The 57671-nt window shown below is 44.8% G+C and carries 52 protein-coding genes and 1 tRNA gene (1 of these 53 running past the window's edge); 38 read left to right on the plus strand and 15 right to left on the minus strand.

Features of this window, described 5'->3' with window-relative positions; genetic code table 11:
- The 3 genes from dpdJ to dpdD form a co-directional block, all read left to right on the plus strand.
- Positions 1 to 3280: protein DpdJ (dpdJ, locus tag LGT40_RS09270; protein WP_264177863.1), on the plus strand; the 3280-nt coding region annotated here is incomplete at its 5' end.
- Entirely contained in the window at positions 3277 to 3822 is a 546-nt protein-coding gene (dpdK, locus tag LGT40_RS09275; protein WP_226071938.1) for a phospholipase D-like domain-containing protein DpdK, read from the plus strand. The genes dpdJ and dpdK, both read left to right, overlap by 4 nt.
- Entirely contained in the window at positions 3819 to 6038 is a 2220-nt protein-coding gene (dpdD, locus tag LGT40_RS09280) for a protein DpdD (protein WP_226071936.1), read from the plus strand. Before dpdK ends, dpdD begins: the two co-directional genes overlap by 4 nt.
- Positions 6039 to 6204: 166 nt before the next feature.
- Here dpdD and dbpB (LGT40_RS09285) read toward each other — a convergent pair whose 3' ends face one another.
- From dbpB (LGT40_RS09285) to LGT40_RS09300, 4 genes are read right to left on the minus strand one after another with little or no spacing between them, the layout of a single operon-like run.
- On the minus strand, positions 6205 to 7377 hold the full coding sequence (gene dbpB / locus LGT40_RS09285) for a DGQHR domain-containing protein DpdB (RefSeq protein ID WP_226071934.1): 1173 nt from the start codon (positions 7375 to 7377) through the stop codon (positions 6205 to 6207).
- Between the two features lie 30 nt (positions 7378 to 7407).
- The gene (gene dpdA, locus LGT40_RS09290; protein WP_226071932.1) at positions 7408 to 8625 is read right to left on the minus strand and encodes a tRNA-guanine transglycosylase DpdA; all 1218 of its coding nucleotides are present in this window, start codon (positions 8623 to 8625) and stop codon (positions 7408 to 7410) included.
- 59 nt (positions 8626 to 8684) lie between these two features.
- Positions 8685 to 9827: a DGQHR domain-containing protein DpdB gene (gene dbpB, locus LGT40_RS09295; RefSeq protein WP_226071930.1), complete on the minus strand. Its 1143-nt coding sequence runs from the start codon at positions 9825 to 9827 to the stop codon at positions 8685 to 8687.
- The gene (locus LGT40_RS09300) at positions 9824 to 10720 is read right to left on the minus strand and encodes a DUF6884 domain-containing protein (protein ID WP_226071928.1); all 897 of its coding nucleotides are present in this window, start codon (positions 10718 to 10720) and stop codon (positions 9824 to 9826) included. The genes dbpB (LGT40_RS09295) and LGT40_RS09300 overlap by 4 nt, the downstream gene beginning before the upstream one ends.
- Before the next feature lie 120 nt (positions 10721 to 10840).
- Here LGT40_RS09300 and queC point away from each other — a divergent pair, with 120 nt between their 5' ends.
- Both queC and LGT40_RS09310 read left to right on the plus strand, forming a co-directional pair.
- On the plus strand, positions 10841 to 11545 hold the full coding sequence (gene queC / locus LGT40_RS09305; protein ID WP_226071926.1) for a 7-cyano-7-deazaguanine synthase QueC: 705 nt from the start codon (positions 10841 to 10843) through the stop codon (positions 11543 to 11545).
- Positions 11546 to 11630: 85 nt separating this feature from the next.
- A complete protein-coding gene (locus LGT40_RS09310) occupies positions 11631 to 12731 on the plus strand; it encodes a 6-pyruvoyl trahydropterin synthase family protein (RefSeq protein ID WP_226071924.1) in 1101 nt (366 codons plus the stop codon).
- A gap of 595 nt (positions 12732 to 13326) precedes the next feature.
- On the opposite strand, the gene LGT40_RS09315 is transcribed toward LGT40_RS09310, so the two are convergent.
- The 8 genes from LGT40_RS09315 to LGT40_RS09350 form a co-directional block, all read right to left on the minus strand.
- Positions 13327 to 14376, minus strand: coding sequence for an AAA family ATPase (locus LGT40_RS09315; RefSeq protein WP_226071923.1), 1050 nt, complete (start codon positions 14374 to 14376; stop codon positions 13327 to 13329).
- A complete protein-coding gene (locus LGT40_RS09320) occupies positions 14376 to 15134 on the minus strand; it encodes a metallophosphoesterase (RefSeq protein ID WP_226071922.1) in 759 nt (252 codons plus the stop codon). Before LGT40_RS09320 ends, LGT40_RS09315 begins: the two co-directional genes overlap by 1 nt.
- Before the next feature lie 35 nt (positions 15135 to 15169).
- On the minus strand, positions 15170 to 15589 hold the full coding sequence (locus LGT40_RS09325; RefSeq protein WP_226071919.1) for a GNAT family N-acetyltransferase: 420 nt from the start codon (positions 15587 to 15589) through the stop codon (positions 15170 to 15172).
- Positions 15586 to 15927, minus strand: a complete 342-nt coding sequence (locus tag LGT40_RS09330) for a hypothetical protein (protein WP_226071917.1) — start codon at positions 15925 to 15927, stop codon at positions 15586 to 15588. Before LGT40_RS09330 ends, LGT40_RS09325 begins: the two co-directional genes overlap by 4 nt.
- Entirely contained in the window at positions 15924 to 16328 is a 405-nt protein-coding gene (locus tag LGT40_RS09335; RefSeq protein ID WP_226071915.1) for a hypothetical protein, read from the minus strand. Before LGT40_RS09335 ends, LGT40_RS09330 begins: the two co-directional genes overlap by 4 nt.
- 688 nt (positions 16329 to 17016) lie before the next feature.
- Entirely contained in the window at positions 17017 to 17856 is an 840-nt protein-coding gene (locus tag LGT40_RS09340; RefSeq protein WP_226071914.1) for a site-specific integrase, read from the minus strand.
- Positions 17857 to 18149: 293 nt separating this feature from the next.
- A complete protein-coding gene (locus tag LGT40_RS09345; RefSeq protein WP_226071913.1) occupies positions 18150 to 19769 on the minus strand; it encodes a site-specific integrase in 1620 nt (539 codons plus the stop codon).
- A gap of 181 nt (positions 19770 to 19950) precedes the next feature.
- Positions 19951 to 20035: transfer RNA gene (locus LGT40_RS09350), tRNA-Leu, on the minus strand.
- Positions 20036 to 20162: 127 nt separating this feature from the next.
- Between LGT40_RS09350 and queA the strand changes: the two genes are divergently transcribed.
- The 10 genes from queA to ahpF all read left to right on the plus strand — a co-directional run bounded on the left by queA (position 20163) and on the right by ahpF (position 28757).
- Positions 20163 to 21194 (plus strand): tRNA preQ1(34) S-adenosylmethionine ribosyltransferase-isomerase QueA, encoded by a 1032-nt coding sequence (queA, locus tag LGT40_RS09355; protein WP_226071912.1) that lies wholly within the window; start codon positions 20163 to 20165, stop codon positions 21192 to 21194.
- The gene (locus LGT40_RS09360) at positions 21191 to 21925 is read left to right on the plus strand and encodes an RNA methyltransferase (RefSeq protein ID WP_226071908.1); all 735 of its coding nucleotides are present in this window, start codon (positions 21191 to 21193) and stop codon (positions 21923 to 21925) included. Before queA ends, LGT40_RS09360 begins: the two co-directional genes overlap by 4 nt.
- The gene (cysE, locus tag LGT40_RS09365) at positions 21922 to 22716 is read left to right on the plus strand and encodes a serine O-acetyltransferase (RefSeq protein WP_226071906.1); all 795 of its coding nucleotides are present in this window, start codon (positions 21922 to 21924) and stop codon (positions 22714 to 22716) included. Before LGT40_RS09360 ends, cysE begins: the two co-directional genes overlap by 4 nt.
- A 50-nt stretch (positions 22717 to 22766) precedes the next feature.
- Positions 22767 to 23225 carry an Rrf2 family transcriptional regulator gene (locus LGT40_RS09370; protein WP_226071904.1) on the plus strand — a complete coding sequence of 153 codons (459 nt, stop codon included), beginning with the start codon at positions 22767 to 22769 and terminating at the stop codon, positions 23223 to 23225.
- A gap of 18 nt (positions 23226 to 23243) precedes the next feature.
- A complete protein-coding gene (locus tag LGT40_RS09375) occupies positions 23244 to 24386 on the plus strand; it encodes a cysteine desulfurase family protein (protein WP_226071902.1) in 1143 nt (380 codons plus the stop codon).
- Positions 24387 to 24390: 4 nt separating this feature from the next.
- On the plus strand, positions 24391 to 24723 hold the full coding sequence (locus LGT40_RS09380) for a HesB/IscA family protein (RefSeq protein WP_226071901.1): 333 nt from the start codon (positions 24391 to 24393) through the stop codon (positions 24721 to 24723).
- 93 nt (positions 24724 to 24816) lie between these two features.
- The gene (gene bioA / locus LGT40_RS09385; RefSeq protein ID WP_226071900.1) at positions 24817 to 26121 is read left to right on the plus strand and encodes an adenosylmethionine--8-amino-7-oxononanoate transaminase; all 1305 of its coding nucleotides are present in this window, start codon (positions 24817 to 24819) and stop codon (positions 26119 to 26121) included.
- A gap of 108 nt (positions 26122 to 26229) precedes the next feature.
- The gene (pqqA, locus tag LGT40_RS09390; RefSeq protein ID WP_081443609.1) at positions 26230 to 26301 is read left to right on the plus strand and encodes a pyrroloquinoline quinone precursor peptide PqqA; all 72 of its coding nucleotides are present in this window, start codon (positions 26230 to 26232) and stop codon (positions 26299 to 26301) included.
- 178 nt (positions 26302 to 26479) lie between these two features.
- The gene (ahpC, locus tag LGT40_RS09395; RefSeq protein WP_226071898.1) at positions 26480 to 27046 is read left to right on the plus strand and encodes an alkyl hydroperoxide reductase subunit C; all 567 of its coding nucleotides are present in this window, start codon (positions 26480 to 26482) and stop codon (positions 27044 to 27046) included.
- A gap of 139 nt (positions 27047 to 27185) precedes the next feature.
- Positions 27186 to 28757 (plus strand): alkyl hydroperoxide reductase subunit F, encoded by a 1572-nt coding sequence (ahpF, locus tag LGT40_RS09400; RefSeq protein WP_226071897.1) that lies wholly within the window; start codon positions 27186 to 27188, stop codon positions 28755 to 28757.
- A 22-nt stretch (positions 28758 to 28779) separates the two neighbouring features.
- On the opposite strand, the gene LGT40_RS09405 is transcribed toward ahpF, so the two are convergent.
- A complete protein-coding gene (locus LGT40_RS09405) occupies positions 28780 to 29448 on the minus strand; it encodes a response regulator (protein ID WP_226071896.1) in 669 nt (222 codons plus the stop codon).
- Positions 29438 to 30820, minus strand: coding sequence for a sensor histidine kinase (locus LGT40_RS09410; RefSeq protein ID WP_226071895.1), 1383 nt, complete (start codon positions 30818 to 30820; stop codon positions 29438 to 29440). Before LGT40_RS09410 ends, LGT40_RS09405 begins: the two co-directional genes overlap by 11 nt.
- Before the next feature lie 455 nt (positions 30821 to 31275).
- Between LGT40_RS09410 and LGT40_RS09415 the strand changes: the two genes are divergently transcribed.
- From LGT40_RS09415 to LGT40_RS09525, 23 genes are all read left to right on the plus strand, one after another.
- Positions 31276 to 32295, plus strand: coding sequence for an AAA family ATPase (locus LGT40_RS09415; RefSeq protein ID WP_226071894.1), 1020 nt, complete (start codon positions 31276 to 31278; stop codon positions 32293 to 32295).
- Positions 32296 to 32307: 12 nt separating this feature from the next.
- Positions 32308 to 33192 carry a DUF58 domain-containing protein gene (locus tag LGT40_RS09420; RefSeq protein WP_226071884.1) on the plus strand — a complete coding sequence of 295 codons (885 nt, stop codon included), beginning with the start codon at positions 32308 to 32310 and terminating at the stop codon, positions 33190 to 33192.
- Positions 33193 to 33203: 11 nt separating this feature from the next.
- Positions 33204 to 34043 (plus strand): hypothetical protein, encoded by an 840-nt coding sequence (locus tag LGT40_RS09425; RefSeq protein ID WP_226071882.1) that lies wholly within the window; start codon positions 33204 to 33206, stop codon positions 34041 to 34043.
- Positions 34040 to 35056 carry a VWA domain-containing protein gene (locus LGT40_RS09430; RefSeq protein WP_226071880.1) on the plus strand — a complete coding sequence of 339 codons (1017 nt, stop codon included), beginning with the start codon at positions 34040 to 34042 and terminating at the stop codon, positions 35054 to 35056. The genes LGT40_RS09425 and LGT40_RS09430 overlap by 4 nt, the downstream gene beginning before the upstream one ends.
- Positions 35049 to 35588, plus strand: a complete 540-nt coding sequence (locus LGT40_RS09435; protein ID WP_226071878.1) for a tetratricopeptide repeat protein — start codon at positions 35049 to 35051, stop codon at positions 35586 to 35588. Before LGT40_RS09430 ends, LGT40_RS09435 begins: the two co-directional genes overlap by 8 nt.
- The gene (locus LGT40_RS09440) at positions 35585 to 36523 is read left to right on the plus strand and encodes a VWA domain-containing protein (protein ID WP_226071876.1); all 939 of its coding nucleotides are present in this window, start codon (positions 35585 to 35587) and stop codon (positions 36521 to 36523) included. The genes LGT40_RS09435 and LGT40_RS09440 overlap by 4 nt, the downstream gene beginning before the upstream one ends.
- 82 nt (positions 36524 to 36605) lie before the next feature.
- Positions 36606 to 37622, plus strand: a complete 1017-nt coding sequence (locus LGT40_RS09445) for a vWA domain-containing protein (protein ID WP_226071874.1) — start codon at positions 36606 to 36608, stop codon at positions 37620 to 37622.
- Positions 37623 to 37658: 36 nt separating this feature from the next.
- Positions 37659 to 38144 carry a L,D-transpeptidase gene (locus tag LGT40_RS09450; RefSeq protein ID WP_226072190.1) on the plus strand — a complete coding sequence of 162 codons (486 nt, stop codon included), beginning with the start codon at positions 37659 to 37661 and terminating at the stop codon, positions 38142 to 38144.
- A gap of 9 nt (positions 38145 to 38153) precedes the next feature.
- Entirely contained in the window at positions 38154 to 39203 is a 1050-nt protein-coding gene (nagZ, locus tag LGT40_RS09455) for a beta-N-acetylhexosaminidase (RefSeq protein ID WP_226071873.1), read from the plus strand.
- 75 nt (positions 39204 to 39278) lie between these two features.
- Positions 39279 to 42764 carry a DNA polymerase III subunit alpha gene (gene dnaE / locus LGT40_RS09460; protein ID WP_226071872.1) on the plus strand — a complete coding sequence of 1162 codons (3486 nt, stop codon included), beginning with the start codon at positions 39279 to 39281 and terminating at the stop codon, positions 42762 to 42764.
- 82 nt (positions 42765 to 42846) lie between these two features.
- Entirely contained in the window at positions 42847 to 43950 is a 1104-nt protein-coding gene (locus LGT40_RS09465) for a PilT/PilU family type 4a pilus ATPase (protein ID WP_432758066.1), read from the plus strand.
- A gap of 60 nt (positions 43951 to 44010) precedes the next feature.
- Positions 44011 to 44967, plus strand: a complete 957-nt coding sequence (locus LGT40_RS09470; protein WP_226071871.1) for an acetyl-CoA carboxylase carboxyltransferase subunit alpha — start codon at positions 44011 to 44013, stop codon at positions 44965 to 44967.
- A 9-nt stretch (positions 44968 to 44976) separates the two neighbouring features.
- Entirely contained in the window at positions 44977 to 46320 is a 1344-nt protein-coding gene (gene tilS / locus LGT40_RS09475; RefSeq protein WP_226071870.1) for a tRNA lysidine(34) synthetase TilS, read from the plus strand.
- Positions 46321 to 46407: 87 nt separating this feature from the next.
- Positions 46408 to 48045, plus strand: a complete 1638-nt coding sequence (gene pyrG, locus LGT40_RS09480) for a CTP synthase (RefSeq protein WP_226071869.1) — start codon at positions 46408 to 46410, stop codon at positions 48043 to 48045.
- On the plus strand, positions 48045 to 48881 hold the full coding sequence (gene kdsA, locus LGT40_RS09485) for a 3-deoxy-8-phosphooctulonate synthase (RefSeq protein WP_226071868.1): 837 nt from the start codon (positions 48045 to 48047) through the stop codon (positions 48879 to 48881). Before pyrG ends, kdsA begins: the two co-directional genes overlap by 1 nt.
- 63 nt (positions 48882 to 48944) lie before the next feature.
- The gene (gene eno, locus LGT40_RS09490) at positions 48945 to 50225 is read left to right on the plus strand and encodes a phosphopyruvate hydratase (protein WP_226071867.1); all 1281 of its coding nucleotides are present in this window, start codon (positions 48945 to 48947) and stop codon (positions 50223 to 50225) included.
- Positions 50226 to 50235: 10 nt separating this feature from the next.
- Entirely contained in the window at positions 50236 to 50523 is a 288-nt protein-coding gene (gene ftsB, locus LGT40_RS09495) for a cell division protein FtsB (protein ID WP_226071866.1), read from the plus strand.
- Positions 50513 to 51223, plus strand: coding sequence for a 2-C-methyl-D-erythritol 4-phosphate cytidylyltransferase (gene ispD, locus LGT40_RS09500; RefSeq protein WP_226071864.1), 711 nt, complete (start codon positions 50513 to 50515; stop codon positions 51221 to 51223). Before ftsB ends, ispD begins: the two co-directional genes overlap by 11 nt.
- Positions 51220 to 51702 carry a 2-C-methyl-D-erythritol 2,4-cyclodiphosphate synthase gene (gene ispF / locus LGT40_RS09505; protein WP_226071862.1) on the plus strand — a complete coding sequence of 161 codons (483 nt, stop codon included), beginning with the start codon at positions 51220 to 51222 and terminating at the stop codon, positions 51700 to 51702. Before ispD ends, ispF begins: the two co-directional genes overlap by 4 nt.
- A complete protein-coding gene (gene truD / locus LGT40_RS09510) occupies positions 51699 to 52781 on the plus strand; it encodes a tRNA pseudouridine(13) synthase TruD (protein WP_226071860.1) in 1083 nt (360 codons plus the stop codon). The genes ispF and truD overlap by 4 nt, the downstream gene beginning before the upstream one ends.
- A gap of 26 nt (positions 52782 to 52807) precedes the next feature.
- Entirely contained in the window at positions 52808 to 53584 is a 777-nt protein-coding gene (locus tag LGT40_RS09515) for a DUF1223 domain-containing protein (RefSeq protein ID WP_226071858.1), read from the plus strand.
- Between the two features lies 1 nt (position 53585).
- Positions 53586 to 54983, plus strand: coding sequence for a siroheme synthase CysG (gene cysG, locus LGT40_RS09520; RefSeq protein ID WP_226071857.1), 1398 nt, complete (start codon positions 53586 to 53588; stop codon positions 54981 to 54983).
- Positions 54984 to 55122: 139 nt separating this feature from the next.
- Complete coding sequence (locus tag LGT40_RS09525; RefSeq protein ID WP_226071855.1) at positions 55123 to 57456, plus strand: TonB-dependent receptor; 2334 nt, start codon at positions 55123 to 55125, stop codon at positions 57454 to 57456.
- A 54-nt stretch (positions 57457 to 57510) separates the two neighbouring features.
- Here the strand turns inward: LGT40_RS09525 and nadC are convergent, their stop codons facing one another.
- Positions 57511 to 57671 carry the 3' end of a carboxylating nicotinate-nucleotide diphosphorylase gene (gene nadC / locus LGT40_RS09530; protein ID WP_226071853.1) on the minus strand. Its footprint extends 685 nt past the window's final position, so the window shows 161 of its 846 coding nt (coding positions 686-846); the start codon falls outside the window, past its right edge; its stop codon occupies positions 57511 to 57513.

Raw genomic sequence — 57671 nt, forward strand, 5'->3', positions numbered from 1 at the left:
TTTTTTTTCGCATCTCACTGGTTTAGCTGAAGTTATGGTCGAAGAGGTATCTCCAAGAGAATCGGAGATGATTTCAGAGGGTGCAGAGTACCTTTTGGCATTGCGTGGCGACCCAGTTTCTCGAACTGCACTTTTATCTACATCTATACAAACATCCATGTTGATGATGAGAGCCATGGACCCCTCCAATCAATCAACGAGTAAAGGATTGTTTGGAAAAAGAGTATTTGCATTCACTGATGATATTGACGTCACTAATAGATTTTACTTTGGCCTTATGGATGCTGAGGGGAGGAACGACCAGGGAGACCCAGATCATGGTAGGCATCCGAATGGCCCTCTAGCAGCAATTAGAAGAATTATGCCTTCTATTAGTCGTGATAGGGCGGGTCAAAATTGGACGATGGTCACTGAAATAGGCCATCAACTTACTGAACGCAAACGTATTGGTAGGACCAGTTCACAGGATCCTGGAGTGGTACGCGGGTTAGATCTGATTGTGGCAACGGCTTCACTTGAGGTTGGATTCAATGATCCAGGTGTTGGATGTGTCATACAACATAAGGCGCCCCGAGACTCAGCCCAATTTCTTCAACGTAAAGGTAGGGCCGGTCGACCTCGAGGTATGCGCCCGTGGACAGTGATTGTCCTCTCAGATTATGGGCGTGACCGTCTCTCATATCAGGGATACGAGCAACTATTCGAACCTGAAATACGACCACGACATTTACCATTATCAAGTCGTTACATTCAGCGTATGCAGGCAACATACGCGGTGTTGGACTTTTTGGCTCGTGAACTAGGCCCATTACTCATCAAAGGAAGTGCCTGGAAATCTTTGAGCGAACCATCTAAATCAAAATCCTCGCCCAGTACAGAAAATCAACGTCGGAGTTCCCTGGCAGGACTGTTAATCAGAATATTGGAAGATCCTCTAGGTCAAACAGATCTTGAAGAGTATTTGCAAGACGCGCTGAAACTGAAACCCAAAGAAGTTCAACCTCTTCTTTGGGAATATCCAAGACCAATTCTCACTTCGGTTATACCAACTGCAATACGGCGACTATCATCTAATTGGCAGTATTTTGATAATGAGAACGCTGATTTTTCTATTCGTAATAATCCACTGCCTGAATTTATTCCGGGAAACCTATTTCGTGATTTGAATCTACCCGAGGTGAAAATTTCATTACCGCCGGATTGGGAGAGTCACGAACAAGAAATACAAATGCTCGGAATAGAGCAGGGTATGAAGACATTTGCCCCTGGTCGAGTGTCTCGTCGCTATGGAGTGAATTATTCTCGAATACGTCACTGGGTTGCGCCTGAAGATGCAGGAAGAGAACAGACTGAGATAAATATTTCAGACTTTTACGATACTGAATTTCTGGGTAACTGGCTGATAATGAATGGAGAAGAAGCCAGCCCAATGCCAGTTTTTCGACCCCATGAAATTAGACCTGTCAGACCGACCAGTGAAATTGTCGATACTTCAAATGCATACCTGGTTTGGAGAACACAAATTAGTGCAAAAGATCTTGGTGTACCGCTTGGTATACCATCAGACTCTGTATGGTCAGATTTAATAAGTGAAGTTTCTTGTTTCAGGCATGCTGATCATGCTCCCGTTACAGTAAGAAGGTTTTCTCTCGGATCGGAAGCTGACATTAGAGTTAGAGGTGGAGAAAGTTATCAGGCCAGGTTTCAATACGTCAACGAAGGTGAACAAGTTGCACTGGGTTTTTCACTTTCTGTAGACGCTATCAGATTTGGGCTTAAACTCCCTGATAACCTCTGGATGAGGGTCGCAAATACACCCAAATTAGAGCGTGCTATTCGAACAGAGTATTACTTCAATTCAGATCTAACTTTTCGCTCTTTGCCGATGGTTGAAAATCCATTCATGAGAGACTGGTTAGCAGATATTTATTTTGTTGCGTTAAATCAAACTGCCTTGAATGAACACATTGGATTATCAGATGCCAGTGATGCATTAGCTGAAGAGAGGGTGGATCTTGCACTCAGTGATGTTCTTGAGTCTTTCTTTCAGTCACCACCGTCTGCAAATGATGAAGGCGAACAGAGTCAAGACAATAGAAATTCAGATCAATTAAGGCAAGACCTAGAACTTTTAATATCTCGAAGTGATATTAGAGATGCATTGAATAGACATTCTAAGTGTCTTTGGGAGCCTCTCGATGAATCATGGGAACCTATGCTCCGTCAGACTTTTCTATCCACACTGGGAGCAGCTACACACGCAGCGATAACGGGTTTGTGTTCTGAAGTTGATCCCTCAAGTCTTATCTTAGATTTGGATCCCGGACCCAGGGAGTCAGATGACATTTATGTGGCAAGGGAAGAAGAAGAATTTTGGATCACAGAGACTTCACCAGGTGGCGTTGGCGCTATTGAAGAATTTTTTGCATTGTTCAATGAAGATCCAAGAATTTTCTATTCGTTAATAGAATCAGAGTTACAGCCTAATGAATACTTTCAGACTGATTTTCAGCTACGAAGACTTCTAAGTACTCTCTCAAATGAACAAGATAATACCAAGCTTAGAGAAGCTATAACGAATGTTCGAAAATCTGACAGTTCATATAAAACAGAACAAGCAATGGTTACATTCAGGAGAGAACTTGCTGACAGTGGTTATGTGCTTTATCACGGATTTATTTCAGCTATTACAACGAGGCTTCTTCGCCCAGGTGCATCCGATGAGTTGGATTCATTTTTAAATGATTTGGTTCTGAACTGGGAGCATTTCGAAGAAAATCTCGGCGTTGATCTGGATGGGAGATCATTAGCCTACTTCTATAGTCGTAATGATGAAATTGACCAGATACTGCTTAGTGTTGGGCTTACACTTCCAGAAATGGAGCATAGGGCATCATGGCGATTCAATACTGTATACGGACTTCTATGGCGACGTGGAAGAGAAGTTAGTAGAGTTGGGCTCGAACCCTATAATCCATTTAATAAACTCATACCATCCGAACGTTTATTAGTTTCCTCATATCTACTCAAACAGACAGATGTGATTTATATATCTGACTCAGATTGGAAAGAATTGGCTATTGAAAGATTGTCATCCTGGGGGACTGTAAGTCTATGCGTTAGCTTAAAAGATAAAAGTTTACTTGCGGACGCATTACGATTTTTTGCAGTAAACCCAATCGAATCTGCATATCTCTCCATTTACGCTCGAGTGGCTGGGTTTAGAAATATTGAAAACTCTGTGGTAGTTGACTTAGAACTTGAGGAGGTATTCAGATGAGTTCTGTTGAATATCAAACCCGCAGAATATTTAGAAGTTCTGCAACCAGCAGAGATGTAGTTCGTGAACTTTTACAGATTATGTGGTTAGCAGAGTTACTGTCTCCCAGCGATGAAGTTTGGCTTGTAAGTCCATGGGTGAGTGATTTTGTGTTACTAGATAACCGTAGTGGCCTTTTCAATTCAGTTAATCCGCATTGGAATAGTCGGGAAATACGACTTGTCGACTACGTAGTTCAATTAATGACATCAGGTACAAAAGTCATAGTTGTAACTGGTTATGATCAACACAATTTAACATTTTTGGGCAGATTAAAAGACAGAGTAGTTGAAGCTGGTGTCGAGGAAAACCTTGAGATATATAAGAGAAAAAAGCTACACACGAAAGGAATTCTCACATCTGGAGGTGTTCTGATGGGCTCGATGAATCTTACATACAATGGACTTGAATTGAACGAAGAATCAGTTTTCTATGAAACATCGATGGAGGCAGTAGCTAAGGCACGTGTGGAATTCCAAAGTTATCGTCAGGAGTCAGCGTGAGTAGTATTGAACTCAAATGGTGGGAGCGCTTTTTCAGCCATCCCAATCAACTGACATGGACTGATTTAGTTTCAGAGAATGACTCGCATTCTAAGCATATTCTTCAGTGGTTAGAACAGTTTAGAAATAACCAAAACCGGTCTATCGTTTTACCTTATTTGAACTTGCATGGAGAAAAGACTTGGTATTGTGCCAGTAATACTCCTCGTGCTGAATTACATCTCCGCGAAGCACTTCAGTCATTTATTGGACCATCATATTCAGATTTTGATGGTAGACCAGTCAAAATTGATCCAGAGGACCCAATCGAATCAGCTTTCGCTGAAGCTACTGATGGTTGGATATTTAGAATTCGTCCAAGGTCTCCAGAGTGTGAAATCAAGATACAGCAGTCGCTCGACCTGTATTTATCACTTTTTGAGCGCATGCCATCAGAAAAAAGAAGTCATATCAACTCGTTGAGGATCCTTCGGGCAGAACTTGACCGCGCGATAAGGGTTGGTGACGAGTCAAATGCTCGTGAAATTTTCCAGAGAATAAAATCACTCGGGCGTTTGGATGGTGAAAATCTTTTATATATTGAAGTAGAGATTAGGGCTGGTCTAGGTGACTGGGAGGGTATTGCTAGAGATAGCAATTTAATCAGAGACCTGACAGGATTGAGGTTGCCCAAAAGGGTACTTCTCCATGTCCATGAAGCGTTGTATCGAACTTTTGTTGAACATTCCGAGGACAAAAATGATCCAACGTTAGCGTTGAACGCGTTTCGAGACTCAAACTTAGACACACAGTCAACGTTGTTTGGCACAAGAAGAGGGCTCAAAAACTTAAGAATAGTTAAGTCCTTTTTCCTATATGAAATAGCTCAAAATAACCCAAATCAATCATTACTTAATGAGTTGATCTGCGAACTAGAAGCGCAAGATGATGACTTTTCAAAATCACTACTGCTTCTTTTACCACAGAAGAAGGAATCAAAAGCTCAAGTTTCTGAGCTTCATTTAGCAGATGAGGCATTCAATAACTTCGAAGTAGATAGGGCTTTCGAGTTGTATTTTACAGCACCGCCTTCAGTCCGACGATTGTCACAACTGATTCGTTGTGCGATTGAAATTGGGACTCAAGATGCTGCCAAGAGAGTTATAGATTCGATAACTAAAAATGCTTTTGTCGAAGAGTTAGTACCTGCATTAGCCAAAAAACTAGAAGAGCTTGAACAATTATCCTGTACTCAAGGATATGATGGGGCCTACTCAATAGGTGGTTGGTTAGATTGGGCAGTTCTAGTTGTGAAAGGTTTAAACACTGATGAAGCCCTTGAAATTTTCCGTGACAATTTTGAAAGCTGGGATATTAGAGATCTAGCTGACAGTAAAGAATCTATTGAGTATCTAACCGAGATTATCAACAACTCAACGGGTGACTCCGAATTGATATTTCGTGAGGTGAGTCCTAGCCTTTTCCAATGTATCAACGAAAATATACAAACCCCTTCTCGTTTTGTTAAACCCCTTTTCCTGCTATTAGTTACAAAAGTAACTTTTTTTAGTGACCCTTCTCAAAATGAACTCGAATTAGTTCGTGAGATGGTTGATTCATTGATGACAATTGGTCTCGATAAAAATGAATACGTCAGCCTTCTATCAGACCTTGAGGAACTATTGGGCTCACAAATTTCCACGTATAGGCTGAGCTGGGCTTTAGATATAGTTGAGTTACTTTCACAGCATGTCTGTCTCAGCGATGAGTCAAGGTTGAGAATTGCTCTTAAAGTAATAGAGGAAGCAAAGCGTATATCTCACAGGCTACTAAAAACGGATAAGCTTGTGGTTAAGCAACTGTGTAATGATTTAGGAATTGAATACCCCGAAGAGTACTTTGCCGATAACACTGAAGATAATGTGCAAGTAACTCAAAATCTCAGTGATAAAAAGATCGGCATTTACACTCTTGAGGAGGGAGCTGCCAAACGAGCATCAGAAATATTGAAAGAGCTATATCCTGGGGTAAGTGTAGAGTTGAATCATGACCATGAGTGTACAAAAGCGCTCACGAATCTAGCAAAAACTGCCGATTACTTCATATTCGCTTGGAAATGTAGCAAGCACCAAGCTTTCTATTGCGCTAAGAAACACAGAGGTGATGCTAGTCCTCTTATTCAACCTTTAGGTAAAGGTGCAAGCAGTATTTTGCGAGCACTTACTGATGCCCTTTAATTATTAATCTTCAAACGTCACGAGTGAGTGTGTTTATTTCTCGTTTTTTGTGAACTTTAGACCGCAAGGGGGCTTTTTCAAATTAATGTAAGTATGATGTATATTGACGGTCCCCCAATAAAAAGTGAATCGCCACTAATTTACTGGCTATCATTTCCTAACGACATCAAATTGCTAATAAGTCTTGACTGTAAGGTTTTTTTCGATAAATTCGTAGTAGGTAGTCCGATAGTATGTTTATATCGCGAGACAAGTTTTGGACTTCATCCCATCTTCGAGTAATATCTTCTCCTAGGCTGTCTTTACCGAATACCCAGGTTCCTTTACTCCAGCAGCAATAAGGTTTGACTGATTCTAATTCGCCTTTAAAGAAAGAGCTTGGTGTAACCTCGTTCAAGGATCTAACTTCTTTGCCAATTAAGCTTTGAAACCGGCCATCAATTTCGTCCATAAGTGAGCCTAAAGCTGTGATCCCAGCGCCATGGAGAAGTCGCGATTTTTTTGGAGGTAGCTTCCAATCATTTGGGAATACTTCGCTCACAGCCGTCCAGAAGTTGTTAAGCGTTTGAACAATTTGTTCGACATCACCTTCTCCAGTATTCGGGTCTCGAAATCTATTCAAAGCACCGTCCCGTAGACTTCCATCAATCAATTTAAGAATTGAATTATCTGCAATGGCACCCTTCATGACTTCAGCCTGACCTTTTCCAACTTGGTTTGTAGCTGTTTTAATACGACCTTTTAGTGGGCCTTCCTCAAAGTTCAGAATCTGCAAGATCTTAGACGGGAATTTTTTCTGTTGAAGGTCTGATGGTAGTCTGCTATCAGTATGAGGTGCCAACTCGTAGAGAAGAGTCTTAGGTAGAGGTTTTGTTGAATTGACTAGCATAAACTGTTCGCGTTGCTCAGCATCACTCTCTGCAATAAACGCAGAGACAGGCATCATGAAGTTTTCAACACAGGCTTCGCGAAGCGCTGCAGTCCTCTGTTGGCCATCTACTATAAATCCTGGTTTCTCGAATTCATCATCCTCTGAAATGGGAATCAACAGAAAGCCAAAGCTACCGTCGCCTCCACTAGGTTCAAATGACACCCTCTTATCGAAAGCGATGATTACTGGGTTTGGTATCAACGGATCGGTACTCTCTATATAACGCTGTATTTCTTTAATATGATTTGATACTTCCGGTCTTTGGTATCCAGTCAACTCACTCGATTGTCTTTTAATACGGGTAATGGATGCAATTTTGCTAATTTGCTTCCCAGGTACAGCCAAACTAAATAGTTTTCTGGTCTTGCCTTGCTGTATGGCTAGGGCAGGTAACTTAAGGTATTCCATATATAATGTTCCTAATTCTAAGCTTTTTTTCTAATCAGTAGTATGAAGATGATGATAAAGTTCATTGATGTTGTGAAACCCTCGTCGCTTATTCCTTTCCGATCCACGAAACAGTATCACCTCAACGCCGATTGCTCGGCAGATTTCACAGTTACAGGATTCCCATGGTCTAGCTTCTAAAGTTCGACGATATTCATACCTGTATTTTTCATTACCTGCATAAAGTTTTTTGTAATCCATTAGGGCATCGAGTGCCGTTTCGAGGTCCTCTTTATGTTGGGAATAAGCTCGAACCGCTTCCAAAGCTGCCTGTTCCAGCAGTCGAGCCTCATCTTGGTCGACTTCTCCAGACCGAATTTTGCGACTCATTGTAAGATTTCCATCGAGTTGGGGAATCCTAAGGGCCGTAAAGTACTCGCCTCCTCCTAGATGGAAGTTCTTCTTATTGTCTTTAAACGCTTGTCTTAAAGGAGTGGTGCTGTCGATGCTTGCTACGCCGTACTTTTCAAAAGCCTCGACATTTTCGAGCCTTGATATACCTAACAGGTGGAACTTGGTTTCAGGTTTACGCGCCTGGTTTACAGTTTCGAGAACCTCTAAAATTTGACTTGTCTTAAGGGGTACCATGCCACCGAGCGTGATGAACTCATACCCCATAACAATGAGCTTATCTACAGCATCTTTGTAACTCTCGGGATTCCAACCGTGGGCGACACCCATAGGGATAAAATGCTTGTCCTGAGATTTTTCGAGAAAAATATCTGCATACTCAAGCGTCAAGCTCTGCCGGCGCATGCATTCTTCCAGATCTTCGCCCTGAATTTTTGATTTAGGTGTTTCAAAGGCAAAAACAATATGGTCTAGCGAAATTCCGAAATCAAAGCCTGAGTTTTCGTAAAAATCGACTACGTCATCAACGCTGTATGGTGGCATGTGCATATCAGCATAGGTAAATGCCCCGCAATCTCCCATACTTTGATAACGATCAGATAAACGAAAAAAAGTTCGGACTTGTTCCCGATAAAACCGTTGGCGTTGTGCTTGTGTGTACTTGCCTGCCGAACCTCTAAGCCCATCAACTATGGCTTTGGAAACGAGAATGCCGTCGTAAGGTTTCTCGAAGATTTCATGGGGGTAGCGATCATCTCGTTGGCGAACTCTGTGTTCATTCCGAGTTTCAGTCAAGAAGTTGAAACTTGGATCAACAAAGTCTTGTGAGTCTGGGAAAAAGTACTTGATGTTTGCCACGGTCTTATCTCAATTGGTAACTATCAGAGGATGTACATTTTGTACGGATGATTACGCGCTTAAGAAAGGGAACGAATGGATGCGTCAAAGTCTAGTTTAATTAGGACCTCCTCGAGTGCTCTTATATGTTTACTAATGTTTTGGATTTCATCCCATTGCATATCGAGACCTTTCCAGATGCCCTCGGTCCAGCAACAATCTGCCGCGATTCGTGATAGCGAGTCTTTAACTACGGATTCGGCATTGTGATGGCTGGGTACCCTAGCCATGATTCGGTCCATCAGTGTTCCCATGGCTTTGATGCCTGCTGAGTGGGTAAGGCGGCTTTGTGTTGGAGGAAGACTCCATGCGGTTGGGAAAGTCTCTTTAACTGATGTCCAAAATATGTTGATTGCATTATACATTCCCATGGTATCCATATCTCCTTCTCCAATACCTTTGAACTGAGCGAGAACCCCGAGAGGAGAGTGGATGCTGCGGCGGAAGACATCAATCAATGCAGTATCAACAATCACTGCAGAGTCATTGTCTCCTTCAGAAGAAGCTTGCCGAATTCTTTGGTAGAAAGGCGATTTTGGATCGCGGTTTAGTAAAGAACACAATTCGCTCGGCAATTTCCGCACGGCCAAATCCCTGGGGAGATACATATCGACTTCGGGAAGTAGTTCGTTGATCAGTCGAGTCGATAGTGGCTTCGCTTTATTGACGAGGATGAATTGCTCCCGTTGCGTCTCAAGATCCGGAGCAATAAAGGCGATTACCGGTACTGGGATGTCCTTATTCTTTGCTTTCGACAAAGCTAGCGCGCGTTGCTGACCATCCACAATCCATGCCGCACGATCACCTGTAGATCTCAACGGAATAAATAGCGTCCCAGCCTGCGCTATCGGCTGTAAGCCGGCAGGGTCGCGTCCTCGGGTTTGCTTATACTCAACCTCGGGAGATAACGCCAAAATGATAGCGTTTGGAAATAGGGTGTTACCATCTTCATTGTCGAGGTACTCGACGATACTGTTGACGTGCTTTCTGATTTCTTTGCGTTGAAAACCTTTAAGTTCGAGTTTCTCGTCACGGTGTATACGACTGATATCTGCGATCTTAAGAATGTCGTGACCGGCAATGAAAAAAGAAAAAATGTCGATTTCACGTCCTTGAGAGGATCTTAGGGCTCGGATGATGAGTTGTTCAGTGGAATTGTTCATTGTGCTGCCATAACCTGCCGGAAAAGTTTAGAAAAACGGCCCTGTTCACATGCCACACCTGCTTTATCACGAAGCAGGCGGAGCGCAGAACCACTTCGGCCACCAGATTCTCTCCAATTCTTCTCAATGAGCGCCTTGATTTCTTCATCGGTGGCTTTTTGCCTTTTGGGAGCAGATAGGGGAATCATTGGTTCTAAAAGGGCATTAGCAAAATCTTTGTGATTTTCGATTGAATGATCGTTTGTTTTTAGCACCACATTTTCCACGAAATGATGAAGTGCGCGTGAATTGAAGTCTGCGCGAGTCCCTCTGATAGGGCTGTTCGGTCCATCAAGGCGGGAATCGTATTTTATAGCGAACTTTTCAAGACTCGTTGGAGGTTCATAACCGATTACTAGCCTTAATTTCTTAAGTGCTCGTTCAGGTAGATTTAGCAATTCTGTCTCGATTAGACGCATATAACTCGTGGAAATGCTAATTAAGGCCAAATCTATTGACTCATCCATAATAATTTCTGTGAGAATGTCTCTACTTTCTCTAGCTAGATTGATTGCTCTCCACCAATCATCCAGAGTATCAGTGATTTTATATAAGTCTGTGAGTGTGAAGTTATAGGGCGGGATAGTATGTTGGTTTGTAAGAAGCCCAAATCCTGCAGAAACTGTGTAGATGTCTGCACCTAATTTCTGGGCTGCGCGAATAGCTTCTCCGTAACCACGGCTACAATATAGGTCTTCAGGCACAACTTGAACTGAATGAGTTTGCGCATATTCAATCCATCGTCTTGCGTATTTTTCTACACTCTCGCCTTCCAGTTGCGACGGCGCCTCTAGAGATTTTCCAGGTTTTATGCGTTTCCGGCTCGTACAATTGGTTACAATAATTGCATTCATTTTTTTGTCGTTTTAAAAAATTAATGTATTGTTTTTTGATATTAGTTGAAAGAATAAATGAGTATTGCCCGAGGGGCAATAACAATAATTCTATGTAGATTGAATAGGTCTGGAGAAAAAATGGAATTAGATATCGATAGTGCATTGGTTTTGTTTTCTGGTGGGCAGGACTCGACGACGTGTCTTGGGTGGGCATTAAATCGCTTCAGTAGAATTGAAACTTTAGGTTTTAGTTACAACCAGCGTCATTCAGTTGAATTAGAGTGTCGAGAACTAATTCTCGAGAGTATTCAACATCAGTATGATAAATGGGCAACTCGATTAGGACTCGATCACTTGATTGATGTCCCGGCACTGGCTGATATTGGTAAAACGGCAATGACAGAGGAGTTAGTTATCACTGCAGACTGTAATGGTTTGCCGAATACTTTTGTTCCTGGACGCAATATACTGTTCCTTACTTTCGCTGCCGCACTGGCATACCGTCGAGGAATTAAACACATTATTACTGGCGTTTGTGAAACCGATTTTTCTGGTTACCCGGACTGTAGAGATGACACCATAAAAGCCCTCCAGGTTGCAATAAATTTAGGTATGGAGAGTCGCTTCAAAATTGAAGCGCCACTAATGTGGATGGATAAATCGGCCACCTGGGCTCTGGCCGAAGAGATTGGCGGAAAGGAGTTTATTAACTTGATAATCAATCAATCACACACGTGCTATAAAGGAGATCGATCCCTACGCTGGGAGTGGGGGTTCGGTTGTGGTGACTGCCCTGCGTGTGGGTTACGAGCTTCTGGATGGATGCTTTTCCAAGAACGCTAATTGCTGTTCCAGAATATCACAAGTAGTTTCGTAACTCACTTTGTTGCCAAATTCTTTATTAAATTTAACCTAAGAGACTTACATTTTGTCTTCCAGTGAACACCTACTGCTCATTGCAGCATCATCTTTTGAAGCAGCGAGAAAGGTCGAGATTCTTGAAAAGAATCATCCTTCGAGACGTTTGCATGGTCATAGTTTCCATGCAAAGTTGCGCGTCGAAATTGATCCTGATGACAATTCACGAAATGGAACTGAGGTTGAGTCTTTGTATCAGCGCCTCAAGGATTGTGTTGCTGAATTGGACTATAAGTTTTTAAACGATTACCTATCTGTACCGACTGATGAAAATTTGGCTCGTTGGATTAGCCATAAAATGTTGGGACCCTATACTAACTCAATCGGAATTCAGAGTACTCAAGATCAAGGAGTAGATCTCGATGCAAATCAGGAGGCGCACGTTTGGCGCCGCTTCAGATTCGAAGCCGCACATCAATTACCAAATGTTCCATCAGGACATCAATGCGGACGAATGCATGGCCATGGCTTCGAAGTGATTCTCCATTCTGAACAAAATATTTCAGGCCAACAGTTGAGCATCGATTATGACCGCCTTGGAGAATTGTGGCTTCCGATTTATAAACTCCTCAATCACTCTTGTCTAAACAATATTGAGGGCTTGCAGAATCCTACTAGCGAGGTATTGTGTCATTGGCTTTGGAATCGACTAAAACCACTATGTGAGTCACTTTCCTGGGTAAGTGTTTATGAGACTTCAACAGCAGGGTGCCATTTCAATGGTTCAGATTACCGAATTTGGAAAGAACAACGCTTTGAAAGTGCATTGAGATTAGACAATGCTCCTATGGGAGATCCTCGGAGAAACCTCCATGGTCACAGTTACCTAGTTAGATTGCATCTCACAGCACCACTAGATCGGGTTATGGGCTGGACTGTCGATTATGGAGATGTGAAAAAATTCTTCAAACCAGCTTATGAGCAGTTGGATCATCACTTGATTTCAGACGTGTCAGGCATAGAGTCGGAAGGTAGTGTCAGTATTGCTAGATGGATAAAGGCACGAGTTTATAAGTTGCTTCCAGAGTTAGATCGAATAGATATATATGAAAAACCAGGCTGCGGCGTCGTTCTGAGTTGGGGCGAGGAATCACCCATTTTGCCAGTCTAAGACAGTAGTGTAGGGTCCATTTTTGCACCGATTGAACTTAAAAGCTCCATTTTAAGATTAAAAAGCTAAGCGGCAAAGCGGCTTGGTAAAGAATGTTACAGTGAGATCTTGAGCGCCAATCAGTACCTCAAGACAGGCATCGCGTCATAAGCATGAGAAAAGCCGTAAAGTGGAGTTGAAGTCTTATATTTCTGAAGAACCAGTGGTCTTACGCAGAGAAATTTTCCGTGACCAATGGAAAAGGTCAAATACGTCGCAGCATTAAAGGAACAAATCATCAGCCGGTTTTCCTTAAATGGGTGTGAAGAAGCTTACTATGGGGCTCTGAAGTGTGAGAGCCTGGTAAAAGGTAATTAATTTTATAATGATAGCTGGTGCCTGGTGCCTGGTGCCTGGTGCCTGGTGCCTGGTGTTGGAGTTTTTTTTGGAATTATTTTAATAAGTTATGAAAGTAATAATTTAATAGATTAATAAAATATTATTTTATTATTAGATGACAGTCGCACTTCAAACGGTGAATCTGCGAATAGTTAGATCGCTGGGTTATTGAATTATCTATTACGACTAAATCGTTAAGCTCTATTGCTAAGGATGTTCAATTAGCTAAAAACCCCATTTTGATTACTTTATTTTGTTGGATTGACTGCAGTGAAATGTCTTGGGGTGTGACGATGATTGGCCGCATTTTTCCACGAGACCTTAAAGCTGCCATGGCTAACGCCTTTTCTAAGGCAATTCGCACCCGCCTTGCAGGCAAGCTTGCTAATTGAACGATAATTTTCGAATCAAGATCCACTGAAAAATGCTTCCCCCAAGCCCGAGTATTCAGTAGCTCCCGATAAATGGCTTTTACAATCTCATAAGATTGTTCGGGCGTTGGCATATGTATAAAAATTTCAATCATCCGAGAGCGGATCGGTTCAGGTATTTGTTCTGGATAATTCGCTGAAGCTACCCAAATAATAGCGCTCGCGTCCATTTGTATATTCAGGAACTCATCAGTAAACCTTTTCGCGGTATGTTTTTCTAAAAGGCCGTACATGGGCCCGAGCGGATCATAGTTACTGCCTGTTTGTGCTTTATCAATCTCGTCAAGCAAGATGATGGGGTTTGCATACTTGCTTTTGAGCAGGCTGTTACTGATAAATCCGGGTTTACTATCATTCCAGCTGCTGGAGCCACCGCTGATAATGAATCCTGAAGTCAACGATGAAAAGTCGAGATCATAAAACGTCGTACCAAGCGTCATGGCAAGCTCCGAAAGAAACCTTGTTTTGCCAATCCCGGGTGGACCCACCAGAAGCATTGGCGGCAGATTTATGATATTGGGTGGTTCTAAGGCGCCAAGAATAAAGGCATTTCTGCACATGGCAATAACTTCATTGAAGTTGCCAAACTGTTTTTCAAGGATCTTGAGCTTATTGAGTAAATCCTCTGGAAAACATGCGAGTCGCCTATACTCAGCCTGCCTGCGCAATGAAAAGAGTATTTTAAGACGATTATCATTTTTTTCGTCTGCTATCGCCTTATGGACCTCTGCAGGGTCAAAAATTCGCTGTATCGTTCTTTTTTGATCATGTGGCAGGTTTTCTGGTTCATCAGGTGTGTCTGCTAATAAGCGGTCTCTGAGCGATCTTTCGGTCATCAGATTTCAATCACCAAGTCATTACGAAACGGGCATGGAACATTTTCATTTAGATAACCCCGTTGGTTACTGATAAGTCGGCATTTACCAACCTGCATGTCGACATTGGCATGCGTGTGTCCAAATACCCAGAGATCAGCTTGCAACACCAGATCTTCGCAATCTGATATGAATGCACCAGCTGTAAGATTGATGCCGAAGGCGGGATGTGCGCATTTCAAACTTGGCGCATGGTGGGTTATGACGACTTTTTTGCCGTCAAACGGCCTGGCAAGTTCTGTGCGTAAAAATGCCCGGGCTTTGTTGTGCAGGGTAAGTGCGTGATCCGGTGTGAACTTGCCTTCAAGTCCCGATCGAATATAAATATGGTCATTCATATAGGATGCTGCAGCATCCATCACACTTTTTTGTGAAAATCGCTGGTCGAGCAGGTAGTCTGTCCACAGCGTCGCACCAATAAAACGTACCCCAAGATAGTCAAATGCGTGACAATCGAGAAAAAATACGTTGTCGCTCATCCGAGAAATATTGGTGAATGCGTTATGAAGGCGCACATAATTGTGAAAATAGTACTCGTGGTTACCAGCAACAAATAGCACTGGCTTTTCATGATTATCAGCCATGCGCTGCGCAAATTCGATGCTGCGGGTTCCAAGTGCAATGTCGCCAGCGAGAATTAGCACATCGCTGCCGGTGACGGGAAAGTCAAATGTCCTGTCGTGAAATAAGTGCAAGTCGGAGGCAAGTTGAAGTTTCATTGGGAGTGTCTTGTTCTCTGCGTCAGTGCTTTTTATCAAAGCAGTTTTCGATAATATTGCGCGGATAGTTCATAGCCGCATTTTTCGTAAAATTGCTGGGCTCTGCGTGTTGTCACACTGATTAGCGCTGAATGTTGTTGTCTTGCTTTTGCTTCAGCGGCCTTTATCAGCGCTGTACCAATCCCATGCCGCCGGTATCTTTCTTTTACGAACAGCTCTTCAATGCGAGCAATATTTCGGGCTGCGTAGAATGCATAATTAACATTGCCATAGAGGTAGCCTGCAGCCGTTTTACCATCGCGTGCTATCAGCAATATGCTGCTATTGTCGCTAAGTACTTGTTTTAAATCGGCGAGAGTATGCTTGCCAGACACAGCAAAACTCATTGATAGTGAGGAGGCCATCTCAAAGACGGCTGTTGCATCACCATGACAGACATCATCAATCGTAATCATGACAATGGGTACCGGAACTTCGGAAGGCCTACTAAACCATTTTCAAGAAGTTTTGATGCTTTGTTAGTGCCTATGCGCCTAGCAAGAATGCCGATAGTTTTGTCATCTGGCCGACCGGGTGCACCATTTAACCGATACAACGGGCCTGTTTCCATTAATGCGAATTTCGCTTTTTCATCGAAATGAAAAATTTTCTCGCTCAAATGTCCGAGACCATTAGCTTCATTAAGCCCAATGAACCGCTCAGCGGTTTTACCGGTTACCTCAGTTTCTATGAGAATGTTCCAATTTGAAAGTGTAATAACCGCTTCATGAAAGCCTCTCATAATGCTCGTCATGGTCCACCCCTGAATTCCAGCCCACATGGCTCACACAGCAATCGGTAGGTTCCATTGCGCTCCATGATTTTGGTGTTGATGTCGCTGCTGCATTGCTCACAAATATGCTGGGCTCTATCGGCATAGCGTTCAATGAAGTGATCGATATTACGGCCAGAGATATTGCAGCGTAGTTGGCAGAATTTAGTTTTTATCGTTCGTACCGACGGGAGTTCAGCTTCTGTTACGCCATCAGCCATCTGGGCATGGGCGACTTGTTCAAGCGCCGCACACAACTCAGACACTAATGGGAGCCAACCGGGCATCACGTCGATATAGATGCATGGCATCCCAGATCCCTGCCGCTGACAATTTCTGAAGATGATCGGATAGTTGTTATAAATTTTTGCAACGCTCAGCATGCCATGTGCCTCCTTTTTTGGGAGACGATAACAACACATTCAAAACCTAATTGCAAGTCTAGAAAAATTACTTAACTTATTGATTTAAATGTATAATATTCATTATATGCTCATCGGGTTTATAGTGGTTACTATATGCTTTAACGAATAAAAGTACCCTGGATTGCAGGTACTGTAGTCAGTGATTGTTGCCATCAATTCGAGGGGCAAAGCATCAATCTTTTTGGTTGATGACGGTTTGATGGTGGTGATATACCCAAATCAGCAAATTAACATTAACTGCATCATTGGAAGCATGGGATTCATAAGCTTGGTGCTTCTCAGCAAATGTTTATTTGGGATGGCCATACTTGTCTAGAAATTCCTCGGCGACTTCGAACCTGCCAGCCGAGCCATTAAAGCTTGATGATTAGTCTGCTCATAATTTTTACGTAGCTAAGCTGTTAACAAAGTTTTTGCGTGATATCTGTACTAACAAGATTCTAAGTCGCTGTTTTAAAACACATTAGCATGCTAATAAATCCAGAGTTTGGCTCTGTTAAAACGTATCAGAATCTAGAGCGGGCGCTTTTTCGGTTTAGACAGCAGGTCATAAGACTCTGACGATCGCGTTTTTGGGTTAGTGGGTATCATTTAAGTCATGGGCTTATGCAAGGATATGTTTCATAAACACCCATGAAGTCTACGTTCAAGATTTTAATGGAGACTGCCGGACCTGAAGCGTTTCGCATGCTAATAACGCTTCTATACCTAATTTTTGGTTTGAAGCTCTTTTGTCACCATAGACATCCACTGAATCATGACTCCTGTGACCCATGATGGCTGCGACCTCACCTCGGCTGAACCGACTATCCTTAAGGTTTGCACCAAGCTGATGTCGATAACTGTACAGTGAAATATGGTGTTTGCGTTTCGGCCAGATCTTTTTTACATGCCTTTGTAATCGGCGCTGAATTCTGCTGATGTCAGATGTTTTGCCAGCTTTCGCATGCGAAATATTCGGTAAAAGTAATGCTAGCGTTCTATAGGCTTCATTAGAAAGTTTCAGCTGTCTGTCGCAACCTCGGATAGCACCGATCTTTTTTGCACTGAATATAGTTATGGTCTGGTTTCGGTTAAGTGATATGTTTTGAATTTCTGCTGGCCGGCAACCCGTGAAATAGACAGTTAATACGGCCGCCAGACATTCAATATCTTTGTGCGCTTTGAGGTGTGCAATCAGCTTTTCATGATCTTCATCAGAAACTGATTTCACCCTGCGTTGTTTGGGCTTTTTAAGATGAGGTGAACAAGACGTCGTCGGATTAACAAGTCCGCGTATTTTGGCTGCTGTTTCAGGGTTGCCTTTATCTTCTGAATACAAAGCTAAGGCCGTTTTTAAACGCCGCCAATAGGCCGGTCGGTATTCGCATGCGACATTGTGGAGCATTTGTGAAACAGTTTTCACTGTTGGTTTACTGTCAATAAATCGGCTTTCCAAAAAATGGTCCGCCAATCGCAGATATTCACGCCGTGTTTTATCTTGCATATGAGTTCCTTCTCATCATGGATATCCAATAAGGGGATGTCCGGGGTCTTTCGCTTGTTACGATAAGGTAGTGTCAATCTCTGAAACGTTTACTCTGTCAGGCCCCACATACTTACTCGGGTAAGTATGTGGGGGAGCTATTTTTATGTAACGTTTTCTCTATGCTCCAAGCATTGATTGAGGCGTCGAAATGGACATCCGCAATAATAGGATATCCCGGTGACAATATATGGGAAGTCCCAACTTGGTTAATCCGTTACTAAGTCAAATTAGGGGTAAAAAATCTACCGCTATCAGCTTTTATTACCTTCAGGATCAGCATTTGATTTTCGGGTGTGTTGATTACCGGTTGGCCGTGTAAATTTCAGTTTGATATCACCTGGAAAAGGCGGTAGTTGTTCGAGCGATGTGGGGAGTTTTATTTTACTAACAGCATCAAGCATGACTTTTAGATTGGGCGAATCATAATGGTTCCGGGCAACGTTATTGCCTTTGTCTTCATTTTTCGTCCAGCCAATGATTTGATTTCTAACGGACTCCTCTAAACCTGCTTGTTTTAAAAGATCTAACAACGTTGCTCGAAATGAATGAAAGGTCTTTTCCTTGGAAAGTGTGTTTTCTCGTACGCCAGTTTCGATAAGCAGTGTTCGGTTAAACCAGTCTTCAAAGCGTTTTGCATAAGTGTTTCTGTGAAAATTACTGAGCTCAGGAAACAGTCTTTTTTGACCAGATCCTGCAACGCGCGACGCAAAAGCTGGCAAGCCTAATTTCTCGAGCAGTGGATGCATCGGCACGACTCTCAAAGAGGCACTGGTTTTCGCAATTTTATCCGGCGAGTTCTCGTTAAAATCGATAACCCAAATATCGTTCTGCTTACGAATATCCTCACAATACAACGAAGCAATTTGCGACATTCGGCTGCCTGTTAGCAGTCCTATTAAAGGGATCCAGTATTTAAATTGCTCATGAAAATAGTTACTGCCATAAGCCATGTGAACTCTGGTCGAAAACATGGCGGTCAGATCGTCGTCGCTAAATGGCTGATGTTTGTTTAATGCTTTTCGTTTGGCTTCTGCACGTGCTTCAACTCCCTTAGCGGCAACGCGGATCTCTTGAAATGGGTTAGCACGTTCTGGGTAAACCTTATCGGCAACTGCTTTGCTGAATAGGGCGCGATAGGTATCCAAATGGTCATTTGCGGTTTTCGCCGTGAGTCTATTGTATTCAGGATTGGCTTGATGGGCCGCTTCAATTGTTTGATTTACCGTCAAAGATGCGTATTTCCGATTCTGTGCAGGAAGTGCAATGATTTTGTCGCGTACATGTCCCGCATGCACAAGGCTAAAATCTGCGATAGGTAAATTGGGATCAATAATGTCAGTCAGGCGGCGCAGGTGCGTCTGTATGTGGGTGTTTAAACTTTGTTTATGTATGACCGCATATTCGCTGGTATAGCGCGCTATAAACTCACCCAGAGTAGTGTCATTCAGCGCATTGATGTGGGGATCTGCGTGTTGTCTGGTAGCAATTTGTGGCGTTGGCGATTCCGCTTGCAGAAATCGTTCTGCCATCGCCAGTAGTAGCTCAGGTGGAACGCCGGCGTCACTAAAAGCCTTGATCGTCTCTGGATCGATGCGCTTGGATGTTTCTGCTCCTTGATTGCCATCTTTATCGGCAAACGTTTTGTTGCTCTTTTCAAAGTTAAAAAGGGGTCCCTTAGGAAATTCCATACCAGCCTTCGCTTTCTCAATCATTTCGTTGACTTTGATAGCACACAGCCATTCAAGATGCAAAGCTTGGAGCTTGTCACGGGTATTGAGCGAGAATTTGATTTCCTTGCGATTTAGCTTGGCTTGAAGGGCTTTGGGGATAGCGCGGCGAAAGTAGAAGATCCCATTTCTTTTGGTGGGCATGATGAGCGACTCCTTAGCAGATTTAAGGGCGTCATCGTTTTGCTGTTGTACCAGTCGCTGTACCAATTTATGTACCAATTTAGCGTTTTTACCCGCACACTGGACCAATTTTGCGGCAGAAATATACCGCTAACTGACTGATATGTTTGAATTATTGAGATTTTGACAAGAAATAGAAATTTGGTACCGAGGGCGAGAATCGAACTCGCACTTCCGAAGAAACCGGATTTTGAATCCGGCGCGTCTACCAGTTCCGCCACCCCGGCAACAAGCCGAGCATTATAACGAGGGCGGTTGGATTATGAAAGCCTGTTTTAATATTTTAATGATAATTTCCTAACTTGGCGTGATTTTACCTAACGAAAAATACGATAGCTCTGCTATGATCTCGCCATGCAACGAACCGACTTTCAATTTGAACTCCCACCGGAGTTAATCGCCCAGTACCCGTCTAAAGATCGAACTGCCAGCCGATTGCTGACACTTGATGGCAATAGTGGAGAATTGGCCGATCGGCAGTTCAGCGATTTTCTGGACCTACTCAACCCCAATGATTTACTGGTGTTTAATAATACCAAGGTGATTCCTGCTCGCTTATTAGGTGAGAAAGAAACAGGCGGTAAGATCGAAGTTTTGATCGAGCGGATTTTGGATGATAAACGCGTTCTGGCACATATTCGGAGCAGTAAATCGCCAGGTGTTGGGCGAATATTAATTCTCGAATCTGAACTTCGTGCCGAAGTCTTAGAACGCCATGATGCCTTATTTGAGCTCCGGTTTGATATTGACTGGGACATCATTGAAGCTCTGGAACAATATGGTCGTCTACCATTGCCTCCCTATATAGAACGCGAAGTAGATAAAAATGATCTGGAACGTTATCAAACGGTCTATGCCAAACATATCGGTGCGGTAGCGGCACCCACAGCGGGTTTACATTTTGATCAGCAATTAATGCAACGTATCCGTGACGCTGGTATTGATCTGACCGAAGTCACATTACATGTTGGAGCCGGTACCTTTCAGCCCGTTCGGGTTGAGGATATACGTACTCATCAGATGCATTCAGAGCGAATTGAAGTGAATGAGTCGGTTGGCGAAAAGGTTCGCCAAACCCGTGAGAAAGGTGGCCGGGTCATCGCTATAGGCACGACGAGTGTCAGAGCCTTGGAGAGTGCTTCGCAGAGTGGGGAAATTGCTTCCTATTCAGGAGAAACAGATATCTTTATTTACCCGGGGTATCAGTTCAGATCGGTCGATGCGATGATAACCAACTTTCATTTATCCGAATCCACGCTCTTAATGTTGGTATCTGCTTTTGCTGGACGGGATCATATTATGTCGGCCTATCAACATGCTATTGAACAACGTTATCGATTTTTCAGTTACGGTGACGCCATGTTTATAACCAGGAAAACGGCATGACGCTTTTAGAAAAAGTTCGCTTTGTTTTAGTAGGCACTACCCATCCAGGTAATATTGGCGCTTCGGCCCGGGCAATGAAAACGATGGGTTTATCGAATTTGCATCTGGTTGCACCAAAGATGTACCCCAATGCTGAAGCGACCGCAAGGGCCTCTGGTGCGGATGATGTACTGGCAAAAGCTATCGTCCATGACACGTTGGAATCCGCTTTAACCGGTTGTCAGCATGTGTTTGGTATGAGTGCCCGTCTTCGCCATTTGGCCGTACCACTCATGAACCCCAGAGAGGCTGCTGTCTCGCTTGAAAAATATGATGACGACACCCATATAGCGATAGTATTCGGTCGCGAACATTCCGGATTATCGAATGATGAACTGGATCTTTGCCATACATTGGTCAATATTCCGGCCAACCCCGATTACAGCTCGTTAAATCTGGCTGCTGCGGTGCAGGTTATGGCCTATGAATTACGTATGAGCTTTAATCCCACGATAGAGCGAGGCCGTATCGGCGAAGAACGAGAAGCGATCCATGCTGAAGATCTGGTGCATCTATATGACCATTTTGAACGCAGCCTGACGACCATTGGCTTTTTGGATCCGAACAATCCACGTTATTTAATGCGGCGAATTCGTCGATTATTTAACCGCGCTGATCTTGATCGAAATGAAGTTCAGATTTTGCATGGCATTTTGCGTGCAGCAGAAACCAAAGCGAGGAGTTCAAAATGAACGACCAACTACATGTGACCCGCTGGCAGCGTTTTAAAGAAGATATCTACTGCGTTTTTGACAGAGATCCGGCGGCGCGCAATGTATTTGAGATCGTCACTACCTATCCAGGCGTTCATGCATTGACTCTGCATCGATTTAGTCATTGGTTATGGAAAAAAGGCTGGATGTGGCTAGCCCGTTTTATGTCAACTATAGGTCGTTGGCTGACGGGCATTGAAATTCATCCGGGAGCCAAAATTGGTCGCCGGTTTTTCATTGACCATGGCATGGGGGTCGTGATTGGTGAAACCGCCGAAATTGGTGATGATTGCACGTTATATCACGGTGTGACACTGGGCGGAACATCCTGGAAAGGTGGGAAACGTCATCCGACGTTAACCAATAATGTGGTTGTCGGCGCTGGGGCAAAAGTGTTGGGTCCAATCACTGTGCATGAAGGTGCTCGTATTGGTTCCAATGCTGTAGTGGTCAAAGATGTGGCGGCCAATGAAACTGTTGTTGGAATTCCTGGGCGAGTGGTGAGAAGTCAGAAAAACCCTGATAAAAAAGCACAGGAAAAATTGGCCCAATCGGTCGGTTTTGATGCTTACGGTACTTCAACACAAACGCCGGATCCAGTAGCATCCGCCATCCATGGATTGATTGAACATATTCATCTGATGGAAAAGCGCATGGATGCCATGTGCCAGACAATTCACCGGCTCGGTGGGGAAATACCTGACGTATCCATGCCGGAACTCGAAGGCTGTGAGCTGGATAAAGATAACGATTCTGCTAAAGTTGACTAAAATAGTCGGGTATGAAAAACTAGCAAAATAGTTTGTGATGGGAAATCAATATGCGCTTAACGACGAAAGGTCGCTATGCTGTAACAGCAATGCTCGATTTAAGTCTCAATTATGGTGTCGGCGCGATAACGCTTGCTGATATTTCGGAGCGTCAGGGAATTTCACTTTCCTATTTAGAACAGTTATTTGCCAGATTACGTAAACAGGGCTTGGTCAGCAGTTCACGTGGGCCCGGAGGCGGCTACCGGCTAAGTCGTTCGGCGACCGAAATTACAGTATTAGATGTGATTTCAGCCGTCGATGAAAAAGTAGATAGTACGCAATGTCAGGGCAAACATAATTGTCATGCAGATGAGCAATGTGTCAGTCATGAGCTATGGCAAAGTCTGAGTGATCAAATTCGAGTTTATCTCGCGGGGATCACCTTGCACCATGTCGTAAATGACTATGAACGTAATCTGAATAATCGTAATAGCAGTGAAAAAGTCATCAAATTTGATGCTTTTTAGATCTCGCTACCAAGTCTTATGTCTTTCGCTTATCTAGATCATAACGCCGGCACCGGATTGGCTGATGGTGTTTTGGAAGCCATGTTGCCGTATCTCAAACAGCAGCAGGGTAATCCGTCCAGTACGCATCGTTTTGGTCGATATACTCATGCGGCAATTGATCAAGCCCGACAGCAAGTCGCGGAGTTGGTCAATGTTGCCAGTGAACAGATCATTTTTACCAGTGGCGGTACCGAGTCGAATAATCAGGCTCTTAGCGGGGTGGCCGAACTGTTTGACTCAGGTCGAGTATTAATTGGCAGTACTGAGCATCCAGCAGTATTAGAACCGGCAAAACGGCTTGAAAAACAGGGGTTTGAAGTATTATTTATCCCGGTCAATGCGGATGGGCTCATCAATATTGAAATATTTGAAACCCTGCTAACCGACGATACCAGACTGGTATCTGTTATGTGGGCCAATAATGAAACGGGTGTAGTACAAAATATTGCTCAGTTAACTGAACTGACAAAGCAACGCAATATTGTATTTCATTGTGATGCAGTACAGGCGGCTGGCAAACTGGATATTGATTTTCAAGCTGCCGGTATACAAATGATGAGTCTGTCAGCGCATAAATTCGGCGGCCCAAAAGGTATCGGTGCTTTGATACTTGATAAAAGTCTCGACTGGCCTGCTTATGTGTTGGGTGGTGGTCAGGAACATGGAAAACGAAGTGGAACGGAAAACGTTGCAGCGATTGTGGGCTTTGGTGTTGCAGCAAAATACGCCAAGCAGCAATTAACGCATTATCAGCAATATTGTCATGAATTAAGAAACCTGCTGGAAATTCGGTTAGGTAAAATTCCCGGAATCACGATTTTTGCCCAATCAACTGAACGTTTGCCTAATACGGTATTTTTTTCGTTACAGGGGTTTGATTCAGACACCTTATTGATGTCTTTGGACCGTAAAGGATTTTCTGTCGCTAGTGGTTCAGCCTGTGGTACAGGAAGACAAATGCCCAGCCATGTGCTTAAAGCCATGGGAATTGATGACATGACTGCTCTTGGGGCTGTCAGGGTCAGTGTTTCATTGGAAAACACGACAGAACAAATTGAACAGCTGGCGGTCTTAATTGAGAAAGAAGCCAGTCGTTTTAATCATTTAATGAATAGGTAATAAAATGACAACAATTACATTGACACAATCAGCAGTTAAGCGTGTTCGCGATATGGTTGCCAAACGTGACAATGGTATTGGATTACGCATCGGTGTGGTCAAGAGCGGATGTTCCGGTTACAGCTATGCGCTGGATTATGCCGATGCTGTGGCGGCCAACGATATGATTATTGAGCAAGACGACGTCAAGGTCGTGGTGGATAAAGACAGTTTACCCATGTTGGAAGGTATGATTCTGGATTTTGTCCGAGAAGGGCTAAATCAGAGTTTTAAATTCAGAAACCCGAATGTCACCTCGGAATGTGGTTGTGGTGAGAGCTTTAGCGTCACCAAATAGACTGATCTCTCTGTCTCTTTCCAACTGCCCGTTAAGGTTTTAACGGGCAGTTTTGTTTTTACCTGGCTTGTAAGCTTTGATTGAATTTCTTCCATGACCGAACTTAGTAATCTGCAATTTGATGCTCAACATCTGTGGCATCCCTACAGTAGCGTACAAAATCCGCCACTTTTACATGAAGTTGTTTCGGCAAAAGGCGTGTATTTAACCCTCGCAGATGGCCGTCAAATCATTGATGGTATGTCTTCATGGTGGTCGGCCATCCATGGCTATGGGCACCCGCGGCTCAATGCAGCAGCCAAAGATCAGCTCGATAAAATGTCGCATGTCATGTTTGGTGGGCTGACTCATGACCCGGCAGTCAGTTTAGCGCGGCGATTAATCGATATTACTGATGATGCGCTGCAATATGTTTTTCTGGCGGACTCCGGTTCAGTGTCTGTTGAAGTCGCGATTAAAATGGCCATTCAGTATTGGTTCGCCCAGGGCAAAACTGACAAACAAAAACTGCTGTCACTGAGAAGCGGCTATCACGGTGATACCTTCGGGGCGATGGCGGTTTGTGATCCGGTCAATGGTATGCATTCTCAATTTGCCAAAGTACTGCCTCAACATCTATTTGCAGCGGCACCAACCTGCCGTGATGATGATGACTGGAAGGATAGTGATATCGCCGAAATGCGGACGCTCATCAAGGCCAACCATGACCAACTGGCCGCTGTAATCGTTGAACCAATGGTGCAAGGCGCTGGTGGTATGCGGTTTTATTGTGCCCGATATCTGCGTGAACTGCGTACGCTTTGTGACCAACACAATGTATTACTGATTTTTGACGAAATCGCGACGGGTTTCGGCCGCACTGGTCATCTTTTTGCCTATGAGGCGGCTGCCGTTGTACCGGATATATTATGTTTAGGTAAGGCTTTAACGGGCGGGTATATGACATTGGCTGCAACTTTATGCCAGACCCGTGTGGCGCAGGGCATTTCGGCTGATGGGCAAGGCGTATTAATGCACGGCCCGACGTTTATGGGGAATCCGCTTGCCTGCCGGGTGGCCTGTGAAAGTATTGATGTATTAATTGAATCAGATTGGCAGCAACAAGTTTTGTCAATTGAATCGCAACTTACTGATGAGCTGCATGGATTAACTTCCCATCCCTCCGTCAAAGAAGTACGGGTAAAAGGCGCTATCGGCGTAGTGGAATTGAACCAGTCGCTGGATGGATTAATGGATTGGTTACCCGGATTTATTGTTGATCAGGGAGTGTGGATAAGACCCTTTCGTTCAATGATTTATGTGATGCCACCTTATATCATTAGTACAGAACAGCTAACCCTGCTAACCAATGCGATTAAGGCCATTGTTGATAAGATTGAGGATTCAGGAAAATCCTGAGCCTAATCAAGATTAACTCTTATAGTGTTCTGTTTTTTGCGGCGTAATATCTTCTCACGTTATCCAGAAAAGCGGATAGCGATTACTTAAACAGAAGGAGAAATGATTATGTGGACTAAACCAGAATATTCAGATATGCGTTTCGGTTTTGAAGTAACAATGTACATTTGCAACCGTTAATAGCGGTCTAAAATGTGCTTGAAAAGCCTCTGGGGTTCGACTCCAGGGGCTTTTTTTATAATGGCGGGTTTAATATCGGATATTCCGATTATATTAATAGAATTAAGTTGTTTGACCGTTGTATAGCCGAACCATAGAATATCCACTGTCGCTTTTGACAATCAACAAGGAGTAGACCATGTCGACATTGATCAACACTACTGTTAAACCGTTTAAAACTACTGCATTTCATAAAGGTGAGTTCGTTCCTGTGACGGATGCCGATCTGAAAGGCAAGTGGTCTGTAGTTTTCTTTTATCCAGCTGATTTTACTTTTGTCTGTCCAACTGAATTGGGCGACTTAGCTGATCACTATGCAAAACTGCAAGAAATGGGCGTTGAAGTATATTCAGTTTCTACTGATACCCACTTTACCCACAAAGCTTGGCACGATGCTTCAGAAACCATTAAAAAAATTAACTTCCCTATGTTAGGCGATGCTACAGGTACGATCAGCCGTAACTTCGAAGTGATGATTGAAGAAGAAGGGCTGGCTCTGCGTGGTACGTTTGTTATTGATCCTGAAGGTGTGATTAAAGTATGCGAAGTCCACGATCTGGGTATTGGACGTAGTGCAAAAGAACTGGTTCGTAAAATCCAAGCTGCTCAATATGTTGCTTCACATGATGGTGAGGTTTGCCCAGCTTCTTGGCAGCCAGGTGAAGAAACCTTGTCACCATCTCTGGATTTGGTTGGCAAAATCTAAAGAAAATCGGATGCAAGTAATCGTTTAACTAAATGATTATTTCTCACGAAATTCTTGATCCGTTGGATCTTGTGTGTCCGGGCTAACCAGCCCGGACAACACCCAAACATTAATAGAATTTTAGACAGGCAGGTGCCTTATGTTGGATGCAAACATTGCTTCACAGTTAAAAACTTATCTGCAGAATCTGCAACGCCCGGTTGAGATCATTGCGTCACTTGATGATGGCAAAAAGTCTCAGGAAATGCGCGAGTTGCTGGTGGAAATTGCCGATATGTCTGACAAAGTCAGCTTCTCTGATGCCGATAATGATGCACGTAAACCATCATTTCGTATCAAGCAGCCTGAAGGTCAGGAGCAAATCCGTTTTGCCGGTATTCCAATGGGCCATGAGTTTACTTCACTGGTATTAGCATTACTGCATACCGGTGGGCATCCAATGAAGACTGAGCCTGAAACGATTGAGCAAATCAAACAGCTCGACGGCGAGTTTGTTTTTGAAACCTATATTTCATTGTCCTGCCAGAACTGCCCTGAGGTTGTACAAGCTTTGAACCTGATGGCTGTGCTGAATCCAAATATTCATCACACCATGATTGATGGAGCACTGTATCCTGAAGAGGTGGAAGCACGCCAAATCATGGCCGTACCAACGGTTTACCTTAATGGTGAGGTTTTTGGGCAAGGTCGGATGGGACTGACAGAAATTATTGGCAAACTGGATTCCGGCTCAATCAAACGCGAAGCCGAAAAAATCAATCAACGCGCTCCTTACGATGTGCTGATAGTTGGGGGCGGACCAGCAGGGGCTTCGGCATCAATTTATGCCTCACGTAAAGGGATCCGCACCGGTATCGTGGCCGAACGCTTTGGTGGGCAGGTGATGGATACCCTGGCGATTGAAAACTTTATTTCTGTGAAAGAGACAGAAGGTCCAAAACTGGTCGCTGCACTTGAAGAACATGTAAAAGAATATGAAGTAGACGTGATGAAGTTGCAACGTGCGACTAAATTACGCCAGAAAGACAAGATGCTCGAAGTGGAGTTGGAGAGCGGTGCCAAACTAACCAGTAAGACTATTATTATTGCTACCGGTGCTCGCTGGCGTGAGCTTGGCGTGCAAGGCGAGGCAGAATACCGTGGACATGGTGTGGCTTATTGCCCGCATTGTGATGGTCCGTTATTCAAAGGTAAACATGTTGCCGTCATAGGTGGTGGTAACTCAGGTGTTGAAGCGGCTATCGATCTGGCTGGTATTGTTGGGCATGTAACATTGCTGGAATATGCTGACCAATTGAAAGCTGATGCGGTATTGCAGAAGAAATTGCATAGTCTGAATAATGTGACTGTGATTATTGGTGCGCAAACCACAGAAGTGACGGGTGATGGCAAGAAAGTAAATGGTCTCAACTATAAAGACCGTGCCACTGAGGAATCGCACCATATCGAATTGGCCGGGGTGTTTGTACAGATTGGTTTATTGCCAAATACCGACTGGTTAAAAGACACCTTAACGTTGAGCAAATACGGTGAGATTGAAATTGATTCTCACGGTGCTACCTCAATGCCGGGGGTGTTTGCAGCCGGTGACGTGACGACCATTCCTTACAAACAGATCATTATGGCAATGGGTGAAGGCGCCAGGGCGGCATTAGGTGCCTTTGATTATCTCATCCGTAATGAGTTTGATGACAAGGATAAAGCAGCTTAAGACTTTTTTGATTCATCCGGATTCATTCCGCCTCGTCAATCAAATCGCGCAAGTTTAACAACTTCATGCGTATGGCGAGGCGGGTGAGTTCAATATCCGAATTCACCTCTAATTTGCGTTTAATAATGTAATGCGAATTCGAGACGGTTTTTGGACTGATATTCAGAATGTCAGCTATCTGCTGATTGTTTTTGGCTTCCAGTAACAATCGCAAAATCTCAAATTCTCTGACTGTTAAGTCATCTAATCGGGCCTTATCTTGTCCCAGTTTTTCCAATGCCAACGCTTGAGCTACATCAGGGCTCAGACTGAGTTTATTTTCATAAACCTGATAAATGCCATGTATTAGCAAGGCCGGATCACTGCTTTTGGTGATATAGCCTAAAGCCCCAGCGCGAATTGCCTGCAAGGCAAAGCTGGGATTCTGATGCATGCTGAACACCAGAATACGTGCTTGCCCATCGTATTGTCTGATGCGAGAGATAGCTTCCAGACCGCTTTGACCTGGCATTGAAATATCCATGATCACGACATCCGGCTGGAAGGTTTTATAATTTTGATAGGCTTCTGCCGCATCACGTGCATCCGCGATCACCGATATATTAGGTTGCTTTTGCAACAATGAACGGTAACCTTCACGCACAATTGCATGATCATCGACCAACAGAATTTGAATCGACTTATCCGACATGAGGCTGCTCCAGTATTGCTGCTGAGGAAGGAGTGACCGGTAAAGTAATCAACAGTTTCAATCCGCCGGTTTTTTGAATATCCATGTTGATTTTGCCACCCAAAGCATTGACGCGTTCTGATATTCCTAACAATCCTACGCCCATATGTTGGGTAAGATTGTCACGTTTGGCTTTGCCATTATCTTCAACCTGCAGGATAACCAGCTCTGGAGCCACATAGTTCAATTGGATATACGCTTCACGGGCATCTGCATGTTTGGCAATGTTGGTCAGAGACTCCTGCACTATTCGATACAAGTTTACAGGCAGGGGTTCTGGCAGAGAATCCACGCCCTCATCAATATGCAGATTAAACCGGGTTTCTCCTCCTGTGCGTTGATTCCAGCTCTTGATCAGTTTTTCCAGACTTCGCGTCAAACCGAGTTCATCGACATCGGCGGGTCGTAAACGGGTTAATAATCCACGCAAAGCTGACATCATATGCGCGGTAATATGACTGATACCTTCCGTTTCGCTAATGATGGAAGGGCAATCCTTACGTGCAGTCTGACTGATGGAGGTTGTTAACGCATTAATCCCAGCCAGACATTGACCAAATTCATCGTGCAGTTCCCGGCTGATAAACCGATGCTCTTCTTCTTGAGCATTAATCAGTTTCAACGCGAGTAAGCGATTTTCATCCATGATTTGTTGCTGGGTGGATGCCAGGGCGTTAATGGCTTCACTGGTGCGTCGCCATTCGCCGATATCAAAACTGGGAATGCGCGTTTGTAATTCTCCCTGTTGCATTTTTTCCAGACCTCGCACGATTAGTTGCGCCGGTCTGAGCATACGGTGAATGGTCATAAACACTAATAGCGAAACAGCCAGAATACTCATTGACAAAATGCCGATGACAGCCCGCAAATTACTCCACGCCCGGGCAATTTCAGTTTCCATATTCAGCGACACTAAAATATTGCCATAGGTAATCGCATTAAATGAAAACCGACGTGAGGCTTCGTAATCGGGTTGAAAAAATTGTTGATACAACTCGCCAAACCACCCTGGCCAGCGGGTTTCATCATGCACAACTTCATTACACAGACTGCGACGGCGACTTTCTGTTCGGGATAAAAACTGCACACACGAGCCTGGTACGCCATTAAGTTGCTGCAAAATATTGGTATCTGGAAAGGCGACTGAATAATCGTAGCGTGAGAACATCTTAAGTAGCTGTTGCGTCAGTTGTTTTTCGATACGTAAAGCAGTCAGATCAGCTTCCAGTTTGGCTTGTTGATCCGTTTGATAAAGCACATAGCCTGCGCTTACTACCAAACACACAAAGCCTATCAGCATGATTCTGAAGAAAAGCTGGAGTCTGAGATTCATGGTTTATCCATCTTTATAATCGTTATAGTCTAGGCTCAGAGATAAGCTCTGCAAAGCAGCGGGATGACTAACGGGATATTTGCCCGATGTCCATGGGCAAATATCTGATGTATAAATCTGGCTTTCGCGCTTTAATGGCTGTCATAAGGTATTTGGATAGTGAACCTGGCTTGATATTTAGCCGCTTGATAGCGATGTAATTTGAATGAATGGTGCAGCTGGTTGGTTTCACAATTTGGTATTCAGTGATAAATTCCTGCAAGAACTCTTCGTTGCCTCATGATCGTGAACGGGTACAGGTCACGGTGAATTTGTAAATATCTGGGATTTTTCGGCTTTTACTGTCAGGCTAGCACTGAGACCGGTGGTTAAGGATGTTCAGAAACAGCCTTAACTTAAGAAATATTTTTTACGTCATACTGAAAATAAAAATTACCTATTAAAGGGGAGAGAGAATGTCGGATAAGCAGCAATTAGCTACTGCGCGTGAGCATGCGTTGGCACTGGAAAAGGTAGTCAATAATGTGGTGATTGGTCAGCAACAGGCGATTCGTTTGATTCTGATTGCACTGCATGCTCGTGGCCATGTCTTGCTCGAAGGTGGTGTCGGGGTTGGGAAAACCACCCTGTTACGTGCTTTTTCAAAAGCATTGGGCGGCGCCTTTGGTCGGATTGAGGGTAGTGTTGATCTGATGCCAAACGATCTGCTTTACAGTGCCTGGGTAAATGCGGATGGTAAACCGGTTATCGAACCTGGTCCGTTGATTGCCAAAGGTGAAGAAACAGCTGTGTTTTTCTTCAATGAAATAAACCGTGCCCGTCCTCAGGTTCAATCGTTATTGTTGAGAGCAATGGCCGAGCGCAGCGCTGAAGCGTTTGGTAAAGAGTACCGTTTCCCGCACATGATCGTGTTTGCAGATCGCAATGCGGTGGAAAAAGAAGAAACCTTTGAACTCAGTGCTGCTGCGCGCGATCGTTTTCTGTTCGAGATTAATATCAGTCGCCCGCTGGAAGACGAACAGCGCCGCAAATTGATTTTTGATCCGGCGTTCCATGATGTTGATGCTTTATTGAGTTCAATTGGTGATCCACTGTTGAACTATCGAGATCTCAATGCGTTGGATCGGGATATTCAGAGCAGCGTCTATGTTTCTCCGGAAATTGAAAACTATGTGGTTCGTCTGTGGGATGCCAGTTGGGAACCTCATAAACTCGGCATTACCTTGCCCGATGTTTATGTGGAAGACTTGGTGGTTGCCGGTGCCAGTGTTCGTGGTATGTCAGCGATGGTTCGTGCGGCCAAGGTCTGTGCCTGGCTGGAAGGACGTGATCACGTCATGCCGGATGATATTCATTTTGTATTACTGCCGTCATTGACGCATCGTGTATTTCTGTCACCGGTATATGATGGCCGTCGTGAGCAGTTGATGCCGCAGTTTGTTCAGGCGTTACGCGACCATATCGCTACGCCGTAAGCGGGCCTCATTATGAAGCCTATTCAACCTCAGGAATTTAGCTACCGCTTTCCGGATAAGGTGTTTGGTCATGTGCCGGGTGCACATAACGGCACCGCAATGGGAAGTGGTGACCGTTTTGCTGGTTTTGCTGATTTGTTTGATTATCCTGATCCACGACGTCTGGATGTTCGAGCCAGTTTGCGCACCAATATTGCCGATTCAGCTATAGGAAATCAGGAACGCTGGTTAGTAAGACGTTATCAGCAACGCTCATCCATTACCTTATGGTTACTGGCTGATTTAAGTCGATCGATGTCGGTTTCCAGTGTCAGTAATGAACGTGTGGCTCGTCTGGCACATATGATCGCTCATAGCTCGATTGGTTTTGGGGACCGGTTTGCCATGGCAGGTTTTGATGCGGTATGGCGTAAAGATGTCTCAGTGATGCCCACCAGACAACGCAGTATGCCTGCCGTTGCAGCCGAAAAGATTATTCAGGCGGCGGCACCCTCAGCACCCGGAGCCGAGGGATTGTTTGATGCTGCCGATTTAATTACCAGTCCCAAAGCGATGGTTTTTCTGGCATCTGATTTCTGCTGTGATATTGATTTGGTGGATCGTACCTTAAGAAAATTGGCACATTACACCGTCATACCTATCGTTTGGCAACATGATGAAGTGGATCATTTACCTTCGCACGCCGGCTGGACCGAAACGCGTGATTCGGAAACCGGTAAGCGTCATAGCGTTTGGATTCGCCCGGGCATCAAAAAACGCTGGCAGCAACAATTGGATGAACATTTTGAGAAATTGACGGCCTGTTTTATGCGTTATCGCGTCAAGCCGCTTTTTGTCTCTGGAGAGGTCACACCACATCAGTTGACACAGTATTTCTCCGCCATGAAAAAATCATAGGAATGCACATAATGCGTCGTTGGATCTTCATTATCAGTTTTATTTTCAGCAGTCAGCTTATGGCACAAGATGTGACCATCAGTCTAGATCGCAGTTGGGGGTTATTGATTGGTGACATAGTGACTGCGAGTATTGTATTGCCAGTCAGTGTCAGTGATATTGATGCTGACAGTTTACCGCAACTGAACAAGCGCCATGGGCCATGGTTGAATCTGCAACAACTATCCAGTAACAGCAATGTACTGAAACTTGAGTATCAACTGGTAAATGTCCCAGCGAAAACCCGGACTTTACAGACACCAAGCTATACGCTCAGAACAAATTCGGGTGAGTTGCTGACTATTCCATCGGCAGAGTTTTCAGCCGGGTCATTTTTAAACGCAACAGATGAAGATGCAATGGAATTGACCTTACGAGGGGATCAGCGTTTGTTAGCTGCCGACTTTGGCCCATTAAAGCAACAACTTGTTTATGCTGTCGCTATCGCCTTGATAATGGTCTTGATCTGGCTAATCTGGCATCTTGGCTTACGGCCAGGCAAACGATTGCCTTTTGCCAAGGCGGTATTCTCGCTGAATAAATTACGCTGGTTTGGTCACAAAGATGCCGATGCAGCTACCCGCGTCATGCATCATGCTTTCAACGAAAGCGCCAATACGGTGGTGATATATAGTCAGCTGCAGCAATTATGGGATGCTTGCCCGTGGTTGGTGGATCTGCAACCGGAAATAACCCGTTTTTATCAACAGTCAGCGTCGCATTATTTCAGCCGTGAACCTCAACAAAATGCAGAGTTCGAGAGCGTCATTAAACTGGCGCGTGCCTGCCGTGCGAGGGAGAAAATGGCATGATGCTGTTTGGCCTCGAATGGGATTTTCCCTTCGTCCTTTTGTTATTACCTTTGGCGTTGTTGCCCTGGTTTAATAATAATCTGGATAAAACCGTGGCATGGACAGCACTTGTGCCGCATGACCCTTTATCTCGAACCATCAGTATGACTCTTAAAGTATTAGCTTCGGTGGTGATTGCGTCATTACTGTTTTCAGTTGCCAGCCCCGCGATACCGGAACGTACTGTAGAGCGGCTTGGAGAAGGAGCGGAAATTGTTCTGTTACTGGATCGGAGCCGCAGTATGGATGATGCGTTTGCGGTGACCACTCAGGCAGCGAATTACTCTGTAGCGGGTGATAATTCCAAACGCCGTGTTGCTCGAACTTATTTGACCGAATTCGTTAAAAAACGCCCGGATGACCGATTTGGATTTGTCTTTTTCAGCACAAATTCGATTAATCTTTTGCCGTTGACCTACAGCAAGGAAGCCATTCTGGCCACCATTGAGGCCAACTCACTAGGTAAAGGACTATCTGACACCAATCTGGCAGATGCACTGATGAATTCGGCATTAATGTTTGAAAACCAACCCTATCGTGGTTCACGCATTGTCTTACTGGTATCGGATGGTGGTCAGTTGATGACCGATGAAGCCATGGAGTTGATCACCCAACGTTATAAAGAGATGAATCTCAGTATTTACTGGATTTACCTAAAAGCAAGACAGGGCATGACACTGGAGCCCTCTGAAAACGACAACATTCTTTATACCGATTTACCTGAACGTAAAGTCCATGAGTTTTTTAAAAGTATCGGCATACCGTATCGCGCCTTTGAAGCCGGTTCACTGGAAGAGTTTGATGCCGCAATGGATGAAATCGACCAGCAACAGTACCAGACGTTAATTGTGGAAGAGCTGGTACCTCATGAACCAAAAGCAGACTGGTTTTTATGGTTAGCCTTACTCGCCATGCTGCCTTTGGCAAGTTCACATTTATATAGTTACTGGGGAGTTCGTAAAGCACATGAGTAACACATTAAAACTATTACGCTGGGTGCTGCTGACCATTTTTGTCATCAGCATTATTGTGGTGCTAGTGACAAGTTGGCAGTTATGGCGGCAAATGCAAATTGAAGCCTTTGTGACGGCTCCCGAAGAATATGAAACAGTTCCTGAGCATCCTCGCGCACATTTTGCGCAAGGTAACTATCTGGTTAATCAACAACAGAATGATGCTGCTTTAGAGCAATTTACGCTGGTTCTGGGCAGCCAGCAAACACAATGGTTGCCTGCAGCCTATTTTAACCGTGGAAATATCAATCTACGTGAAGCCATGGAAATGGATGGCAACGATCCTCAGATGATTCCCTTGGTGGAATTAGCGAAGCAGGACTATCGTAGTGCATTGAAGATGCAGCCGGAGTTTTGGGATGCCCGTTATAATCTTGAAGTAGCATTGCGCTTAGTGCCTGAAGATCCCGAAGTCGATGGTAATTTTAAAAAACAGGAAATCTATAGCGAACGCAGTATCGAAACCAAGGCTTTCAAGGTTGATTTACCATGAGTTTGAGTTATCCCAAACGCATATTTTTAACCGCATTGGTGATGCTGATCAGTCTGATTTTGATCATCGCGGCGCTGTGGTTCCCCCCCGTTGATCGGGAAATAGAAGTGATGGATAGCCTATTTGTTATTGATATCACTGATAGTATGAATGTAGAAGACGCCCGGTTTGGCAGTGAAACTATCAGCCGGCTGAATTGGGCAAAGGAATATACCCGTCAGTCAATACTGAGTATGCCTTGTGGTTCGCATGCGGGTCTAGCCATTTTCAGTGAAGCACGCAGCTTGATTCTGATGACACCGGTAGAGGTGTGTGCCAATTATCATGATCTGATGCAAATGTTGTCACAGTTTCATCCAACTATGGCTTGGGCCCGTTCCAGTGAAATGTCAAAAGCCCTGTACACGGCTATTCGGCAAGCCAAGGAAATTACGCCACCGCCTACCGTCGTTTTTTTAACTGATGGTCATGAAGCTCCTCCGGTACATGAGACACTGTTTCCTAAATTTACTGATACACCGGGAGAAGTTCCAGGAGTAATCGTCGGTATTGGCGGCAGTGATCTGGTACCGATTCCCAAAACTAATGAATTTGGTGAAATTGAAGGGTATTGGGAAATTAATGAAGTTATGCACAAAGATGTCTATGCTTCCAGTCGGGGCGATGCTGCAGAATTAAATGAGAATCAACCACGAACTGAACATTTATCTTCACAAAAGAAATCGCATATGGAGACGGTGGCTAAGCGGGTGGGATTTGATTTTATTTCATCCCCCGGATCACCACAAAACCTGATTAAGGCCATGCGAGAAATTTCGGAGATGCGACAGCAGCCAGTAAAGTATGATTTGTTTGTCTGGCTGGCATCGATCGCTTTGATTCTGATGATTTTGGTGTTTTTACCCTATAACTTGTTTGTAAAGCGGCATGAATAATCAATGGCTTAGTATTGATATGTCAGAGGAAATGGCATGTTTCTCCTGAATTTCCTCTGATATGGCTGATTGATCTGAAGGCATGAGCTGGTCACACCCATATCTGCTTTATCTCTTGCCACTGGCTATGTTGCCTTGGCTAAGTCGAAATACTGAAAAGCAGATTGTCTGGCAAGCATTACTTCCTCAAGATAACTTCTCCCTGATTATTGGTGTCAGCTTGCGGCTGACAGCAGCATTGGTTATTGCCTCGCTAATCATGGCGGTGGCCGGACCGCATATCCCTGAACATACGGTACAACGCAGTGGTCAGGGCGCTGAAGTTATTATTCTGCTGGATCGCAGTCGAAGTATGGATCAACCGTTTGCGCGTCGTCACACATTCCGGCTTTCCACAAAAATGAATTTCAAGGAAAGCAAACGAAGCGTGGCGCGGTATTATCTGACCGAGTTTGTTTCCAGCCGGCCCGATGATCGTTTTGGTTATATTTTTTTCAGTGAACAGGCGACCGGGATTCTGCCTTTAACCTATAGTAAAGAAACCACGCTGGCGACTATTGAAGCCGGTGGACTGGGCCGTGGTTTAACCAAAACGGATATTTCAGTGGCCTTGAAAAAAGCGGGAGAAATGTTTGAGGGTGAGGTTTATCGGGGATCACGAATAGTACTGCTGATTTCCGATGGTGGTCAGATTTTGTCTTCGGAGCAGGAACAGCGGATCAGTCAACTGCTTCGCGACAATAACCTGACCTTATATTGGATTTATCTACGCTCGGTGAATGGCATGACTTTGGAAGAAATGCCAGGCGAGAGTGTGCTTTGGCAAGGTGCGCCCGAAAGGCAGTTACATCTTTTTTTCAAAAGCCTGGATGTCCCATATCAGGCATTCGAAGCTGGATCGCTGGAAGAATTTGCGCAAGCGATGGAGAATATCAATCAGCAGCATTATCAGACATTGTTGCTCGAACAGAAAATGCCACGTGAGTCGCTGGCAGATTATTTTTTATGGGTCGCTTTGCTTGGTTTGTTGCTGTTAACGGCATCACAGATATACACTTGGTATGGTGTCTCGCGTGCTTATCGTACACCGCGCCATTGATCGTTATCTGCAATCAGGTTGAATTTTATCCTAGCCATGCCAAGTCATTTTCTCGATATTTCGCTTTCTGAACAATTATGTCAGCTTTGGCTGGATGACAAATTACTGTTCTCTGCTCAAGTCTCAACAGCATTAAATGGGCCAGGCGAACAGGAAGGCTCGGGATGCACTCCCAGAGGCTGGCATACAATTCGTGCCCGTATTGGTGAAGGCCAACCTGTAAATATGGTTTTCCGAGGCCGACGACCTACTGGTGAAGTCTACACCCCTGATTTAGCTGAAAAATTCCCGGAAAAAGATTGGATATTAACGCGCATTCTCTGGTTAAGTGGGCTGGAACCCGGCAAGAATCGATTGGGAAATGTTGATACAATGCGCCGCTATATATACATTCACGGCACTCCGCAAAGCGAGCCCATGGGCATCGCCAAATCTCATGGATGTATCCGTATGCATAACCAGGATTTACTGACGTTGTTTGATCTGGTCAAACCCGGTCTGAAGGTCCTCATTCACGAATAAGGTAAACACATGACATTAGGTCCGTTAATGGTGGATTTGGTCGGCGTAACGATCAGTGAGAAAGAAAAGGAAATTCTTCAACATCCCCTCGTTGGCGGCGTTATTCTGTTTAGCCGAAATTATGAATCACCTGAACAAATCACTGCTCTGACAGCGGAGATCCATGCCTTACGGCAACCGCATCTGATCATTGCCGTGGATCATGAAGGCGGGCGAGTGCAGCGTTTTCGTGAGGGTTTTAGCAGGCTTCCACCTGTTGGCAAGCTGGGCCAACATTTTATGCAGCAACCTCAACAAGCTCTGAAACAAGCCGAAATAACCGGCTGGTTAATGGCGGTCGAATTGCGTGCAGTAGGGTTGGATTTCAGTTTTGCGCCGGTATTGGATCTGGATTATGGCATCAGTGAAGTAATTGGTGATCGGGCTTTCCACCGGGATCCCCAAGCAGTCAGCAAACTGGCTTCAGCATATATCCGCGGGATGAAGCAAGCTTCAATGGCTGCAGTTGGTAAACATTTTCCCGGTCATGGCGCGGTAGAAGTGGATTCGCATCTGGGACTGCCGGTTGATAGCCGTTATCTGGAAGATATGTGGCAAGCCGATATGTTGCCGTTTCGCCAACTCTGTTCGCATACGCTGGCAGGTATTATGCCGGCACATATTGTTTACGAGAAATGTGACAGCTTGCCGGCTGGCTTTTCTTCTTACTGGATCCAGGAAATTCTGCGTAAACGCATGGGATTCCAGGGTGCAGTGATTAGCGATGATTTGAGCATGGCTGGAGCTGCAATCATGGGTGATAGTACAGCTCGAGCTAAAGCCGCGTTAACCGCAGGATGTGATTTAGTATTGCTTTGCAATAATCCGGCAGAAGTGGAAAGTGTGTTGGATAACCTGAAATGTGAAGCTGATCCGCTAAGGCATATGCGACTGGTCCGACTGCATGGACGTCATCCGATAGATCGGGAGACCCTGATGGCCAGCGACCAATGGAAACAAGCGGTTTATTCTGTTGCCAATTATGCGCCAGATACCGATCGGCAACTGGATCTTGCCTGATTTTTCATTAACCACTCCCCATGATGCTGTCGACAGACAGTGTTATCATTTTGCTTTGAATTAAATAACTGCCTAATGACCTCGCCATTTGTTCATCTCCATTTACATACTGATTATTCCCTTGTTGACGGGCTTGTCCGTATTAAGCCTCTGGTTAAAGCGGCGGCAGCCTCAGGTATGCCAGCGATTGCCATTACCGATCAACATAATCTGTTTGCTGCCGTCAAACTTTACAGTGCGGCTATGCAAGCGGGAGTCAAACCGATTCTTGGGGCAGATATTCGGCTGCGTGACAGTAATGACAGTAAAAAAAGTCTGCGCATGGTGCTGCTGTGCAGCACCATGGAGGGCTACCACAATCTGTCACGATTAATTTCCAGAGCGTATACCGAAGGGCAGCATCTTGGGGTACCCATGCTGGAACCCGAGTGGCTTATAGGTCAAACCGATGGCTTGATTTGTCTGAGTGGTGGTCGTGAAGGTCTATTAGGCCGTGATTTGCTGGCTGGTCGACAAGCCGAAGCGGAGGAGCAGGCTGCACATTGGATGCGGTTGTTTCCGGATCGTTTTTATTTGGAGTTGATCCGTACCGGCCGTGATGAAGAGGAACGTTATATCCAACAGGCATTGTTACTGGCCAGTGAACTCGACTTGCCGGTAGTGGCGACAAACGATGTGCGCTTTTTAACACCGGATCAGTTTGAAGCGCATGAGGCCAAAGTCTGTATTAATGAGGGCCGTTTGCTGGACGACCCGCGTCGTCCCCGCATGTACTCCGAACAGCAATATCTGCGTAGTCCAGAAGAAATGGTGCGTTTGTTTGCTGATATTCCGGAAGCGATTACCAATACGGTCGAGATTGCCAAGCGTTGTAATGTGGAATTAACGCTGGGTGAACATTATTTACCCGAGTTCCCGGTGCCTGACGGCATGACCCTGGCTGAATTTTTCTCCAAGGAATCGTTCGAGGGGCTGGCAGAAAGGTTGCCTATATTATTTCCGGATGAAACTGAGCGGGAACAAAAACGGGTTGAATATGAGTCCCGCTTACAGATTGAGCTCGATGTTATCAATGAAATGGGCTTTCCTGGCTACTTTCTGATCGTTGCTGACTTTATCCGTTGGGCCAAAAATAATGGTGTGCCAGTGGGACCCGGGCGGGGTTCCGGTGCCGGTTCACTGGTCGCCTATGCACTGAAAATTACCGATATTGACCCGCTGCAATACGACCTGCTGTTTGAGCGATTTTTGAATCCGGAACGGGTATCGTTACCTGACTTTGACGTCGACTTTTGTATGGATGGCCGTGATCGCGTTATCGATTATGTGTCTCGTCATTATGGCCGGGATCATGTATCGCAAATCATTACCTTCGGTACCATGGCGGCTAAAGCGGTATTACGCGATGTGGGCCGTGTATTGGGGCATCCGTATGGGTTTGTTGATCAGCTGGCCAAACTGGTGCCGTTTGAACTGAAAATGACACTGAGTAAGGCGCTGGAACAAGAGCCGCAGTTAAAAGAACGTTATGACAAGGAAGAAGAAGTTCGTAATTTGATCGATCTGGCGCTGCAGCTGGAAGGTTTGACGCGAAATGTCGGTAAACACGCTGGCGGTGTGGTTATCGCACCAAAAAAACTGACCGATTACACGCCATTATATTGTGAGCAGAATGGGGCAGGGCTGGTATCGCAATATGATAAAGACGACGTTGAAAGTGTTGGTCTGGTCAAATTTGACTTTCTGGGCCTGAAAACCCTGACGGTTATTGACTGGGCGGTTAAGAATGTCAAAGCGATGTTACCTGCGGAAGAAGCCGACAAAATCGATATTGCGATTTTGCCGCTGGATGACAAGCCCAGTTACGACCTGTTAAAACGTTGTGAAACTACCGCAGTATTCCAGTTGGAATCGCGTGGTATGAAAGAGCTTATCAAGCGACTGCAACCGGATAATTTTGAAGATATTATCGCGTTGGTGGCATTATTCCGACCGGGGCCGTTGCAATCAGGCATGGTGGATGACTTTGTTAATCGTAAACATGGTCGTGCCAAAGTTGATTATCCGCATCCCGATCTGGAACCCGTTCTGAAACCTACTTATGGGGTTATCGTTTATCAGGAACAGGTTATGCAGATCGCCCAGATCCTGGCCGGATATAGTCTGGGCGGCGCCGATATGTTACGCCGTGCGATGGGTAAGAAAAAACCCGAGGAAATGGCCAAACAACGGCAGATTTTCCTGGAAGGTGCCAAAAATAGAGGTATTGAGGAAAATACTGCCGGACCGATTTTCGATTTGATGGAAAAGTTTGCTGAATACGGTTTTAACAAATCACATTCAGCAGCGTATGCATTGGTGGCCTATCAGACGGCATGGTTGAAAGCCCATTATCCAGCCGCATTTATGGCAGCCGTTTTATCTGCTGATATGGACAATACTGATAAAGTGGTCGGCTTGATTGATGAATGTCGGGATATGAATCTGACGGTATTACCGCCGGATGTTAATTTCAGCAAAATCCAGTTTACCGTGGAAAACGAAACCACCATCCGTTATGGCATGGGTGCTATTAAAGGCGTGGGTGAGTCAGCGTTGGCGGGCATCGTATCTGAACGAGAACAAGGAGAGGCCTTTACATCCTTATTTGATTTTTGCCGTCGGGTTGAACTGAAAAAAATCAATCGCCGGGTTATGGAATCATTAGTTAAAGCAGGTGCGTTTGACTCGCTGGGCGGACATCGTGCCAGTCTGGAAGCTAGTCTTAGTCTGGCCATGCAAATTGCCGAGCAACATCGGCGTGATGCCGACAGTGGTCAAAATGATTTATTTGGGCTGGCAGAACCTTCTCATGCCGATCAACCGCAAACCGATTTGCTGGAAGATGTGCCAGAGTGGCAGGAGGAGCAGTTATTACGTGCTGAGAAAGAAACCCTAGGGTTATATTTAAGCGGACACCCGATTGATCGTTATGCTGCCGAGCTGGCCCAGTTTATTCCGAAAAAAATCAGTGAACTGGACGCCCCTGAATCCAAAGGCTATCAACGTAATGAAATTCCTTTATTGACGGCTGGATTAATTGTGGCGATTCGCACCATGAAATCCAAAAATGGCAGTCGTATGGCCTTTATTACGCTAGATGATCAAACGGCACGGCTGGAAGTACGTGTGTTTGGCGATGTGTATGAACAGTATCAAAGTGTTATACAGCCGGATAAGTTGGTGGTGATTCAGGGCAAGATTGGTCAGGATAATTTCAGCGGTGGTCTCGCAGGCACTGCAGAGTCGGTTTATGATTTACAGAAAGCCCGTGAATTATTTGGTAAATCAGTGCAGTTGATCGTGAAGCAGCAAGGTGAGGACGCACAATGGATCTCGCAGATGCAAGCCGTGATGTCGCCTTTTTGTGGAGGTGTGATTCCTGTCGAACTGAAATATCATAATCAGGACGCTGAAGTATTGATCCGACTTGGTCATGATTGGCAAGTTACTCCGTCAGATACCCTCTTGAAAGAGCTGGCGGATTTACCAAATAGTGAAACTGTGACGGTACGCTATTAACCCGTCAAATACGCTTTGTCGCCCTAAAACGATCGTGTACGATTGAAGCAACTCAAAAACGCTACTTCTAAGGACTGCTGACGTGGAAATGATGCCTTACCTGAAACTGATGGCTGATAAAGATGCCTCGGATTTGTTTTTTTGTACCGCTATTGAACCGCAAATCAAAATTCAGGGTGTTATTCGTCCGATTGGTAACAAAAAAATGCTGACGGGTGAGGTGAAAGAGCTGGCTTATTCACTGATGGACCAGCAGCAGATTGCCGAGTTTGAAACCAATTTGGAAATGAACTTTGCTGTGCCCGTGCATGGTGTGGGCCGGTTCAGGGTAAACATCTTCCGACAACGCGGTGAAGTGTCGATGGTGATTCGATACATCCGTACTCATATCCCTAATTTTGAAGAAATGAGTTTACCCTCGGTATTGGGTAATGTGGTGATGGAAAAGCGTGGCCTGATTCTGGTTGTCGGCGCTACGGGCAGCGGTAAATCCACTACCTTAGCTGCGATGATAGGTCACCGTAACCGTAATTCCGGTTCGCATATTCTGACCATTGAAGATCCGCTGGAATTTGTGCATTCGCATCAACGTTCTATCGTGCAGCAGCGTGAAGTAGGCATTGATACCCTGTCATATGAAAATGCCTTGAAAAATGCATTGCGTGAAGCACCGGACGTTATCCTTATCGGTGAAATCCGCGATATGGACACCATGAAACATGCAATAAACTACTCAGAAACCGGTCATCTTTGTTTGGCGACATTGCATGCCAATAATGCCAATCAGGCATTGGATCGCATTATTAACTTTTTCCCCGAAATGATGCATCGCCAGATCCTCATGGACTTATCACTAAATTTGCGCGCGATTATTTCGCAGCGCTTATTACCCTCAGTAGAGGATGGCAAACTGGTACCGGCAGTGGAAGTGATGCTCAGCTCTCCCTATATCGCGGAATTGATCAATAAAGGTCAAATAAGTGCGATTAAAGATGCGATGAAAGAAAGCAGCGAACCTGGCACCATTACCTTTGACCAGGCTTTGTTAGCGCTCTATCGTGAAGGCAAGATTTCTCAGGAAGATGCGCTACGCAATGCGGATTCCCGTAATGACCTCAGCCTGGAAATCCGGATGGGGGCAACCCATGATGATAATGATGCAGAAGATGAATTAATCCTCAGCTGAGCGTAATCATTGATTGTACGTGTATAATCGACCTATTTTGATTTCGAAGGTAATTTTGTAATGCAGTTGAATTTCCTTGACTACGAGCAGCCTATTGCCGAGCTGGAAGCCAAAATAGACGAACTTCGCTACATGAGCAATGACAGCGATCTGAATATCACTGAAGAGATTCAGAAGCTTAAGGAAAAAAGTGAATCGCTGACGCGTTCTATTTTTTCCGGTTTGACGCCATGGCAAGTGACTCAAATGGCACGTCATCCACAACGTCCTTACACGTTCGATTACATTCATCATCTGATTACCGACTTTGAAGAACTGCATGGTGACCGCGCTTATGCCGATGATCAGGCATTGATTACCGGTATGGGACGTTTTAATGGCCAACCAGTGATTGTAATTGGTCACCAGAAAGGTCGTGATACCAAAGAAAAAGTGGCGCGCAATTTTGGAATGCCCCGTCCGGAAGGCTATCGTAAAGCATTGCGCGTCATGAAACTGGCCGAACGTTTTGGCATGCCGGTATTAACTTTTATCGATACCCCTGGTGCATATCCTGGTATTGGTGCTGAAGAGCGCGGGCAAAGTGAAGCAATCGCCCGTAATCTATTTGAAATGGCAAAATTAAAAACACCGATCATCAGCACCGTGATTGGTGAAGGTGGTTCGGGTGGGGCACTGGCCATTGGCGTTGCTGATCATCTGATGATGCTGCAATACAGCATTTATTCGGTTATTTCTCCTGAAGGCTGTGCGTCAATTTTGTGGAAGAGTGCTGATAAAGCCTCTGATGCTGCGGCAACACTGGGGGTGACCTCGGATCGCTTAAAATCACTTGGGCTGATTGACGAAATTGTTAAGGAACCCTTAGGCGGTGCGCATCGGGATACCGAAGCATTAATGGCAAACATCAAAACGGCCATCAATACTAAAATGAAACAATTACAGGCAATGCCAGTCGATGAACTGGTCAAACGTCGACAACAGCGTCTTTTAGCCTACGGTGCTTTTGAAGGATAGTTTTTCAAAGTGTCTTTTGACACGGATTTAATGTTGCAGAAGATCCGCGAACTATGCGGATCTTCTACTTTATGGGTCGCCTACAGTGGAGGGATGGATTCGCATGTATTGCTACATTTATTAGCAACCCATCGCAATCAATTCTCGCAAACAATCAAAGTAGTGCATGTGGATCATCAGCTGCAATCGCAATCGGCTGATTGGGTAGTGCATTGCCAGCAAATCAGCAACGATTTACAGCTTCCATTCCATGGTCTTACAGTCAATGTGACCAACATTCCTCAATCGGGATTGGAATCGGCCGCACGTACCGCACGTTATCAGGCGATAAATCAGTTGATCGGCCATGATGCTGTTTTACTCACCGGTCAGCATTTGCAGGACCAGGCAGAAACCTTAATGCTGCAATTGTTGCGAGGTGCCGGGAATCGTGGTTTGGGAGCGATGAAAGCCGTTACAACGTGGCAACAGATGACGATTATTCGGCCATTTCTGGGGGTGTCACGTCAAGCGCTATCCGAATATGCCACGACGCATCAGCTTAAATGGATTGATGATCCAAGTAATCAAGACAGTGAGATCAATCGCAATTTTTTACGCCACCACATCTGGCCAGTGTTACAACAACGTTGGCCTGCAATAAACCAAAACCTGGCACGTTCTGCAGAGAATTTGCAAGAAAGCCAATTATTACTGAATGAGTTGGCTGAAACAGATTTACTCCATATCAATGCCGATTTTAAAGATGGCAGTTTACAGATTGATAAACTGTTAGAATTGCGTGAGCCTCGTCAACGAAATGTATTGCGGTATGTAATGCATAAACTCAATATCCTGCTGCCGTCACGAGTCAACCTGCAACGTATTCTTGATGAAGTCTGTCAGACCGCAATGGATGCTCAACCAGAAGTCCGTTGGGGGGGCTTCATTGCCAGACGCCATCAAAATCGACTTTATCTTGGACGTGAAACATCACCTGGCCGTGTTTTGAAGTCTTTGATGATTTATGATCAGCAACCCATTCTCCTTGATGAACACCAAAAACTGGTCTGGCAGCCACAGCGGGGGAGTGGGATCCGCTCCGAACTGTTTCGTGCTGGTCTCACTTTAAAATTTCGTCAAGGCGGTGAAAAAATTCAGCTGGCAGGAAAAACCCACCATCAGTCCTTAAAAAAACTTTTTCAACACTGGCAAATCCCAGTGTGGCAGCGGGATAAGATCCCATTGCTATTTGATGATAAGCAATTAATCGCAATTGTGGGGTATGGTTGTGCCGAAACGGCTAAACCACAATCAGACCAAACGGGCTGGGTACCGGAGATTGAACAGATTTGTCTGGGAGATTTTGATTGAGCGATTGGGGCAATTCTGGTACTTTATGACGATATTTTTGAGTGTGGCTATTCTGGCTGCACCGCTATTGCAAAAACTCTCCATAATATGACTAAATTTATATTTGTCACTGGTGGTGTTGTGTCGTCTCTCGGTAAGGGAATCGCGGCGGCTTCACTGGCAGCGATTCTCGAAGCCCGTGGTCTGAAAGTCACCATGGTGAAACTTGACCCCTACATTAATGTTGATCCCGGCACCATGAGCCCGCTGCAACATGGTGAGGTATTTGTTACCGATGATGGTGCTGAAACAGATCTGGATCTTGGCCATTACGAGCGGTTTATTGATGCCAATATGACCAGTCGTAACAACCATACCACTGGGCAGATTTATGAAAATGTCATTCGTAAAGAGCGTCGTGGTGAGTATCTGGGCAATACCGTACAGGTCATTCCTCATATCACTGATGAAATCAAACGCTGTATCTATGAAGGTGCAGGCGATGCCGATGTGGCGCTGATTGAAATCGGCGGCACGGTTGGTGATATCGAGTCATTACCATTTTTGGAAACGATTCGTCAGATGGCCACCGAATTAGGTCGCGATCGCGCATTGTTTATTCACTTAACCCTGGTTCCGTATATCGCCTCTGCTGGTGAAATCAAAACCAAACCTACACAGCATTCGGTTAAAGAATTACGCACTATCGGTATTCAACCCGATGTATTGTTGTGTCGTATGGATCGGCCATTACCCGAGTCAGAGCGTCGTAAAATTTCATTGTTTACCAACGTCCCGGAAAAGTCGGTTATCACCTGTATTGATGTCGACAGTATTTATAAAATCCCCATGGAACTGCATAAGCAAGGTCTGGATGACATTGTGGTGAAACAGTTGGGGCTGGATGCCAAGCCAGCCGACTTAAGCCAATGGCAGCAAGTTTACGAAAACCTGTCCAATCCTCAAGGCGAAGTTAATATTGCCATGGTTGGCAAATACATGGAGCTGACCGAAGCCTATAAATCATTGTCAGAATCTCTGGTGCATGCGGGTATCCACACTCGTACCAAAGTAAATGTCCATTATGTCGATTCAGAAATGATCGAGAAAACCGGCACCGATTGTATTGCCAATATGGATGCCATTCTGGTGCCAGGCGGCTTTGGCAAGCGAGGGGTTGAGGGGATGATTGCCACGGCTCAATTTGCCCGTGAAAATAATATCCCGTATCTGGGTATCTGTCTGGGTATGCAAGTAGCGGTAATTGAATACGCCCGCCATAAAGCTGGACTGACAAAAGCATTCAGTACCGAGTTTGATGCCAATACCCCACATCCGGTCATTGGCTTAATTACTGAATGGCAAAAGGAAGATGGAAGCGTTGAGCAGCGAGATCATGATTCAGATCTGGGCGGCACTATGCGTTTGGGCGGCTATCCATGTGTGTTAAAGCCGGGTTCATTGGCGCAGCAAATTTATGGTGCGGATGAAATCGTTGAACGCCATCGCCATCGTTATGAATTTAATAATAATTACAAACAACAACTGGAAGATGCGGGTCTGCTGTTTTCGGGAATGTCCAAAGACAATTCTTTAGCGGAAATGATCGAAATTCCCGGTCATCCATGGTTTGTCGCCTGTCAGTTCCATCCTGAGTTTACTTCAACTCCCAGACATGGCCATCGCCTGTTTGAGGGGTTTATTAATGCCGCGCTGATAAACCATAAAAAACAAGGAAAGCAATAATGCAATTATGTGGTCATGAAGTGGGTGGCAAGCAGCCGTTGTTTTTGATTGCTGGTACCTGTGTCATTGAAAGTGAACAGATGACCATGGACGTGGCAGGCCAGTTAAAAGAGATGACGGATAAACTGGGTATCCCTTTTATTTATAAATCCTCGTTTGATAAAGCCAACCGTACTTCGACTAAAACCTATCGTGGTCCTGGGCTGGAAGCGGGAATGGCCATTCTGGAAAAGGTCAAAAAAGAATATGGCTTGCCTATTCTGACGGATGTTCATGAAGACACGCCTCTGGCTGAAGTGGCCAGCGTAGTGGATGTATTGCAAACACCGGCATTTTTATGTCGTCAGACCAACTTTATTATTAATGTGGCAAGCCAGGGTTTGCCAGTCAATATTAAAAAAGGCCAGTTTCTCGCACCGTGGGATATGCAACACGTTGCTGATAAAGCCAAATCGACCGGTAATGAGCAAATCATGTTGTGTGAGCGGGGAACATCATTTGGCTATAACACCCTGATATCAGATATGCGAGGATTACCCACCATGCGTCAAATGGGCTGTCCGGTGGTATTTGATGCGACTCACTCTGTGCAACAGCCCGGCGGTCAAGGTGGCAAAAGCGGTGGACAAAGACAATTTGTGCCGGTGCTGGCGCGATCTGCCGTTGCGGCTGGTATTGCCGGGTTATTTATGGAAACGCATCCGGACCCGGAAAAAGCACTCAGTGACGGACCGAATTCATGGCCTTTAGCCAAAATGCAGGCCATATTGGAAACCCTCGTTGCTATCGACAAAACAGTTAAACAACAAGACTTTATTGAAGACGCCTACCTGTAACAGGTAACAATGTCGGCACCTGATTATTGGTTAGTGACTTCGACTCTTTAGATGGAGAAAATTATGAGTAAAATTATTGACGTGCGTGGTCGTGAGATCATCGATTCACGTGGCAACCCCACCGTGGAAGCTGATGTTATCCTTGCCAGCGGTGCGATTGGCAGAGCAGCGGTCCCTTCGGGTGCCTCAACCGGCGAACGTGAAGCTATCGAATTACGTGATGGTGATAAATTACGTTATCTGGGTAAAGGTGTCACCAAAGCAGTAGATGCCATTAATAATGAACTGCGTGCAGCCGTAGTCGGGCTGGACTGTTTTGATCAATCTGGTTTGGATGAAAAACTGATTGCCTGTGATGGAACCGATAATAAGCAACGTCTCGGAGCCAACGCTATTCTGGCCGTTTCCATGGCTGCAGCTGTGGCTGCTGCTGATGAGCAGGGCTTGCCTTTGTACCGATATCTTGGTGGTGATAAGGCCGTTACGCTTCCTGTTCCGATGATGAATATTATTAACGGTGGTTCACACGCTGATAACAGTGTCGACTTCCAGGAATTCATGATTGTGCCGGTTGGTGTCAAAAGTTTTAAAGAAGCCGTCAGAGCTGGGGCGGAAATATTTCATCAGTTAAAAGCGGTTTTATTAGCCCAAGGGTTGAATACTGCAGTAGGCGATGAGGGTGGATTTGCACCTGATCTAGCCTCCAATGAAGCGGCGATGGAACTGATTATGGAAGCCATCAAAAAGGCCGGTTATGAACCGGGTCGTGATGTGATGATCGCCCTGGATGTCGCCAGTTCCGAGTTTTACAAGGATGGTATGTACCGTCTGGAATCCGAACAACGCAGTCTTACTGCGGCAGAACTAACGGATTTGCTGGAAACCTGGTGCAATAAGTATCCAATCATCAGCATTGAAGACGGAATGGACGAAAATGATTGGCAAGGTTGGAAATTACTCACTGAAAGATTGGGTGATCGAATTCAATTGGTTGGAGACGATTTATTTGTCACCAACAGTGCGATTTTGCAGAAAGGTATTGAAGCCAAAGTGGCTAATGCTATTTTGATCAAACTGAATCAAATTGGTTCGTTGAGCGAAACGCTTCATGCGATGAATATAGCGGCTGAGGCGGGTTACAAATCAATTGCTTCGCATCGCAGTGGTGAGACTGAAGATACCTTTATTGCTGATTTAGCCGTGGCGACACAATGTGGTCAGATCAAAACCGGCTCGATGTCACGTTCAGATCGTGTAGCAAAATATAATCAGCTGTTACGTATTGAAGCTGAATTGGGTGCTGCAGCGATTTATCCGGGTTTACGGGCTTTTGCTTGTCAGTGAAGTGTGATGTATGAAAACAGTACTGATTGTGCTGACGTTCATTTTTGTGATGCTGCAATATCGTTTGTGGTTGAGCCATGATGGCTTACCGGTTTTATTAAGACTCCATCACACAGTCGAAAAACAACGTATTGATAACGCAAAACTTGAAGAGCGCAATCAGGTTCTGGCTGCTGAAGTTGCTGATCTTAAAAGTGGCTTGGATGCACTCGAAGAACGTGCCCGTAGTGAGATGGGTATGGTGAAACCCGAAGAAACTTTTTTTCACATAATCGATATACCTGAAAATGACCAATAAAGTTTGGGCTGTGGTACCGTCTGCCGGTATTGGCAGTAGAATGCAGGCAGACAGGCCCAAACAATATTTATTGTTGAATAATAAGCCGGTTATTTTTCATACGCTACAACGTCTGGTCAGTCACCCTTTAATCGAAGGTGTGGTCGTAGCACTTTCAGCAAATGATCCCTACTGGCCCTCATTGGATTTACCGCCAGAGTGGCCAATACATACCACATTAGGCGGTGAAGAGCGTGCTGTTTCTGTCAGCAATGCACTACAGTTGCTTCAGACGCTAACAGAACGTAATCCCTGGGTGCTGGTACATGATGCCGCACGTCCCTGTATTCGTCACAGTGATATCGATAATTTAATCAATCAGTTAGCCAATGATCCGGTGGGTGGTATTTTAGGTGTTCCGTTAAGTGAAACCGTTAAACGTGTGAGTGCGGATAATACGATTGAATCGACCGTCGATCGCAGCGGTCTATGGCGGGCATCGACTCCACAGATGTTTCGTTTGGCGGCTTTGACAGAAGCGATGACGCAAGCCTCAAAGGCCAACATGGCTATAACGGATGAAGCCAGCGCCATGGAGTTTATGGGCGTATTCCCCAAAATGGTGGCAGGCCATGCCGACAATATTAAAATTACCCTGCCTCAGGATTTGGCGCTCGCTGCACTCTTTATGAATCAACAGGAAAATGGAGGCGTCGAGTGAGGATTGGTCATGGTTATGATGTTCATCGCTTTGCTGACAACTGTTTGTTAGTTATTGGCGGTGTGACGATTCCTCATACACAGGGTCTGGAAGCTCATTCGGATGGAGATGTGTTGATTCATGCCATTTGTGATGCCTTACTTGGGGCTGCCGGATGGTGGGATATCGGTCATCATTTCCCGGATAATGATATGGCGTATGCCGGGATCGACAGTCGAGTATTATTGCGGCGTGTTTATGATGATTTGGTCGTGGCAGGCTGGCAAGTTGGCAATGTGGATGCCACCGTGGTAGCACAGGCTCCAAAACTTGCTCCTTATATTCCTCAAATGCGTGAATTGCTGGCAACCGACCTGCATATCGAGCCCACTGCAATCAATATTAAAGCCACAACCACCGAAAAGCTTGGGTTTGTTGGGCGCAAAGAAGGGATAGCAGCTCATGCAGTTGCCCTGATCAAAAAGGCTGAATCGGTTTGAAACATTTTGATTACTTGTCCTTGCCACGCCAATCGGCGACGGCTGCGAACTGTAGCGGGCAATTACGTGAAAAAGCCGTTTATTTTGAGGTTGAAGAGCATTTGCCTTTCTCACCAGAAGGAGAAGGATCTCATGTTTGGTTGTACGTACAAAAAACGGACACCAATACCGATTGGCTGGCACAGGAAATTGCTCGGTTTGCGGGAGTTTCACCCGTTGCAGTGGGGTATGCCGGGCTAAAAGATCGTCATGCCGTTACTTCGCAATGGTTTAGTGTTAACTTGCAAGGCCTGCCAGAACCGGACTGGTTGGCTTTTGAGAACGAACAAATCAAAATCATCAAGGCGGTTCGTCACAGTAAAAAATTAAAGCGTGGTGCATTGGCTGGAAATCGTTTTCGTTTAAGGCTAACTCATATCACCGGTGATCAGGCTATCTGGGAACAGAATTTGCAAACTATTGCAGAGCAAGGGGTTCCCAATTACTTTGCCGAGCAGCGCTTTGGTCATTTTGGCAACAATCTGAAAAAAGCGGAACAATGGTTTACTGAGGGCATTGAGCCGAAAAAGCGTAATCAACGCAGTATTATTATTTCAGCAGCACGATCGTGGTTATTTAATCTGGTACTCGCACAACGGATCCGCCAACACAGCTGGAATAAAATGTTGGAGGGAGATGTGATGTTACTGGCTGGTACTCGTGCCAGCTATTTTGTGGCGGAAACCAAAGATGCTGTTCTTGAACAACGGATTATCGACATGGATATCCATCCCACTGGCCCGCTTTGGGGAAAAGGCGAAGCCATCAGCAAAGCTGAAACGCTGGAACTGGAACACAGCGTATTAACCGACTGGCAGGATTGGCAATTACAGTTGGAAAAACTGGGCTTAACGCAGGAGCGTCGGGCATTGAGATTATTTCCTCAACAGTTTAAATGGCAATTTATTAATGAGACCAGTTTGCTGTTAGAGTTCGAGCTGGGGCCGGGCAGTTATGCGACGGCAGTTTTGCGAGAACTGGCTGAAATTCAGGATATGTCGCAGAAAATTTCCACGGTGTCAGTGAGTCTTAGTGAATAAGATTCTATGATCTGAAGGAGGCCGAAATGAACCTGTCCATCCGCTGCATATTCTGGCTTATGTTCTTTTTGCCATTCAACGTCCAAGCCGTCGATCATTGGCAGGCTTCCAGTGGTATTAAACACACAGCAGTACTTGAACTATTTACCTCCGAGGGATGTGGTCTTTGTCCTCCTGCTGAAAAGTGGTTATATCAACAGCAACGAGCAAAACTTGATTATATTGTTTTAGGTTTTCATGTCGATTACCTAAATGATAAAAAAGGCTGGGTGGATGTTTTTGCAAAGCCGGTATTTTCCGAAAGACAAAAACAATTGGCTCGTCTAAACAGATATCAGACCATCTATACTCCCGAGTTTGTTTTGAGCGGAGAATCCTTACCTAATTGGCGGGAAAACCTCAATGAAGCGGTTAGCTTTCTCAACGAATTTGATGCTCAGGCGCAGATTCATTTAAGTGCTCATCTCATTGAAAATAAATTGATGGTTGAGAGCCAAAGCCTGGTTACGGGTGAGGAAAATCGCCGTCATAGCCATCTTTATATTGCCATCACTGAGAATGATGTAAAAAGTGTTGTCCATGGCGGAGATAATGCCGGGCAAACCTTTAACCATCAAAATCTGGTACGTGAATGGTTAGGTCCAATTGAACTGGATGCGACTGGAGAAACCTTTATTGAACAACAGATAAAACTGGCTCCAGAATGGCAACAGGACAAACTGAAGCTCGTGGCACTCATTCAAAATTTATCTGATGGCTATATTCTGCAGGCTGTCGAATTACCCTTAACACAACAGAAGTAAGATGGATTATTTACCAATATTTATTGATTTGAAGCACCGGCAATGTCTGGTGGTTGGTGGTGGTGACATTGCTGCCCGCAAAGCAGCATTACTATTAAAAGCTCAAGCATCCGTTAGTATTGTCGCCCCAGAAATTTCCGAAATGTGCCGTCAACTGCTGGATGATGATCGCTATGTGGGAAAAATAGAATGGATTAACGCGAAATTTTCTCCCACCTATCTTGGTGAGCAAATACTCGTAATCGCTGCCACCGACGATGAAAATGTCAATCTGCAAGTCTATCAGGCAGCCAAGGATCGAAAAATTCTCGCTAATGTCGCCGATCAACCGGAGATGTGTGATTTTATTCTGCCATCGGTTTTGGATCGTTCACCTATCGTGGTAGCGATATCCAGCGGAGGACAATCACCTATTCTGGCCAGACAACTGCGCGCCAGATTGGAAACACTGATTCCACCGGCATACAGTAAATTGGGTTTGCTTGTCGGTGAGTATCGTGAGCGGGTTAAAGCCAAGTTTGGTCAACTCAAACAGCGTCGTCGTTTCTGGGAGTCGGTTTTACAAGGGCCGGTAGCGGACCATGTGTTAGCCGGACGTGATGGGCTTGCTATTAAAACACTTGAGTCTTTAATTGAAGAAACGAGTGATAATGCGCTGCAACACGGCGAAGTTTATCTGGTGGGAGCCGGTCCCGGCGATCCCGACCTGTTAACATTTAAAGCCTTACGTTTGATGCAGCAAGCAGATGTAGTTTTCTATGATCGTCTTGTCAGTAAAGAAATCCTGGCCTTAGTGCGTAAAGAAGCTGAAATGGTTTATGTCGGCAAGCAGCGAGCCTGGCATAGCAAACGTCAGGATGAGATTAATTTGTTATTACTGGAGCATGCTCAGGCTGGTAAACGGGTTCTTCGTCTAAAGGGGGGCGATCCATTTATTTTTGGTCGTGGAGGTGAGGAAATTGCCACATTGGCCGAGCAAAAAATTCCTTTTCAGGTTGTACCCGGCATCACTGCTGCTTCGGGTGTTGCTTGTTACTCAGGAATTCCCTTAACACATCGGGATTATTCGCAAAGTTGTGTGTTTGTAACGGGGCAGTTAAAGGAAGGTGAATTGGATTTAAACTGGCAGGCCTTAGTTCAACCCCGGCAGACTGTGGTTGTTTATATGGGCTTGGCAGGCCTTGATATATTGAGCCAGCAGCTTCAAAGTCATGGTATGAGGGCAGATATGCCTGCGGCCTTGGTACAGCAGGGGACAACTGAAAACCAACAGGTTTGGGTTAGTACCATTGCAGAGCTTCCTGATTTGGCAAAAAAACAACAACCTGTCGCACCAACGCTACTTATCGTCGGTGAAGTCGTACAATTGCACAATCAACTGTCCTGGTTTTCTCAATAAAATCAGTAGGTTAATCTTCCCGACATGTTTTAGGAATTTTTCCTAATTCTATGTGTGAAACGCCATGCTAGCATCGCCCCACGCTTCATAAGAAAGCGATATAAAAAATTAAGACAAAATATTAATCTGGGAGATTAAAATGGCGATTCCATTTCGACGCAGCGTCCTACCTGCGTTACTTGCTACTGCAATAGCACCGGGAGTCAGCTTAGCGGCTGAACCGGATCTTCAACTTGAAAATATCGAAGTTATTGATACCACACCAATAGGCGGTGTAGGTCTTGATGCAAATAAAATACCGACTAAAACACAATCTGCCGATGCTGATGATATTGAACGAGTTCAGAGTTTGGATATTTCTGATTTGCTCAATAGAACAATGGGTAGTGTCAATATTAGTTCAGCACAAAATAATCCATTTCAACCGAACCTAAACTATCGTGGTTTCACTGCTTCTCCACTAGTGGGTAGTGCTCAAGGACTTTCTGTTTATATGGATGGTATTCGGGTCAATGAACCTTTCGGTGACGCGGTTAATTTTGAGTTATTACCTGAATCCGCCATCGCCAATATTGATCTGATTTCAGGTTCTAATCCTGTTTTTGGCTTAAATACTTTGGGTGGTGCTCTTTCAATTAAAACCAAAAATGGTTTTACTCATCCAGGTCACAGTATTGAAGGTTATACAGGCTCTTTTGGCCGTGATTCCGGTACTATCGAAAGTGGCGGAAATGACGGCAATTTTGGATATTATGTTACTGGCTCAATTACTAAAGAGGATGGCTGGAGAGATTTCTCGCCTTCCAGAGTAGAGCAATTCTTTTCAAACCTAAGCTACCGTAACGAAACCAGTAGCCTGGATTTTGGTATTACTGCAGTAGATAGTGATTTGAATGGTAACGGTGCCTCGCCTGTTGAATTGGTTGATATTGATCGTGATTCAGTATTTACCCATCCCGATAATACTCAAAATCAATTAAGAATGTTCACCCTCAATGGCACGCATTGGTTGAATGATTCACTGATGATGGCTGCAAATACGTACTATCGCAAAAGCGATCGCAGCTCATTCAATGGTGATGGTGGTGAGTTTGAAGTAGATGGTGGTGGCACATTTGTTGACGATGATGGAAATATAAGAACTAGCGTGGGTGATATTAATATCGCTGATTTTAATAATCCAAACTTTGATGTTGATGTAGATGATGATGAAGTTGAAGGATTAGGATTAAATAACCAAAGCCAAACTGATCAGGATAGTTTTGGTTTTGGCTTGCAAACGACTTCTTTTAAGAATTTATTCGGAAGAGAAAACCAGTTAACAGTAGGGGTTTCCTACGACAAATCTGATGTAGATTATACTGCCAGTTCAGAGATCGCTTATTTAACCGATACTCGAGGCACTGTTGGCACTGGTATTAATTTATTGGATGAACAGGTAAATGGTAAGGTGAATACTGATACTTACAGTATCTTTTTCACTAATACGCATAGTCTCACTGATAGATTGGATTTGACTGTTGGTGGTCGTTATAACTGGATTGCCATTGATATTTCGGGCACCAGTAAAGCTGGTGAACAAGACCTGAATGAAACTGGTAATACCCACGACTTCAAACGCTTTAACCCATCAGTTGGCTTGACTTATGAACTGAAAGAAAATCTGACCACCTATGCTAGTTATAGCGAATCGAATCGTGCACCTACCCCATCAGAATTAACCTGTGCAGAGGGGGGTGAGAATTCATGTGCTTATCCAAATGCGTTTTTGGCCGATCCGCCATTGGAAGATGTTGTAGCTAAAACGATTGAAGCTGGTTTTAGAGGACTCAATCATGGGGTTAACTGGTCCGCGGGAGTGTTTTACACTGAGCTTGAAGACGACTTGTTCTTCTTTAATGAAGCAGATGATGACTCACCTGTTCTCAACAAAGGTGTATTCGATAATATTGATAAAACATCTCGGACAGGTCTTGAGCTGAGCGCTAACGGTGCGGTAAATAGATTGAGCTGGTTCGCTCATTATGCTTACATCCGTGCTGCTTTTGAAGATGACTTTGCTTATAACCGTGAAGTTGATGAAGAGGATACAACCTTTTTTGTCAGCAAAGGTGATCGCTTACCAAACTTACCTGAACACAATATAAATATTGGTCTGGATTATGCGGTAACAGAAAAGCTCTCATTCGGATCTACGGCTTCTTACCGTTCAAGCCAATATTTCCGTGGTGATGAAGCTAATGTTGATAAGAAAATTGAAGGTTATACCGTTGTCAATTTACATAGTCGATATAAAGTTACTAAAAACTTCGAGCTATTTGGACGGGTAGATAACGTCTTTGATAGTGAATATGAATCCTTTGGCTTATATGGTGAGCCAGGCGAGGCTGGATTAGAGCAGTATGAAGATCCACGCTTTGTCGGTGCTGGTGCACCAAGAGCGGGTTGGATTGGCTTTAAAATTACACTTTAATCCACTCAATTGTTCAGCAGAAAAGAAAGGCCGCTATATGCGGCCTTTTTTATTTCAATCAATAAATCGCATTGATAGATCAACGGAGAGTAAATCTTTGGTCAATTGACCGACTGAAATTCTATCAACCCCTGTTTCAGCGATAGCACGCAATGTGTCGATATTCACCCCGCCAGAAGCTTCCAGGGCCACTTTGCCCTGGGTGACTCTCACAG

Origin of the sequence: Methylophaga pinxianii (assembly GCF_020447225.1) — a bacterium.
GTDB classification, from domain to species: Bacteria; Pseudomonadota; Gammaproteobacteria; order Nitrosococcales; family Methylophagaceae; genus Methylophaga; species Methylophaga pinxianii.

Bases quoted from the DNA above. Each gene is read 5' to 3' on its own strand.
- dpdK (WP_226071938.1), top strand. From the start codon at position 3,277: ATGAGTTCTGTTGAATATCAAACCCGCAGAATATTTAGAAGTTCTGCA.
- dbpB (WP_226071934.1), bottom strand. From the start codon at position 7,377: ATGGAATACCTTAAGTTACCTGCCCTAGCCATACAGCAAGGCAAGACC.
- dbpB (WP_226071930.1), bottom strand. From the start codon at position 9,827: ATGAACAATTCCACTGAACAACTCATCATCCGAGCCCTAAGATCCTCT.
- LGT40_RS09300 (WP_226071928.1), bottom strand. From the start codon at position 10,720: ATGAATGCAATTATTGTAACCAATTGTACGAGCCGGAAACGCATAAAA.
- queC (WP_226071926.1), top strand. From the start codon at position 10,841: ATGGAATTAGATATCGATAGTGCATTGGTTTTGTTTTCTGGTGGGCAG.
- LGT40_RS09315 (WP_226071923.1), bottom strand. From the start codon at position 14,376: ATGACCGAAAGATCGCTCAGAGACCGCTTATTAGCAGACACACCTGAT.
- LGT40_RS09320 (WP_226071922.1), bottom strand. From the start codon at position 15,134: ATGAAACTTCAACTTGCCTCCGACTTGCACTTATTTCACGACAGGACA.
- LGT40_RS09325 (WP_226071919.1), bottom strand. From the start codon at position 15,589: ATGATTACGATTGATGATGTCTGTCATGGTGATGCAACAGCCGTCTTT.
- LGT40_RS09330 (WP_226071917.1), bottom strand. From the start codon at position 15,927: ATGACGAGCATTATGAGAGGCTTTCATGAAGCGGTTATTACACTTTCA.
- LGT40_RS09335 (WP_226071915.1), bottom strand. From the start codon at position 16,328: ATGCTGAGCGTTGCAAAAATTTATAACAACTATCCGATCATCTTCAGA.
- LGT40_RS09340 (WP_226071914.1), bottom strand. From the start codon at position 17,856: ATGCAAGATAAAACACGGCGTGAATATCTGCGATTGGCGGACCATTTT.
- LGT40_RS09345 (WP_226071913.1), bottom strand. From the start codon at position 19,769: ATGCCCACCAAAAGAAATGGGATCTTCTACTTTCGCCGCGCTATCCCC.
- queA (WP_226071912.1), top strand. From the start codon at position 20,163: ATGCAACGAACCGACTTTCAATTTGAACTCCCACCGGAGTTAATCGCC.
- LGT40_RS09360 (WP_226071908.1), top strand. From the start codon at position 21,191: ATGACGCTTTTAGAAAAAGTTCGCTTTGTTTTAGTAGGCACTACCCAT.
- cysE (WP_226071906.1), top strand. From the start codon at position 21,922: ATGAACGACCAACTACATGTGACCCGCTGGCAGCGTTTTAAAGAAGAT.
- LGT40_RS09370 (WP_226071904.1), top strand. From the start codon at position 22,767: ATGCGCTTAACGACGAAAGGTCGCTATGCTGTAACAGCAATGCTCGAT.
- LGT40_RS09375 (WP_226071902.1), top strand. From the start codon at position 23,244: ATGTCTTTCGCTTATCTAGATCATAACGCCGGCACCGGATTGGCTGAT.
- LGT40_RS09380 (WP_226071901.1), top strand. From the start codon at position 24,391: ATGACAACAATTACATTGACACAATCAGCAGTTAAGCGTGTTCGCGAT.
- bioA (WP_226071900.1), top strand. From the start codon at position 24,817: ATGACCGAACTTAGTAATCTGCAATTTGATGCTCAACATCTGTGGCAT.
- ahpC (WP_226071898.1), top strand. From the start codon at position 26,480: ATGTCGACATTGATCAACACTACTGTTAAACCGTTTAAAACTACTGCA.
- ahpF (WP_226071897.1), top strand. From the start codon at position 27,186: ATGTTGGATGCAAACATTGCTTCACAGTTAAAAACTTATCTGCAGAAT.
- LGT40_RS09405 (WP_226071896.1), bottom strand. From the start codon at position 29,448: ATGTCGGATAAGTCGATTCAAATTCTGTTGGTCGATGATCATGCAATT.
- LGT40_RS09410 (WP_226071895.1), bottom strand. From the start codon at position 30,820: ATGAATCTCAGACTCCAGCTTTTCTTCAGAATCATGCTGATAGGCTTT.
- LGT40_RS09415 (WP_226071894.1), top strand. From the start codon at position 31,276: ATGTCGGATAAGCAGCAATTAGCTACTGCGCGTGAGCATGCGTTGGCA.
- LGT40_RS09420 (WP_226071884.1), top strand. From the start codon at position 32,308: ATGAAGCCTATTCAACCTCAGGAATTTAGCTACCGCTTTCCGGATAAG.
- LGT40_RS09425 (WP_226071882.1), top strand. From the start codon at position 33,204: ATGCGTCGTTGGATCTTCATTATCAGTTTTATTTTCAGCAGTCAGCTT.
- LGT40_RS09430 (WP_226071880.1), top strand. From the start codon at position 34,040: ATGATGCTGTTTGGCCTCGAATGGGATTTTCCCTTCGTCCTTTTGTTA.
- LGT40_RS09435 (WP_226071878.1), top strand. From the start codon at position 35,049: ATGAGTAACACATTAAAACTATTACGCTGGGTGCTGCTGACCATTTTT.
- LGT40_RS09440 (WP_226071876.1), top strand. From the start codon at position 35,585: ATGAGTTTGAGTTATCCCAAACGCATATTTTTAACCGCATTGGTGATG.
- LGT40_RS09445 (WP_226071874.1), top strand. From the start codon at position 36,606: ATGAGCTGGTCACACCCATATCTGCTTTATCTCTTGCCACTGGCTATG.
- LGT40_RS09450 (WP_226072190.1), top strand. From the start codon at position 37,659: ATGCCAAGTCATTTTCTCGATATTTCGCTTTCTGAACAATTATGTCAG.
- nagZ (WP_226071873.1), top strand. From the start codon at position 38,154: ATGACATTAGGTCCGTTAATGGTGGATTTGGTCGGCGTAACGATCAGT.
- dnaE (WP_226071872.1), top strand. From the start codon at position 39,279: ATGACCTCGCCATTTGTTCATCTCCATTTACATACTGATTATTCCCTT.
- LGT40_RS09470 (WP_226071871.1), top strand. From the start codon at position 44,011: ATGCAGTTGAATTTCCTTGACTACGAGCAGCCTATTGCCGAGCTGGAA.
- pyrG (WP_226071869.1), top strand. From the start codon at position 46,408: ATGACTAAATTTATATTTGTCACTGGTGGTGTTGTGTCGTCTCTCGGT.
- kdsA (WP_226071868.1), top strand. From the start codon at position 48,045: ATGCAATTATGTGGTCATGAAGTGGGTGGCAAGCAGCCGTTGTTTTTG.
- eno (WP_226071867.1), top strand. From the start codon at position 48,945: ATGAGTAAAATTATTGACGTGCGTGGTCGTGAGATCATCGATTCACGT.
- ftsB (WP_226071866.1), top strand. From the start codon at position 50,236: ATGAAAACAGTACTGATTGTGCTGACGTTCATTTTTGTGATGCTGCAA.
- ispD (WP_226071864.1), top strand. From the start codon at position 50,513: ATGACCAATAAAGTTTGGGCTGTGGTACCGTCTGCCGGTATTGGCAGT.
- LGT40_RS09515 (WP_226071858.1), top strand. From the start codon at position 52,808: ATGAACCTGTCCATCCGCTGCATATTCTGGCTTATGTTCTTTTTGCCA.
- cysG (WP_226071857.1), top strand. From the start codon at position 53,586: ATGGATTATTTACCAATATTTATTGATTTGAAGCACCGGCAATGTCTG.
- LGT40_RS09525 (WP_226071855.1), top strand. From the start codon at position 55,123: ATGGCGATTCCATTTCGACGCAGCGTCCTACCTGCGTTACTTGCTACT.